The 57,399-nt window shown below is 47.9% G+C and carries 56 protein-coding genes (1 of these 56 running past the window's edge); 28 read left to right on the top strand and 28 right to left on the bottom strand.

Going from position 1 to position 57,399, the window contains the following annotated elements; genetic code table 11:
• Both AM1_RS19710 and AM1_RS19715 read left to right on the top strand, forming a co-directional pair.
• Positions 1–503, top strand: partial view of an HhoA/HhoB/HtrA family serine endopeptidase gene (locus AM1_RS19710; RefSeq protein WP_012164658.1) — the 3' end only. The gene continues 718 nt to the left of window position 1, outside the view; 503 of the gene's 1,221 nt are visible here — the last part of the coding sequence; its start codon lies off the left edge, out of view; the stop codon is at positions 501–503.
• Entirely contained in the window at positions 504–1,898 is a 1,395-nt protein-coding gene (locus AM1_RS19715; RefSeq protein WP_012164659.1) for a phospholipid carrier-dependent glycosyltransferase, read from the top strand.
• Here AM1_RS19715 and AM1_RS19720 read toward each other — a convergent pair.
• From AM1_RS19720 to AM1_RS19760, 9 genes are all read right to left on the bottom strand, one after another.
• Positions 1,895–2,719: a helix-turn-helix domain-containing protein gene (locus AM1_RS19720; RefSeq protein WP_012164660.1), complete on the bottom strand. Its 825-nt coding sequence runs from the start codon at positions 2,717–2,719 to the stop codon at positions 1,895–1,897. The two genes, AM1_RS19715 and AM1_RS19720, sit on opposite strands and share 4 nt — an antisense overlap.
• On the bottom strand, positions 2,700–3,509 hold the full coding sequence (locus tag AM1_RS19725; protein WP_012164661.1) for a pseudouridine synthase: 810 nt from the start codon (positions 3,507–3,509) through the stop codon (positions 2,700–2,702). The genes AM1_RS19720 and AM1_RS19725 overlap by 20 nt, the downstream gene beginning before the upstream one ends.
• 151 nt (positions 3,510–3,660) lie before the next feature.
• A complete protein-coding gene (gene purN / locus AM1_RS19730; protein WP_012164662.1) occupies positions 3,661–4,332 on the bottom strand; it encodes a phosphoribosylglycinamide formyltransferase in 672 nt (223 codons plus the stop codon).
• Between the two features lie 88 nt (positions 4,333–4,420).
• Entirely contained in the window at positions 4,421–5,668 is a 1,248-nt protein-coding gene (locus AM1_RS19735; protein WP_012164663.1) for a coiled-coil domain-containing protein, read from the bottom strand.
• Positions 5,669–5,797: 129 nt separating this feature from the next.
• Positions 5,798–6,031, bottom strand: a complete 234-nt coding sequence (locus AM1_RS19740; protein WP_010475367.1) for a DUF5340 domain-containing protein — start codon at positions 6,029–6,031, stop codon at positions 5,798–5,800.
• A gap of 111 nt (positions 6,032–6,142) precedes the next feature.
• Positions 6,143–7,054 (bottom strand): indole-3-glycerol phosphate synthase TrpC, encoded by a 912-nt coding sequence (gene trpC / locus AM1_RS19745; RefSeq protein ID WP_012164664.1) that lies wholly within the window; start codon positions 7,052–7,054, stop codon positions 6,143–6,145.
• Positions 7,055–7,142: 88 nt separating this feature from the next.
• Positions 7,143–8,582 (bottom strand): dihydrolipoyl dehydrogenase, encoded by a 1,440-nt coding sequence (gene lpdA / locus AM1_RS19750; protein WP_012164665.1) that lies wholly within the window; start codon positions 8,580–8,582, stop codon positions 7,143–7,145.
• Between the two features lie 107 nt (positions 8,583–8,689).
• Complete coding sequence (locus AM1_RS19755; protein WP_012164666.1) at positions 8,690–10,045, bottom strand: tetratricopeptide repeat protein; 1,356 nt, start codon at positions 10,043–10,045, stop codon at positions 8,690–8,692.
• A 118-nt stretch (positions 10,046–10,163) separates the two neighbouring features.
• Positions 10,164–10,487 (bottom strand): STAS domain-containing protein, encoded by a 324-nt coding sequence (locus AM1_RS19760; RefSeq protein WP_012164667.1) that lies wholly within the window; start codon positions 10,485–10,487, stop codon positions 10,164–10,166.
• A gap of 380 nt (positions 10,488–10,867) precedes the next feature.
• Between AM1_RS19760 and ftsH the strand changes: the two genes are divergently transcribed.
• From ftsH to AM1_RS19790, 6 genes are all read left to right on the top strand, one after another.
• Positions 10,868–12,772 (top strand): ATP-dependent zinc metalloprotease FtsH, encoded by a 1,905-nt coding sequence (gene ftsH / locus AM1_RS19765; RefSeq protein ID WP_012164668.1) that lies wholly within the window; start codon positions 10,868–10,870, stop codon positions 12,770–12,772.
• Between the two features lie 23 nt (positions 12,773–12,795).
• The gene (locus tag AM1_RS19770; protein WP_012164669.1) at positions 12,796–13,518 is read left to right on the top strand and encodes a sirohydrochlorin chelatase; all 723 of its coding nucleotides are present in this window, start codon (positions 12,796–12,798) and stop codon (positions 13,516–13,518) included.
• Positions 13,519–13,546: 28 nt separating this feature from the next.
• On the top strand, positions 13,547–14,344 hold the full coding sequence (cobA, locus tag AM1_RS19775) for a uroporphyrinogen-III C-methyltransferase (RefSeq protein WP_012164670.1): 798 nt from the start codon (positions 13,547–13,549) through the stop codon (positions 14,342–14,344).
• Positions 14,345–14,377: 33 nt separating this feature from the next.
• Complete coding sequence (pyrF, locus tag AM1_RS19780) at positions 14,378–15,100, top strand: orotidine-5'-phosphate decarboxylase (protein WP_012164671.1); 723 nt, start codon at positions 14,378–14,380, stop codon at positions 15,098–15,100.
• Between the two features lie 180 nt (positions 15,101–15,280).
• Positions 15,281–16,012, top strand: a complete 732-nt coding sequence (gene radC, locus AM1_RS19785; protein ID WP_012164672.1) for a RadC family protein — start codon at positions 15,281–15,283, stop codon at positions 16,010–16,012.
• Between the two features lie 152 nt (positions 16,013–16,164).
• On the top strand, positions 16,165–17,169 hold the full coding sequence (locus AM1_RS19790; RefSeq protein WP_012164673.1) for a type I glyceraldehyde-3-phosphate dehydrogenase: 1,005 nt from the start codon (positions 16,165–16,167) through the stop codon (positions 17,167–17,169).
• A 137-nt stretch (positions 17,170–17,306) separates the two neighbouring features.
• On the opposite strand, the gene AM1_RS19795 is transcribed toward AM1_RS19790, so the two are convergent.
• Positions 17,307–18,893: a photosystem II high light acclimation radical SAM protein gene (locus tag AM1_RS19795; protein WP_012164674.1), complete on the bottom strand. Its 1,587-nt coding sequence runs from the start codon at positions 18,891–18,893 to the stop codon at positions 17,307–17,309.
• Positions 18,894–19,232: 339 nt separating this feature from the next.
• Here AM1_RS19795 and AM1_RS19800 point away from each other — a divergent pair, with 339 nt between their 5' ends.
• Together AM1_RS19800 and AM1_RS19805 are read left to right on the top strand one after the other, a co-directional pair.
• The gene (locus tag AM1_RS19800) at positions 19,233–19,592 is read left to right on the top strand and encodes a DUF1830 domain-containing protein (protein ID WP_012164676.1); all 360 of its coding nucleotides are present in this window, start codon (positions 19,233–19,235) and stop codon (positions 19,590–19,592) included.
• Positions 19,593–19,715: 123 nt separating this feature from the next.
• Positions 19,716–21,443 (top strand): cyclic nucleotide-binding domain-containing protein, encoded by a 1,728-nt coding sequence (locus tag AM1_RS19805; RefSeq protein WP_012164677.1) that lies wholly within the window; start codon positions 19,716–19,718, stop codon positions 21,441–21,443.
• Between the two features lie 53 nt (positions 21,444–21,496).
• Here the strand turns inward: AM1_RS19805 and fni are convergent, their stop codons facing one another.
• The 4 genes from fni to AM1_RS19825 form a co-directional block, all read right to left on the bottom strand.
• Positions 21,497–22,552, bottom strand: coding sequence for a type 2 isopentenyl-diphosphate Delta-isomerase (gene fni, locus AM1_RS19810; protein WP_049783843.1), 1,056 nt, complete (start codon positions 22,550–22,552; stop codon positions 21,497–21,499).
• A 204-nt stretch (positions 22,553–22,756) separates the two neighbouring features.
• Positions 22,757–23,440, bottom strand: coding sequence for an SAM-dependent methyltransferase (locus AM1_RS19815; protein ID WP_012164679.1), 684 nt, complete (start codon positions 23,438–23,440; stop codon positions 22,757–22,759).
• Between the two features lie 140 nt (positions 23,441–23,580).
• Positions 23,581–25,878 carry an ATP-dependent helicase gene (locus tag AM1_RS19820; RefSeq protein WP_012164680.1) on the bottom strand — a complete coding sequence of 766 codons (2,298 nt, stop codon included), beginning with the start codon at positions 25,876–25,878 and terminating at the stop codon, positions 23,581–23,583.
• 111 nt (positions 25,879–25,989) lie between these two features.
• Positions 25,990–26,865 carry a polysaccharide deacetylase family protein gene (locus AM1_RS19825; RefSeq protein WP_012164681.1) on the bottom strand — a complete coding sequence of 292 codons (876 nt, stop codon included), beginning with the start codon at positions 26,863–26,865 and terminating at the stop codon, positions 25,990–25,992.
• 433 nt (positions 26,866–27,298) lie between these two features.
• On the opposite strand from AM1_RS19825, the gene AM1_RS19830 reads away from it, so the two are divergent.
• From AM1_RS19830 to AM1_RS19845, 4 genes are all read left to right on the top strand, one after another.
• Complete coding sequence (locus tag AM1_RS19830; RefSeq protein ID WP_012164684.1) at positions 27,299–28,450, top strand: acyltransferase family protein; 1,152 nt, start codon at positions 27,299–27,301, stop codon at positions 28,448–28,450.
• A gap of 291 nt (positions 28,451–28,741) precedes the next feature.
• On the top strand, positions 28,742–30,109 hold the full coding sequence (locus tag AM1_RS19835; RefSeq protein ID WP_012164685.1) for an APC family permease: 1,368 nt from the start codon (positions 28,742–28,744) through the stop codon (positions 30,107–30,109).
• A 13-nt stretch (positions 30,110–30,122) separates the two neighbouring features.
• Positions 30,123–31,337 (top strand): hypothetical protein, encoded by a 1,215-nt coding sequence (locus tag AM1_RS19840; protein WP_041660030.1) that lies wholly within the window; start codon positions 30,123–30,125, stop codon positions 31,335–31,337.
• Between the two features lie 529 nt (positions 31,338–31,866).
• Positions 31,867–33,048, top strand: a complete 1,182-nt coding sequence (locus tag AM1_RS19845) for a TolB-like translocation protein (protein WP_012164687.1) — start codon at positions 31,867–31,869, stop codon at positions 33,046–33,048.
• Positions 33,049–33,052: 4 nt separating this feature from the next.
• Here the strand turns inward: AM1_RS19845 and AM1_RS19850 are convergent, their stop codons facing one another.
• From AM1_RS19850 to AM1_RS19865, 4 genes are all read right to left on the bottom strand, one after another.
• Positions 33,053–33,535, bottom strand: coding sequence for a nitrate reductase associated protein (locus tag AM1_RS19850; RefSeq protein ID WP_012164688.1), 483 nt, complete (start codon positions 33,533–33,535; stop codon positions 33,053–33,055).
• Between the two features lie 4 nt (positions 33,536–33,539).
• Positions 33,540–34,145, bottom strand: coding sequence for a molybdenum cofactor guanylyltransferase (locus AM1_RS19855; RefSeq protein ID WP_012164689.1), 606 nt, complete (start codon positions 34,143–34,145; stop codon positions 33,540–33,542).
• Between the two features lie 59 nt (positions 34,146–34,204).
• Complete coding sequence (locus AM1_RS19860) at positions 34,205–35,257, bottom strand: anthranilate phosphoribosyltransferase family protein (RefSeq protein WP_012164690.1); 1,053 nt, start codon at positions 35,255–35,257, stop codon at positions 34,205–34,207.
• 83 nt (positions 35,258–35,340) lie between these two features.
• A complete protein-coding gene (locus tag AM1_RS19865; RefSeq protein ID WP_012164691.1) occupies positions 35,341–36,270 on the bottom strand; it encodes a LysR family transcriptional regulator in 930 nt (309 codons plus the stop codon).
• Positions 36,271–36,662: 392 nt separating this feature from the next.
• Here AM1_RS19865 and tpiA point away from each other — a divergent pair, with 392 nt between their 5' ends.
• Positions 36,663–37,388: a triose-phosphate isomerase gene (gene tpiA, locus AM1_RS19875; RefSeq protein WP_012164693.1), complete on the top strand. Its 726-nt coding sequence runs from the start codon at positions 36,663–36,665 to the stop codon at positions 37,386–37,388.
• 108 nt (positions 37,389–37,496) lie between these two features.
• Positions 37,497–38,069: a hypothetical protein gene (locus AM1_RS19880; RefSeq protein ID WP_012164694.1), complete on the top strand. Its 573-nt coding sequence runs from the start codon at positions 37,497–37,499 to the stop codon at positions 38,067–38,069.
• Between the two features lie 28 nt (positions 38,070–38,097).
• Here the strand turns inward: AM1_RS19880 and AM1_RS19885 are convergent, their stop codons facing one another.
• On the bottom strand, positions 38,098–39,861 hold the full coding sequence (locus AM1_RS19885; RefSeq protein ID WP_012164695.1) for an ABC transporter ATP-binding protein: 1,764 nt from the start codon (positions 39,859–39,861) through the stop codon (positions 38,098–38,100).
• 364 nt (positions 39,862–40,225) lie between these two features.
• Here AM1_RS19885 and AM1_RS19890 point away from each other — a divergent pair, with 364 nt between their 5' ends.
• Positions 40,226–40,828: a M23 family metallopeptidase gene (locus AM1_RS19890; protein WP_012164696.1), complete on the top strand. Its 603-nt coding sequence runs from the start codon at positions 40,226–40,228 to the stop codon at positions 40,826–40,828.
• 81 nt (positions 40,829–40,909) lie between these two features.
• On the opposite strand, the gene AM1_RS19895 is transcribed toward AM1_RS19890, so the two are convergent.
• From AM1_RS19895 to AM1_RS19915, 5 genes are all read right to left on the bottom strand, one after another.
• Complete coding sequence (locus AM1_RS19895) at positions 40,910–41,170, bottom strand: chlororespiratory reduction protein 7 (RefSeq protein ID WP_012164697.1); 261 nt, start codon at positions 41,168–41,170, stop codon at positions 40,910–40,912.
• A 5-nt stretch (positions 41,171–41,175) separates the two neighbouring features.
• Complete coding sequence (locus tag AM1_RS19900) at positions 41,176–41,760, bottom strand: tetratricopeptide repeat protein (RefSeq protein ID WP_012164698.1); 585 nt, start codon at positions 41,758–41,760, stop codon at positions 41,176–41,178.
• A 262-nt stretch (positions 41,761–42,022) separates the two neighbouring features.
• Entirely contained in the window at positions 42,023–42,316 is a 294-nt protein-coding gene (locus tag AM1_RS19905) for a DUF7734 family protein (protein WP_012164699.1), read from the bottom strand.
• Between the two features lie 20 nt (positions 42,317–42,336).
• Positions 42,337–42,927, bottom strand: coding sequence for a DUF3177 family protein (locus AM1_RS19910; protein WP_012164700.1), 591 nt, complete (start codon positions 42,925–42,927; stop codon positions 42,337–42,339).
• A 78-nt stretch (positions 42,928–43,005) separates the two neighbouring features.
• Entirely contained in the window at positions 43,006–43,431 is a 426-nt protein-coding gene (locus AM1_RS19915; protein ID WP_012164701.1) for an alr0857 family protein, read from the bottom strand.
• A 215-nt stretch (positions 43,432–43,646) separates the two neighbouring features.
• Here AM1_RS19915 and AM1_RS19920 point away from each other — a divergent pair, with 215 nt between their 5' ends.
• On the top strand, positions 43,647–43,982 hold the full coding sequence (locus tag AM1_RS19920) for a hypothetical protein (RefSeq protein ID WP_012164702.1): 336 nt from the start codon (positions 43,647–43,649) through the stop codon (positions 43,980–43,982).
• Between the two features lie 208 nt (positions 43,983–44,190).
• Positions 44,191–44,691: a hypothetical protein gene (locus tag AM1_RS19925; RefSeq protein WP_012164703.1), complete on the top strand. Its 501-nt coding sequence runs from the start codon at positions 44,191–44,193 to the stop codon at positions 44,689–44,691.
• An 11-nt stretch (positions 44,692–44,702) separates the two neighbouring features.
• On the opposite strand, the gene AM1_RS19930 is transcribed toward AM1_RS19925, so the two are convergent.
• Positions 44,703–45,158 (bottom strand): hypothetical protein, encoded by a 456-nt coding sequence (locus AM1_RS19930; RefSeq protein ID WP_041660033.1) that lies wholly within the window; start codon positions 45,156–45,158, stop codon positions 44,703–44,705.
• A gap of 437 nt (positions 45,159–45,595) precedes the next feature.
• Between AM1_RS19930 and AM1_RS19935 the strand changes: the two genes are divergently transcribed.
• The 9 genes from AM1_RS19935 to AM1_RS19970 all read left to right on the top strand — a co-directional run bounded on the left by AM1_RS19935 (position 45,596) and on the right by AM1_RS19970 (position 54,497).
• Positions 45,596–47,341 carry a cytochrome c biogenesis protein ResB gene (locus tag AM1_RS19935; RefSeq protein WP_012164706.1) on the top strand — a complete coding sequence of 582 codons (1,746 nt, stop codon included), beginning with the start codon at positions 45,596–45,598 and terminating at the stop codon, positions 47,339–47,341.
• A complete protein-coding gene (locus AM1_RS19940; protein WP_012164707.1) occupies positions 47,341–49,041 on the top strand; it encodes a cytochrome c biogenesis protein in 1,701 nt (566 codons plus the stop codon). Before AM1_RS19935 ends, AM1_RS19940 begins: the two co-directional genes overlap by 1 nt.
• A gap of 50 nt (positions 49,042–49,091) precedes the next feature.
• Positions 49,092–50,018 (top strand): pentapeptide repeat-containing protein, encoded by a 927-nt coding sequence (locus AM1_RS19945; protein WP_012164708.1) that lies wholly within the window; start codon positions 49,092–49,094, stop codon positions 50,016–50,018.
• Between the two features lie 196 nt (positions 50,019–50,214).
• Positions 50,215–50,376, top strand: coding sequence for a hypothetical protein (locus AM1_RS42235; protein WP_187152894.1), 162 nt, complete (start codon positions 50,215–50,217; stop codon positions 50,374–50,376).
• Between the two features lie 206 nt (positions 50,377–50,582).
• Entirely contained in the window at positions 50,583–51,599 is a 1,017-nt protein-coding gene (locus AM1_RS19950; RefSeq protein ID WP_012164710.1) for a globin family protein, read from the top strand.
• 19 nt (positions 51,600–51,618) lie between these two features.
• On the top strand, positions 51,619–52,266 hold the full coding sequence (locus AM1_RS19955) for a cytochrome c3 family protein (RefSeq protein ID WP_049783761.1): 648 nt from the start codon (positions 51,619–51,621) through the stop codon (positions 52,264–52,266).
• A complete protein-coding gene (locus AM1_RS19960; protein ID WP_041660034.1) occupies positions 52,263–53,045 on the top strand; it encodes a cytochrome c3 family protein in 783 nt (260 codons plus the stop codon). The genes AM1_RS19955 and AM1_RS19960 overlap by 4 nt, the downstream gene beginning before the upstream one ends.
• Positions 53,046–53,095: 50 nt before the next feature.
• Entirely contained in the window at positions 53,096–53,749 is a 654-nt protein-coding gene (locus tag AM1_RS19965; RefSeq protein WP_041660035.1) for a Tll0287-like domain-containing protein, read from the top strand.
• A gap of 139 nt (positions 53,750–53,888) precedes the next feature.
• A complete protein-coding gene (locus tag AM1_RS19970) occupies positions 53,889–54,497 on the top strand; it encodes a hypothetical protein (protein WP_041660036.1) in 609 nt (202 codons plus the stop codon).
• Between the two features lie 74 nt (positions 54,498–54,571).
• On the opposite strand, the gene groL is transcribed toward AM1_RS19970, so the two are convergent.
• The 3 genes from groL to pyrR form a co-directional block, all read right to left on the bottom strand.
• Positions 54,572–56,203, bottom strand: coding sequence for a chaperonin GroEL (groL, locus tag AM1_RS19975; protein WP_012164713.1), 1,632 nt, complete (start codon positions 56,201–56,203; stop codon positions 54,572–54,574).
• 102 nt (positions 56,204–56,305) lie between these two features.
• Positions 56,306–56,617, bottom strand: a complete 312-nt coding sequence (gene groES, locus AM1_RS19980; protein WP_010475295.1) for a co-chaperone GroES — start codon at positions 56,615–56,617, stop codon at positions 56,306–56,308.
• A 172-nt stretch (positions 56,618–56,789) separates the two neighbouring features.
• Positions 56,790–57,332, bottom strand: a complete 543-nt coding sequence (pyrR, locus tag AM1_RS19985) for a bifunctional pyr operon transcriptional regulator/uracil phosphoribosyltransferase PyrR (RefSeq protein ID WP_012164714.1) — start codon at positions 57,330–57,332, stop codon at positions 56,790–56,792.
• Between the last annotated feature and the right edge of the window lie 67 nt (positions 57,333–57,399).

Consider the following 57,399-nt stretch of genomic DNA (forward strand, 5'->3'; position numbering starts at 1 on the left):
AGACGGATGCTGCAATTAATCCCGGTAACTCCGGCGGTCCCCTATTAAGTGATGTAGGTGAAGTGATTGGGATCAATACCGCTATTCGCGCCGATGCCATGGGCATTGGGTTTGCCATTCCCATTAATAAAGCTAAAAGTCTCAAAGACCAGCTTGTTCGGGGTGAGAAAATTGCTTATCCCTACGTCGGTGTCCAAATGACGACCCTTACCCCAGAGCAGGCTCAGGAAAACAATAAAGATCCCAACTCTCCCTTTATCTTGCCTGAAATTGATGGTGCTCTAGTGATGAAAGTTTTCCCCGATACACCGGCAGCTAAGGCTGGTATCCGTTGGGGGGATGTGATTGTGTCGGTGGACGGTCAACCGATTAAGAGTGCCAATGACATGCAGATGTTTGTCGAAAATACTCAAGTCGGCCAAAATCTACAGCTTGTCCTCAAGCGTGGTGAACGCACTCAGCAGATTGCTGTGCGGACAGCAGCCCTGGAAAATGCGGCCTAGATGAGCGTATCTTTATCTCGCCCTCCCCTGTGGTTTTGGATAGGAATCAGTTGCGTTTGGATCTTTGCCTTAGCCTTCCGTTTTTGGGGATTAGAACGGTTTAATACCCTCGTGTTTGATGAGGTCTACTTTGCAAAGTTTGGCCATAACTACCTCACCCAAACGGAATTTTTTGATGCTCATCCTCCGTTAGGCAAGTATTTAATTGCCTTGGGCATCGCCCTCAAGGGCTTTAACACTTGGGGATTTCGATGGATGAATGCTCTGATTGGGGCTACGATTCCGCTGATCCTGTCGGGCATTGCCTATCAACTCTGCAAGCGCCCCAGCTATGCTTTGATCACCGCTGTCTTAGCGAGTTTAGATGGTCTCCTTTTGGTGGAATCACGGTATGCCCTGCTCAATGTCCACATCCTATTTTTTGGTCTGTTGGCCCATTGGTTGGTCTTAATCTCCCTCAACCATCAAGGGATGCAGCGGAATGGGTGGCTGGCAGCTGCGGGTATTAGTTTTGGGGCAGCGATAGCCGTCAAATGGAATGGCTTAGGGCTTTTACTCGGCCTTTATCTGCTGTGGTTGGTGGCGAAAGGCGGTCAGATATGGTTGGGATCGTCAGAGACCCCAAAGCGACGATTACCCCTTCAAAAATTATCAGAGCTATCCTGGCTGCAGATGTTTGTGTATCTGCCTGCGATCGCACTCTTTGTCTACGGCATTTTATGGCTTCCCCATTTAGCTCAAAACCCTGAATTTAACCTTTGGCAGGTCCATCAAGAAATCTTTAACTACCATCGGCGAGTCGGAGGAGATGAGGTCCATCCCTACTGTTCGTCTTGGTATACCTGGCCTTTACTGCTCAAGCCCATTAGCTATTTTTATCAAGTTACCCAAAGCACTCTAGAACCGTTGCCCGTCACGGGTCCTCCTTTGCCTCAAGATGCGGTGAAATGGATTTACAGTGTGTATGCGATTGGCAACCCCTTTCTATGGTGGTCGAGCACCATTGCTATCTGCGCCTTATTAGTCTTGGGAAGGTTACAGATCCATCACAACCGAGTTCGACATATTAAAGGGCTTTATCCAACTAGCCACTCTTCTGATGAACAGAGTTGGATTTCTCTATATTTGGGCGTGAACTATTTGGCTAATTTTTTGCCTTGGGTGGGGGTGAGTCGATGTACGTTTTTGTACCACTATATGCCCGCATCCATGTTTACCAGCCTCGCCTTGGCCTGGTATATCGAGGGTTGGCTGCGGGTCTCAAACAAGTGGATGCGGCGGCTGGCTGTGGCTGTACTAGTGCTTAGCCTAGTTAGCTTTGTAATCTGTTTACCGATTTTCTTAGGGCTACCGATATCGCCCATGATGTGGCGACTTTTAAGAGCCAAGGGTTAAGTCGATTGACTGGTTAGGGCTTCGGGTTCCAACTTGACTTCTTCAATGGCGCCAGGCTCTCCCATAAGTTGGGCGGGTTTTTTATTGACGGCCATCATAACGCCGCCAGCATTGCCAGCCTTAATCACTAGTTCCTTCTTCGCCACCACAGTTTTATTGGTCCCTGGAGATAAGATGCCTTCGTAGCTGACTTCGCCATCCACCACAATCTCCATCCAAGATGCCTCTTTGATGGTGAGGTCTACTCGAACCGTCTCAGGATTATTTGTAGCGGTGGGATCTGCAACAGGTTTAGCAGATGTATTCTTGGGCGCTTCAGCGTCATCCTTCGTTTCGGATTCAGGCTTAGGGTTGATGGCCCCTGCCGTATCGGGTGAGTCGCCAGCCGAAGTAACGGCTGAAGGATTGGTGAGGTAGGATAGCCCGACCCCTGCAGACATAATCAGGGCGATATAGAGGACATATAAGTGCACAGGACGTAAGCCACCTCTCAGCCCACCAATGCGCAGCTTCCGCTTTTTGGTCTTTGTCTCAGTTTCGAGCTGATCTTGACTTAAGTTGCCTGAATAGACGTCCGCTAGATTGGAGCCATTTAAGCCCACGCTGTCTCCAAATCGGCGAATAAACCCGCGAGTATAAATCGCTTCCGGTAGACTATCCACCCGGCCTTCTTCAATGGCTGATAGCAGGCGGGTCGGGATCATGGTTTTCCCAGAAATCTCTTCTAAGGAGGTGTCCTGGGCCTGGCGTGCTTCACGCAAGCGAGTACCGATCTCTGCCAGCTTTTGCGTTAAATCTGGCTCAACTTCGAGCGGATTCATAGGGAGAACTCCTTCTTGGGCTTATACTGCTCCTAACTTTGATCAAACGTCGCAAATTCTTCATTTCTGAAGCTGTTAACGACCGATAGCGTCCCTGGGGTAATAGTTTACCTGATGGTGAGTGCAAGGATATTGAACCAATCTGGGTTCGGTGTAATTTACGCACCGGATAGCCCAGTTGTTCAGCAATTCGACGAATTTGACGATTCCTCCCTTCCTGTAGAATAACCTCTAAACAAATGGAATTGGTATGGCTTTGGTAAGGCTTTAGGATCTCAACTTGGGCGGGTAAGGTTGTTCGGCCATCTAGGTGAATTCCTTGACGCCATCGATCTAGGATTTCAGGGGGCGGGCATCCCTCTATCCAAACTTGATAGGTCTTGGCGATATGGAATCGCGGGTGGGTCAGGGCAAAGGTGAGTTGTCCATCATTGGTTAAGAGCAATGCCCCGGTAGAGGCAACATCCAGTCGTCCGACCGGATGCAGCCCTTGTCCTTGTTGATAGGTTTTAGGCAGCAGCTCCAACACGGTTCGTCGATGTTGGGGATCTTGACAAGTGGAAACAACGCCTTTCGGTTTGTTCACCAGTAAATAGAGTGGTTGAGGGCGATCCGTGGGATTGAGAATCTGGCCGTTGAGAGTAATTTGATCTTGATCAGGATCGGCTTTTTGGCCTAATTCAGCTGTGTGTCCGTTGAGCTGAACCTGTCCCGCTAAGATTAATTGTTCTGCCTGACGGCGTGAGGCAACGCCCCATTGAGATAACAATTTCTGTAGCCGGATTTCCATAAATGGTTGAGGATTGATTTCCCAATTCTAACGACTAGAAATGGAGGTAGCCATATAGTGAGACATAACGACAGAATCAGCTCTTTATTTATTTTCTCAAGAAAGAAATAAGCCTAATCATAGATGAGAGATCTTGCATCTGCTTAGTTTTTTATTGGCGGCAAGGGGTGAGACGGTTCTGAATCAGCTGGGCAATGGCTTGGACAATAATGCGGTGTTCTTGAATTTGAATGCGTCGATGTAAGCTGGCTGGGGTGTCTTCGGGATAAACCGGAACTGCCGCTTGAATCAAAATGGGGCCGCTGTCAACTTCTAAGCGAACGATATGCACCGTGCAGCCTGAAATTTTGACCTGATGCTCAAGGGCCTGCTCAATGGCTCGTATCCCTGGAAAACTAGGTAAAAGACTGGGGTGAATATTGATCATGCGATCCGGGAAAGCGTCAATCAGAACTTGAGTGACTCGACGCATCCATCCCACCATAACGACCCAGTCCACGTCTGCCTCTCGCAAACGGTCAACGATCTGCTGATCAAAGACCTCCCGCGTTGAAAAATGGCGATGATTGATGAGGTGGGTGGGGATCTGACGTTCCTGGGCCCGCTGGGCAACGGGGGCATCGGGATTGTTATAAATAACCACCTGGATGTGGGCGGCCAGATGATGTTGGGCAATGGCATCTGCGATCGCAACAAAGTTACTCCCGGTTCCCGAGGCCATAATCCCCAGTTTTAGAGGGGGAGACGAAGATAACTTCTCTAGGGATATCTCATCAGGAGAGACCAGAGCTGGAGACACAGATTCTGAAGCAGAAAAACTCATAGGGTTGGAGAAGCCAGGGTCAGTGCCTGTCTAAAATACTGCGGGAATACCCCAGGGATCTTAGGCAAAATCAGAACTTACAACAGAATCAAGTTTTGGTATTCCGCCAGCGGTGTAATAAGGCAGGTAAATCAAGCTTGATATTCTTGCGAGTTGTGGCTGTATCTTCAGACAAACAAGTTTGAGACAGGGCTGCGATCGCATCATCCAATTTTTCTGGTAAAGGCAACTCAGGACCTTTGCGATCCGCCAACAAATGTTCGAGGATTTGCTTCATCTGGGCAACGGTTTGCTCGGCCGTAAAAGAGCGATCTTTCCAATGTTGGACCGCAGTTTCATACTCACTGGCCTGCTGGGCCTGGTGCAAAATTTGTTCCTGCATCTCCGCCACCTGCTGCTCTAATTCTTCAGAGCGTTTCTGAAGAGATTGGGCCTGTTCCGCAAACTCCTGAGTGGAATGTTGGAACTGCGCTTGCACAATAGACTGATTAGATAGCTGGGTTTCTAGGTCAGCGATTTTATTTTGGGCTTTTAAGAGGCTAGAACTTAAGCTCTGAATCGCTTGGTTTTTATGGGAATCCGACTTATCCGCATTTTTCAGAGAGGCAATGATATCTTGCTGAGTGGCATAGCTTTCCCGAGCTTGCTGCAGCTGCACTTCTAAGGTTTGAATATCTGCTTCACATTCCCGTAACTGGGTGCGCAGCCGCTCTGCAGTCGTTTGGGCAATGATCCGCTGTTGGGTCTCATGCACTGCTGTCTTTTGCGACGACTGGATTTGCAAGGATAGCCTTTCGGCTTGATCTTGTAACCGTTCTAAAGCCGTGCGTTCTTCCGCAAACTGATCTTGGAGTTTAGATAGTTCTGCTTCTTGAAAGCGCAGGCTCGTATCTTTATCCGCCAACCGATTGGTTAAATCGATCTTGGCTTGTCGCAAATTTTCCAGCTCTTGCTGGATTTGCTCTCGATTGGTGAGCTGATCTTGCAGAGTAATAACCGCTTGTTTCTGAATATGGGAAAACTCTTCGGTTGTCGCCAATTGTTCTTCCAAAAAGGCTTGATCCATTAATTTGGACTTCAGTTCGTCAATATATAGCTGACATTGTTCTAAGGCTTGTTCTAAAAGCTGAATTCTTTGCTGGGGACCAGTGGTTTCTTGGTCCGTTTTCGTCGCAGGGGCATTGTCCTCTACTTCAGCAGGGGAAATCTCAAGGGACATCTCTGACAACTCCTGCGGTATGACAACGGCTTCTTCCACTCCCACGGCAGTTTGGGACTGTGAGGTGCCTTCAGTGGCACCCTGATTTACCCAATTGATTTCTAGTTGCTCTGCCAACGTAAGGCTCCCACAAGTTGACCGTTGCTTGGTGCAATTCAATGTGGTTTAGTTTAACAGTTGACTCGTAAAGCTTTCGATAAGCTCAGCCTTTTTTTAAAAATGCTAAGGGAGTTATCCCCTTAAAGGCTATAGCGTTTGCTGTTCATTGAGGGACCAGCGATGTTCTACGGTCCGGTCCGATTGGCTGCATCGATCTTCTAAAGTTTTTTGATAGGCCAAGGCTTTGCGCAGGGAGACAACCACTTGTTTCGCCTGGTTATATTCTCCAGACGCCGGGTTCAAAGACGGCAAGGTCTGCCGTTCTAAGATCTGGAGCAAAAGCTCATAATGGATATGTGAAGGCAGTGGAACTATCCCCATAACCGACCTGTATTATTGAATAGGTTCAACGGGTAACTGTTAAATAGTGATGCTAGCTGGCCGCTCATAAGAGTCAAATCATCTTCAATAGACTGAAGGGGCTGAATCGATTTAGGAAAAAAGAGCAGAAATTTTAGCTTGCATTTGTTCTGTTTCACTATGGGTAGATGCATTGCCCGTTTCTTTTACTAAGGATTCCCCAATTAAGACCGCACCTGCCCCTGCCTGCTTGACTTGGGCCAGGTCTGCGGAGGTATGTAAACCTGACTCACTGACCACTAAGATATCTTGGTCTTGAAGAGAGGTTCCCTGCTGAGCCAGTAATTGGCAGGTGACCTCTAAATCGACTGTAAACGTCTCTAAATCCCGGTTATTGATACCGATAAGCTCAATTCCAGGAATATCCATGACTCTCTCTAACTCTGGGAGGGTATGCACCTCAACTAAGGCAGTCATCCCTAAAGATTTAATAATCTTGAGAAAATAGGTGAGGTCTTGATCGCTCAAAATGGCGGCAATCAGCAAAACTGCATCTGCTCCCCGAGATCGCGCTAGATAAATTTGGTAGGGATAGATCACAAATTCTTTGCAAAGCAAGGGAAGGCTGACGGCGGCACGAATCTGTTGTAAATAATCAAAGCTGCCCTGGAAAAATTCTGCATCTGTCAATACCGATAGACACGAAGCCCCAGCGGCTTCATAGGCCTGAGCAATGGCAACAGGATCGAAGTTTTCCCGCAGCACGCCTTTGCTGGGCGATGCTTTTTTGACTTCAGCAATTAGGGCAGGCTGGGTCTTGCCATGCTTTAACGCATCCAGGAAGGATAGGGGGGGCTCACAATTGGCAACTTGCTTGCGTAAATCTAGAAGGGAGACAGAGTCCCGCATCTGCTCGACTTCCGTTTCTTTGAACCAAACAATCTTTTCTAGGATATTGCGAGGTTCATTTTCAGGGGTTTTAACCTGATATTGTAACTCTTGAACATTAACGGCCACACTGGGGGGACGACGGCGAATTTGCATGGAGACCAAAACAGCTAGGGTCCAACAATTATAACGATTTAAGCACCCCCCTTACTGTTCCAGGGCTTTTAGCGAGAACAGATTGCCATCAATGGGCGAAGCCTGTGGCTGCTCGCTTGAAGGCCTCATCGATCACTTCAGAAATGGTCGGATGGGTATGTACCAAATGGCTTAAGCTCTGGACTGGTTGCCCTTGAGCAACGGCATTAGAGACTTCATGAATCAGATCGGCGGCATGGAGACCAATAATATGCCCCCCTAAAATCTCCCCTGTGTCTTCACGGTAGATTAATTTGGCGAGGCCATCTGCCTCACTTTCTGCCAGGGCTTTGGAATTGGCCTTGAAATAGGACCGGACTGTGTTTATTTTAAATCCTTCCGTTTTGGCCAACTCTTTGGCTTGGGGTTCCGTTAAACCGACAAAACTAATTTCAGGATGGGTGAAAGCAGCGGCAGGAATACTGCGGTAATTAACATCCCGAGGACGTTCGCAAATATTCTCCACGACTACAATTCCTTGGGCAGAAGCGGCATGAGCCAGCATCATTTTGCCCGTGGCATCACCAATGGCATAGACGTGGGGGACCACTTCTCCTTGGCTCAACACCTGCATCCGATCGTTGACGGGGATAAAGCCTCGTCGATCCGTATCGACACTAATGGCCTCTAGTCCCAAATTATCCGTGGCTGGAATTCGCCCGGTTGCCACTAAGCAAGCATCTACTTCTAAGACCTCAACCACTTCTTTGGTCTTGACATCCGCTAGCTCAATCACAACGGGAGAACCGGGGGTCACCTTCTTAGCTAAGCGACCCGCATGGGTGTCAATATCTCGCGGATCGATTAAAACGCGTTTGGCAATTTTGGCAATATCCGGGTCAAAGGTGGGCATTAACGTATCGAGAGCTTCGATAATCGTCACTTCACTGCCCAAGGCGGTGTAGACATCGGAAAATTCGAGGCCAATATAGCCGCTACCGATAATCGCGACCCAATCAGGGAGCCAAGACAAACGAATGGCATCGTCACTGGTAAAGACGGTTCGGCCATCAATTTCGATTCCTGGGGGAACCCACGGTACTGAACCACTGGCGATGATAATGTCACGGGAAGTAATGGTCTGCTCACCTGCGTCGGACTTGACGACCACTTTTTGGTTACCGATGACTTTGCCCCAGCCGTGAATAATCTCGACTTTTAGGCGAGTGAGGCTATTGGTGAGATTGCCGCGAATGGTATCGACAAGGTTATCAGCATGGGCCGCAATTTGGCCCCGGTCGAAGTTCACTTGACCCAGTTGAATGCCTAGGGATTGCAGATGATGTTGATCGCGGAGTTCGCGCACCCGTCCGGACGCTGCTAACAAGGCTTTAGAGGGGATGCAGCCCCGATTTACACAGGTACCTCCCATATCTGCAGCTTCAATAATGGCAGTTTTCAGACCACAGTCTACTGCATGCAAAGCCGCACCATGACCGCCAACACCAGCGCCAATAATTACCAGGTCATAGTCAAATTGTTGGGTCACGTTGCTCTCCCGATCAGGAATCAATTCGGCGGGTTAGATGATTATTCATCTAACTTACATTCCCTATTGTTCACTGGAGCCGGGGCTTTAAGCAAGCGGGTGAGCGCTCATGGGGTTAAAATCTGCAAACGTCGGTCAATCTTGCAGGTATGGGTTTGATCTGCAATAGCGGCAAACAGGGTATGCGCCTGCTTGAAATCCGCAATGGCGGCCTGACGATTGCCGTTCAACACTTGGGCACTGGCCCGATTGAAATAAGCCCGGGCATGGTCGGGATCTCGTTTAAGAATTTCGGAGTATTCCATAATCGCCCCCTGAAAATCCCCTAGAGCAAAGTGGGCATTGCCCTTACCAAAATAGATCTCTAGGACGTCGGTTTTCAGATGGAGAGCTGCCTGAAAATCACTGAGGGCCGCTTGCTTTTTCCCCAGTTGTAGGTAAGCATTGCCTCGATTGTGGAGTGCAGAGGCATTATTGGGGGCTTTCTCCAGAATGGCATTGAAAGATGCGATCGCATTTTGTAACCGCATTTCTTGGGTGGAGTCTAACCCTTGCTGGAATTGCTGATCTGGTTCAGTCACCGACAAGAACTCCGCATTTAAATAATTGAAGTCTAAAGGTCGGATAGCGGGCTTTGTAGCGGTCGATCGGGCTGGTGGGGCAGGAGAACGGGAGGCGGCCGTTGTCGGGATATTCGCTGTGGCCGTTGCCAATGGCCTAGGGGGCCGCTGCTCCACCGAGAGAGGCAAAAACTCTCCCTCAAAAAGGAGGTATCTGAGGCAAGTCATGAGTCCCAAGTACAGCATCCATACCCCTAAAAAAGGCCGATTACCATACCAGATCAAACCCAGGGCAATCGCTGCGCCACCTGCAATATAAGCCCCGTAGACATCATGGCCCGCTAGGGGATGTTGCTTGCGGGTCCACTCCCACTGCAGCCCCCTGAAAATATAGCCACCATTCAGGGGCACGAGGGGGACCAGAGAAAACATGGCTAGGACGAAGTTAAATTCTTTGATGTGATTCAAAGAAATAATCGCCGTCCCTCCCAGGTTCAAGGATAAGTTGCCGAGTAGATTGAGGCCTGCATATAAGATAAAGTTCACCAGGGTTCCTGCAAAGTAAACTTCTAGCATTTGCAAGGGATGGGCAAAGGTCTGATCGGTCTTAGCGACGGATCCCAGCCCCCGAATGTAAACCCCTTGGACCGAGATTTGATAATGCTTCGCTGCCAGGGCTCGACTCATCTCATGGATAAAGATGGAGAGGGGTAGGGCAAAGCTGACAATGACGCCGATAGCTAGACCCAATTCGGGGTGAAAGGCTTGACTCATCCGAGCCAAATACATCGACCCAAGGGCAATCGCAACTAAGCAAGTCAGATCTGCATAAAGGGGAATACCTGCAACGGCTCCAATTCGCCAGGGGTGAATGAATAGGTGCAGGATTTTTCGGATGTTCACGCTGTGATAGGCAAGTCAATAAAACAGCGATACGCTAGATGCGATCGCTGAGGGGTATGCATAGATGTCATGGAACCAAGCTCAGGTGCTCTATGGCTTGATTTGCAACAAAATTGACCTAATTGGCTGTAACCGCAAACTTTTGCTCAAATTCTTGGCGGTCAGCACAAATTTTGAAAATCTGGTCCATTTTGGTCAATTCAAAAATAATGCGCACCTGATCGTTCAGGGAGCATAGAAACATTTCGCCACCTCCAGCACGAACTGCTTTGAGCGTTGCGACTAAAGCGCCAATCGCCGAACTGTTCATGAAGGTAACGTCTTGCAAATCTACGAGGATGGTTTTGACGCCTTCGGTCATCACATCAGTGATTTCGCGGCGCAACTGATTAGCACTGATTCCATCTAGTAGTTCTGTGGGTTGGACAACTTTATGGCTCATCTCTGGTGAACTCCTCGTTCAGTTCTGTATGGATTTGGTTAGGGATTGGGCAAACTGGATAGACCGACCAGTCGCCCGAAATCAGGCGTTGTATACTCAGAATTCCCCATTCTTGAACCAAGGGAACATCCGGGTCCTAAATTTCAAAACCCCGGGCCGATTTTGTAGAGATACTGATAATTGAAAGCCAGGCTTGCGATTGGTTTGGGTCTGTCATTCGTCAGTGATAAATGGTCGAAAATGGTGCGTAATATCTTTGTTGAAAGAATGAAGAGTTGCTGAGTAAATGATTTGTAAACTAGGCTTGAAGAGACAGAATTAATTTACCTACTCTGAAGGTAAATCCAGTGCCCCCCACAAATGCTAAAAGATACGCCAGCATGAACCAAAAATTAGGCCAACGCAGATGGGTCAGACAGCTCTCCGCACTCGTGGTAGGTGTTGTCCTGTCCCAGCCTCTACCGGTATTGGCTGAGTCTAAAGACGAAAACGTATCCTACAGCGACTTTATTGAGCATATCGAGGCTCGTAGGATTAAGACTGCCAAGATCTACGAAAAACAACGGATTGCCGAATTCAAGCTCAAAGGCCAGCCCGAAGACGCTGAGTATTCCAAAGTCATTTTGTTTGATAAGGATCCAGAGTTATTCAGCATCCTGCGCGAGAACAAGGTTGACTTTGAACAAGTCCCTGATCCAGGGGAAAACCCCCTATTGGGCATCTTGTCTCAATTTCTGCTCTTTATCTTTATTATTTTTCTGTTTCTTGTATTCTTACGGCGAACAGCCGGATCGAGCAGTGGTCCAGGCCAGATTCTTAACTTTGGCAAATCCAAAGCGCGGTTCCAGATGGAATCTGAAACCGGTGTCACCTTTGTAGATGTGGCCGGGATCGAAGAAGCTAAGGAAGAACTCCAAGAAGTAGTGACCTTCTTAAAGCAGCCCGAACGATTTACGGCGGTGGGGGCTCGCATTCCCAGGGGCGTGTTGCTGATTGGTCCTCCTGGAACGGGGAAAACTCTGTTAGCTAAAGCGATTTCTGGAGAGGCAGGGGTGCCTTTCTTCAGTATTTCTGGCTCCGAATTTGTGGAGATGTTTGTTGGGGTCGGAGCCTCTCGGGTCCGCGATCTGTTCAAAAAGGCAAAAGAGAATGCCCCGTGCTTAGTCTTTATCGACGAAATTGATGCGGTCGGTCGCCAGCGAGGTGCTGGGATTGGCGGGGGCAATGATGAACGGGAACAGACCCTCAACCAGTTGCTGACCGAAATGGATGGTTTTGAGGGGAATACCGGCATCATTATTATTGCCGCCACTAACCGTCCAGATATTCTCGATACCGCTCTTTTGCGTCCCGGTCGTTTTGATCGACAAGTCACGGTGGATTTACCGGCCTTTAAAGGCCGACTCGGTATTCTAGAAGTCCATAGCCGGGAGAAGAAAATGTCTCCCCAGGTCTCCCTCGAAGCGATTGCTCGTCGTACTCCAGGGTTCTCTGGCGCGGCGTTGGCGAACCTCTTGAATGAGGCGGCAATCTTAACGGCTCGGCGTCGGAAGGATGCCATCACTGAGCTAGAAGTGGATGATGCTATTGATCGGATCACCATTGGCTTGGCAATGGCTCCCCATTTAGACAGTAAAAAGAAATGGCTGATTGCCTACCATGAAGTAGGTCATGCCTTGTTAGAAACCCTGTTAAAGGATGCTGACCCCCTCAATAAAGTGACCATCTTGCCTCGTTCGGGGGGGATCGGTGGCTTCTCTCAACCCATTTATAACGAAGAGCGGGTAGATAGTGGCTTATACACCCGGGCTTTTATTATTGATCAAATCACCATTTTGCTGGGAGGACGGGCTGCTGAGGTAGAAGTCTTTGGCGATGCCGAAGTCACTATTGGTGCGAGTAGCGATATTAAGCAAGTGGCGAGTCTAACTCGGGAAATGGTCACTCAGTTGGGCATGTCTGACCTCGGCTACGTCGCACTTGAAAGCGGCAACGGGGGAGATGTCTTTTTAGGTGGCGACTGGGGAAATCGGGCTGAATATTCCCAGGAAATGGCCGTCCAAATTGACCGCCAAGTTCGAGATATTGTCATGTACTGCTACGAAAAAGCGCGACGCATGCTCCGCGAAAATCGTAGTTTAGTCGACAAACTGGTAGAAGTGCTGCTGGAGCGGGAAACCATCGAAGGAGATGAATTCCGTCAAATCGTAGTGGATTATGGTCAGGCGGTAGACAAGAAGCCTATTCTGCCCGAGCCATTGCCGTCGTTACCGATCTTGTCCTAACCACTGCCGGGGTGTTGAGGCGTGTGAGTGCTCGCTCTGCATATTTGCTGGTGGCCCATGGGAGTCGTGATCCGCGATCGCAAGCGGCTCTGCACCAATTGGGCCACCAGGTGAAACAGGCTTTGCAGTCTCGAGGAGACCAGTCTCCATGGGTCAAGACGGCTACTTTGGAATTTGGCTCTGTTCCCCTGAAACAGCAAATTTGTCATTGGGGACAGCAGCTCACCCACATTGATCAACTCGTGATTTTGCCGCTATTCCTGTTACCTGGCACCCATGTCAGAGTGGATATCCCTGACGTGGTGACGACGGTGCGCCAGTTTTTACCGCAGTCATTAGAGATTGAGGTGCGATCGCATCTAGGTAGCCATCCAAACCTTTGCCAAATCCTACGGGCTACCATGGCCGACACGGATGTGGATCGCTGGATTCTGCTGTCCCATGGCAGTCGATATCCAGGAGGGAACCAACCGGTTGAGACCCTGGCCCAACAACTAGATGCAGCGCCAGCCTACTGGTCCGTGTCTCCGAGTTTGCGACAAACGGTGACTCAAATGGCGGCTCAACCTGGGTTGAAGGTGGGTGTAAAGCCCTATTTTTTGTTTACGGGCAGTATCATAGACACCATTTCCCAGGAGGTTGATCAGCTAAAATGTGATTTTAAGCACATAAATTTAACTTTTTCTTCACCTTTAGAACCCAGTGCTCCTCTCGTTCATTTAATTCAAGAGTTAATAACTGCCTGATTGTTTTACCCTCTTTTTCAGGTTGTCTATGACCACTGATTTTCCCCAGCCGCCAGCCACTTGTTTTGGGAAAGTATATCTTGTGGGAGCGGGACCCGGTGACCCCGGATTACTCACGCTCAAAGGTAAGACACTTCTAGAATGTGCTGATGTGGTGATCTATGATGCCCTCGTTAGCCCAGAAATTCTGGCTATGATTGGTGATCAAGCCGAGAAGATTCATGCCGGTAAACGTCGCGGGCAGCATTCTCTGTTACAAGCAGAAACTACCCAGTTGCTGATTGATAAAGCCCAAACCCATGCCGTCGTCGTCCGACTCAAGGGGGGAGACCCCTTTGTCTTTGGCCGGGGAGGAGAAGAAATGGAAGATTTAATCCAAGCAGGGGTTTCTGTAGAAATTATTCCAGGGATTACAGCGGGTATTGCGGCACCTGCCTATGCCGGTATTCCGGTCACCCATCGCAACTACAGTTCCTCCGTTACCTTTGTGACTGGCCATGAACCGATCGACAAATATCGACCTCGGGTCAATTGGCGAGCCATGGCGGAGGCATCCGAAACCCTGGTGATTTATATGGGGGTGCATAATCTGTCCCATATTTTGTCTGAACTGGACGCGGCAGGAAAAGACCCAGATACCCCCATTGCATTAGTTCGTTGGGGGACTCGCCCCGATCAAGAAGAACTCGTGGGGACCTTGGCCACCATTCTCAGCCAAATGGAAGCGGCTCAATTTGAGGCTCCGGCTGTGGCCGTCATTGGAAATGTGGTCAATCTTCATCCCCTATTGGCCGAGAGTCGCCCAAAGGTAATTCCTAGGCAGTAGAGTATTAAACGACCGCTATTGCAGGCTGGTGTCGTGACGACTGAGATTGCTCAACGAATTATTGTGCCGTTAGATGTGCCTTCAGAGGCAGATGCGATCGCATTGATCGATCAGATTCCCCAAGTTCAATTTTGGAAAGTCGGTTTAGAGCTGTTTGTGAGCTGTGGCCCCAGTATCTTAGAGCAGCTTAAACAGCGCCAAAAAAAGGTTTTTCTCGATCTAAAATTTCACGATATTCCCAATACTGTGGCTGGTGCTTGCCGGTCTGCTGCCACTTATGGCGTGGATCTACTCACGATTCATGCCACAGCAGGTCGTCCTGCCCTCTCTGCTGCGCAACAGGCTTTACAAGAAGGCGCTCAATCGGCTCAAACGGCTCCTCCGAAGTTGATTGCGATTACAGTATTGACCAGTCTCTCTCTCCGCGAGCTGGCCTTGGACTTAAAAATACCCCTGGAACTTCCCGAGTATGCCTTGCAAATGGGTCTGTTGGCTCAAGAGTCAGGTCTAAATGGGATCGTCTGTTCGCCTCACGAAGCAGAACAAATGCGTCAGGTATGCGGGGATGAATTTCTCATCGTTTGTCCAGGCGTGCGCCCTCCAGGATCAGTGACAGGTGATCAAAAACGGGCTATGACACCCACTGCAGCCATGCAAGCAGGGGCCAACTATTTGGTCATTGGTCGCCCGATCACGACTGCTACTGATCCTCAACAGGCCTTTCAACAGATCTGTACCGATTTAGTTAGCGCTTGATAGCAAAAACGGCTGGCTTCTATCGTGTTTTAGCTGTCAAGCGTCGTCATTACCGATCGGAATTGACTGATGGATGTTAGATGCTCTGTTTGAGTGTGGGACGAAAGTGGGTGTACTAAACATGAGTGCGAGTGTCGATGCCCATGTCCTGTGATTTAGGGAGCCCGTAATTTCGCGACGATGACCTACAGCTTAAGGATTTTAGACTTACCCGAAAGCGATCGCCCTCGTGAACGTCTTATTGCCCAAGGGGCTAAATATTTGACTCATGCAGAGTTACTGGCCATACTCCTCGGGACAGGCCAAGGACCAGGCAAGTTGTCTGCGGTAGGTTTAGGTCAGCATGTTCTGCAGCATTTCAGCGAACATCAGCAAGATCCACTTACGGTTCTGAGGGATGTCAATGCGTCTGAACTCACCACTATTCAAGGTATAGGTCCTGCGAAGGCGACGACCATCCTGGCTGCAATTGAATTAGGGAAAAGAATTTGCCAAGCTCGTCCGCCTGAATTGACTGTGATAGATGATCCAGCCGTTGCTGCTGCGGCCTTAGCCGGTGAGTTAATGTGGCAATCTCAAGAACGTTTTGCCGTACTTCTGCTAGATGTCAAGCATCGGTTACTCGGAACGCAAGTGGTGAGTATTGGCACTGCGACGGAAACCCTAGCCCATCCCCGCGATATTTTTCGAGAAATTATCCGTAAGGGAGCAACCCGAGCCATTGTGGCCCATAACCATCCATCGGGGCAGACGGATCCTAGCCCTGAAGATCTTGAATTGACTCAGCAGCTGCTCTCAGGTGCGCAAATTTTAGGCTTACCTTTACTGGATCATCTCATTTTGGGGAACGGTGACTTTACCAGCCTTCGCCAAACGACATCTCTGTGGAACGATTGTCCTCAAGACCTATAGTTCTATATTTCTGCGCCAGTCATAGACTTAAATACCCTCAATTTTCAAGGCACAAAGTCTTTAGAGAATAGGGCTGCCTTGTACGATATGATGATTGAGGGTCACTACTGGCTTGACTATAGACTATACATTGAACATAAGGATAAGACGCAGTGATTAGAGTAGCGATCAACGGGTTCGGGAGAATTGGACGAAATTTTATGCGTTGTTGGCTTTTACGGCCGAACAGCAACATCGAGATTGTCGGATTAAATGATACTTCTGACCCCAAAACAAATGCCCACCTGTTGACCTATGACTCCATGCTGGGTCGTTTAGATGCAGACATTAAAGCAGTCGATAACACGATTGTCGCGAATGGCCATGTCATTAAATGTGTCTCTGATCGGAACCCTGCTAACCTGCCTTGGAAAGATTGGGACATCGATCTAGTGATCGAATCTACAGGCGTGTTTGTCACCAAAGAAGGAGCGAGCAAGCATATTGAAGCTGGCGCCAAAAAAGTATTAATCACAGCCCCTGGTAAGGGTGGTGTGGGTATGTATGTGGTTGGGGTAAACCATGAGGATTATGATCCCAGCGAGCCCATTCTCAGTAATGCCAGTTGTACAACCAACTGTTTGGCCCCTGTGGTTAAAATCTTGCATGAGCAGTTTGGAATTGTTCATGGCTTGATGACCACCACTCACAGCTACACTGGCGACCAGCGCATTCTAGATGCCAGCCACCGAGATTTGCGACGGGCTCGTGCTGCTGCAGTTAACATTGTGCCAACTTCCACTGGTGCTGCCAAAGCAGTGGGTACTGTGATTCCTGCACTGCAAGGGAAGCTCAACGGTATTGCCTTGCGGGTGCCAACCCCTAACGTGTCAGTTTGTGACTTTGTTGCCCAAACTGAGAAGCCAGCGATTGCTGAGTCTGTTAATGAAGTTCTTAAGCAAGCGTCTGAAAGCTCAATGAAAGGAATCATTGCTTTCAACGAAGAGCCTTTGGTCTCAGGTGACTTCAAGGGACATGATTGTTCTTCTATTGTTGATGGTTCCCTTACCATGGGCATGGGCGGCAACATGATCAAGGTTGTAGCTTGGTATGACAATGAGTGGGGTTATAGTCAGCGCGTGCTTGACCTAGCTGAGTATGTTGCTCAGAAGTGGTAAATCTCACGCTCTGGGTTCTTGATGCCAGAGTACAATGATTCAAATAAAACCCCTCATCTGGAAATAGGTGAGGGGTTTCTATGTGTAGCAAGATCTATCTGTTGAACTGTGCGTCAAACATCCTTCTGAAAGGATGCTTATGAGCCCATTCGGCTAGCTGTTGCCAGTGATCGCTTTTTGGGTTCAATGGTGGCTGTCAAAGCTTCATTCAAGGGAGCGCGACCAAAACGCTGTTCCAAAATATTCATCACCTCTCGCCCAAAATCATTGGGACTTTGCTTCCAAGCTTGGAGACATACTTCTCCAAATACCGAACCCATGGGCTCAGGATTCCAAAGCAATTTCTTGGCCGTCCAAGGCATGAGACTCATGGGGTTATAGCCAGGCTTCAAAATATTGTTGTCAAAGGCATATTCTTCGAGATGGGTATGGGGTTGTAGGCCAATAAAAAAAATGGCTGGTTCGACCTTATCTGCTCCAAAGATCTTTTCTAGTTCTCGATGATAGGCAATTGTCTGGCGAATCGTTTCTGGACGCTCATCGATGACATTGAAAGAATAATTGACAGAGACTAAATCATTGAAGCCAGCCGTTTTTAGATCTCGGCAGTTTTGCAGCACGGTTCGTAAGTTATATCCCATCCGCATTTTGCGAACCAGTTCTTGAGAGCCACTGGTGATCCCAATCTCAAAATAATTCATCCCTGTTTTGACCATCAGATCACAGAGTTCAGGGGTGAGATTGTCAGCGCGAATATAGGCAGCCCAATGAATGTCGGTCAAACCAGCATCGATGATTTTTTGTAGTAACTCAATCGCGTCAGGAATATATCGTCGTGCTGGGATGAATTGAGCGTCGGTAAACCAGAAGTTACGAATGCCGCGATTGTACAGCTGCTGCATTTCAGCAACGACTTCTTCAGCGGGATTGACTCGGACGCGCTTACCTTCAATGACGGTGTAGACGCAATAGCAACAGTTGTGAGGGCATCCTCGCTTGGTTTGAACACCCATGTAGAAGTCTTGAGACTCAAAATAATATTCAAAATCAGGCCAAATACTCGCAATGTATGGATAATCGCAGGCCGTTTTGTCGATCTCGGTGGGCCATTCATGGATCATGCGATCTCGGGGAGCTTTCTCGCCTACTACATAGCATCGTTCATCTCGAAATTCTTGCCCTGTCAACAGTTTCTCTAATAGGACCTCTCCCTCGCCCACAGAGACAATGCTCCCTTTCGGCAGCTGAGTTCCTAACTGTTCATAAAAAACGCTGACTGCACCACCTCCAACTACCGTCTGAGCTTCAGAATGATATCGCTGGGCTCGCTTGAGTCCTCGCTTGATTAGCCCTGAATTTCTCCATAACTCTGCGTAGTAGGCAATAAACACCCTTAATCCACCAAAAGCACCTTTGAGCTTTGTCCAAGGGTTTTTACCGTAGTACAGCTCAAAGGCATGTTGTAGGGGATTGCCACCTCTACCACCTACAGGAGCGTAAATTTGGATGTCTCGCCAGGAAAAAACAAGGAGATCAGGCTGGAAGTCATCTATACAGCGATCCAATGCTGGCTTGAAGTCCAGGGGAGGGACGGTGCCTAAATCAAAGATACGTTGCTCGACATGAGGTAGACATTTGTGAATATGATCGGCGAGGTAAACGACCCCAATGGGAAAAATGGGATTACAAGGTAGACGAATGTATAGGATTCGAGGATTGTTCATCACGCCTTGAGAGAACGTTAAGGTATAAGGTGATTAACACCTAGGTTATATATCTTAATCATAGTACTGAGTTGCCCTAGAGTGTTTGTCTAGACCGATGCCTTTGCACTGACTCACCCACCGATCCCAAGATTCTTCGTTAAGATAGTTTCGATATGATCCCAACTTAACTAACAAGCATCAATTCTAAAGAAAAAGTGAAGATCATAGCTTTTTCTAAGTAGTAAATCAATTAAGTAACGATATTTACAGCGGTTTGGGATCGATGAATGTTAGCTTAAGTTTGCGTTAAATACCCATTAAAAAGACCCATAAAATTACCCTTTTCCGTGAGTTGCCATGCCACAAGTCATCGATCCCGTCCCTCCAAACGATTCAGATCTCATTGTCTGCTGTTACGTTAATTCAACGAATAAGATCCAAGTTGCTCGGATTACGAATATCCCTAACTGGTATTTTGAACGTGTTGTGTTTCCTGGCCAGCGGTTAATGTTTGAGTCTGTGCCTGAGGCTCACCTGGAGATTCACACTGGGATGATGGCAAGTGCAATCTTGTCAGATACCATTCCTTGTTATCGTCTTCGCTTACACCAAAGTGTGAGTGCGTCCAAGCAGTTTTTGCAAGGTGAAAATGAAGCGGCTGGAACCTCGGAACCTTCTAGCATGCGTAGCGTTCCTGAAGCAGCTAAGGTGTCCTAACTTTATTTCAGTTTAATCCAGTGCCTACAGCGCTATTCAATTGCATAATCCTAAGGAAAGGGGTGAGTTGAGCTCACCCCTTTCTGCTGTCTATAATTTGTGCGGTCTAAATTATTGAGGCAAATGACTCTATTCGCTGTTGATGTTCATTTCCTCAAGAACCTATTCATTGTTGTGGGGATCTTGGGAGGAGCTGCGATCTCAGATTGGTTGATGGGGCGCTGGATGCAGGGGCGTTTGAGAACGGCTCCCAAAAAAGGTCGAGCGATTTACCCCCTTTTACGACGGTGTTTGCTGTTTGGGTTAAGACTCGGGATTTGGCTAGTCGCCTTTTACAATATCTTGACGCTCATCCCTGCCCTCCAACCTATTAGACAGTTGTTTATCACTGGTCTGGCGGCTTTTCCTGACAAGTTTTGGGGAGCGTTGAATACCCCTTTTACGGATGTCGGAGAACGGAAGAATCCGATCTCCTTGTTGACGCTCATCATCTTTGTCTCAATCACTGTTTTGGTTTTTGTGGGCGCTCGGTTATGTGGTCAGTGGCTTAAGAAGAGCATTCTGCCCCAGACTCGTATGGAGCGGGGAGCTCAAGCCGCCATCTCTACTATCATCAGCTATACCTTTGGTCTGATTGGCTTCATCATTCTTCTCCAATCGGTAGGGATAGATCTGAGCTCATTGGCTGTTATTGCTGGTGTTTTGGGTTTGGGTTTAGGTTTTGGTTTGCAAGAGCTAGCCAGTAACTTCGTGAGTGGTTTGACCCTATTACTGGAACAGCAAATCCGGGTCGGAGATTTTGTAGAAGTAGATGGTTTGTTAGGGACTATTGAGCGAATTTCTATTCGTTCGACGATTGTTCGGACTCAAGATCGGCTGTTTGTTGTAGTGCCTAATCAACGGTTTTTTGCTAAAAACGTCATCAATTGGACTTACCAAACGCCAGAAAGTCGCTTGCATATTCCTGTGAGTGTTGCCTATGGTACCGATACGGTTTTAGTGACAGAAGCCTTATTGATTGCAGCGCGGTCAGAATCGCGAGTTTTAAAGTACCCTCCTCCGCAGGTATGGTTCAAATCTTTTGGGGATGATGCTTATAAATTTGAATTATTGGCATGGATAAACCAGCCTTGTGATTTTGAACCTATCAAGAGTTCACTCAATTTTTTGATTGAACAAGAGTTAAATCGTAAGAACATCCAAATCCCTTTTCCCCAACGAGAGCTGTGGTTAAAGAATCCTGAAGCGTTAGCCCAGGCTTTACAACCTCAACCAGAGGCTGCTGCTCCACTGCCAACGGTTGCTAGCGGGGAGGGGCTCAAACTCAAAACGGGCATTAAAGTCACGAAGAACAGCACCTTACGGGTCTTGTTGCGTAAGGTCAGCTATTTTGAAAACTGTACGAATGCTCAATTGAGAGTATTAATTGAACAAGGATATCGACAGTTTTATGCTCCTGAACAAGTGATTTTTCGGGAAAATGAATCAGGTGAGTCCTTTTACGTTATCCTTTCAGGCCAAGTAGAAGTCTATTCTCAAAAACTCAATCGCCAAATCGCCATCTTAGGTGTTGGCGACTTTTTTGGTGAGATTTCTTTATTAACCGGGGCACCACGAACGGCAACCATGCGGGTTCTTGAAGCGACAACCTTATTTGTAGTCGATCGACAAGCGTTACAAAAATTACTCCAGAATTACAAAGCTCTAGCCGAAGAGATTGCAAAGTCTCTCTCTCAGAGGCAACAAGTGCTTGAAGAATTGGGCCTGACGCAGATTAATCCATCAGAATCGGCGGGGGACGATCCCTTTATCTGGATCCGTCGTCGTATTCAGACCTTGTTTGGGATATAAAAAGACATCCAAAGGGAGGCATTATCTGTTGATTATTTGCTTGCCCGGCATGATTAGGTCTGAAGTAGGCATTGAGAGGCTTGTAAGTCTGTTATCGTTGCATTCCCGGTGCAAAAGAGTACCGTTTCTAACTCAGCAATGAGCATTTCCATAAGAGTGTGTAGAGCGGCTTCTGATTCATGGGCGGCTTGTAAGAATGGGTAAGCCATTCCTGCTACATCAGCTCCTAGCGCCAGAGCTTTGGCAGCATCAAGGCCATTGCGTAGGCCACCAGAAGCAATTAATGGGATCTTAGAATTGGCTTGAAAAATGGACGCCACACATTCTGCAGTGGGCAAACCCCAATCTGAGAAGGTTTGGCCGAGTCGACGCTGACGGATATCTTCCGCCCGTTCCCCTTCGACTTTGGCCCAGGACGTGCCGCCTGCACCGGCTACATCAATGGCTGCGACACCAACGTCTACTAAGCGTATGGCTAAAGGAGCAGAAATACCATTGCCAACTTCTTTGACAATGACAGGAACAGGGAGCTGTTGGCAGAGTTTGCCAATCTGCGTAAACAGATTACGGAAGTTGGTATCGCCGTGACTTTGAATGCATTCTTGTAGGGGATTGAGGTGCAAAATTAAGGCATCGGCTTCTAGTAAATCAATGCTGCGGCGGCAGGCGTCTAGGTTATAGCCATAGTTAAGCTGGACTGCTCCTAAGTTGGCAAAGAGGGGAATGTCTGGTGCATGAGATCGCACAGCAAAGGTATCAGCAACCTGAGGATGTTCCACGGCCACTCGCTGTGACCCCACGCCCATGGCAATCTTGAACTCTTGAGCAACGATTGCTAACCGCTGATTAATGGTTTTGGCTAGTTCAGTTCCCCCCGTCATGGATGAGATCAACAGCGGTGCCCCCAGAGACTTTCCTAAAAAAGTCGTCGATAACTGGATATCTTCCAGCGCTAACTCTGGTAAACAGCAGTGCTGGAAACGGTACTGTTCAAAACCAGTGGTGATTGATTTACACTGGACTTTGTCATCTAAACAGATGCGGAGATGGTCGGCCTTACGGGTTTTGATGGCCTCATCAGTGTTGGGGGAAGTAGAAGTCACTCGCATGGAAAAGAGATAAGACATCAACCGGGCAGAACCAATTGCTGGCTTTGTGACCGGAAGCTCTCTTAATTATGCAAAATTCTGTTGACTTGGCTGAGATTTCAAGCATTTGGGATTTAGTTCGCTGACCATTTGCTATTGCCCGCGTGTTGATCCAGGTTGTTTGGAATACAGTGATTGGACAGTAATATTTTGGGGCAGGACAAGCTATGGGGTATGGATGACCAGCATTTGATTCCCCCCTTTCTGTAGTTCATAACCAACAGTTTCAATGGAGGCGACATACCCCCAATCCTGACAAGCTTGAATAACGGGTTGGATGTATGGAGAGGGTTTCAGCATCAGCGTTAGCAGAGGAAAGATGCGTACTTCAGCGCTGATCCTCAGCAGTTCTCGAATTGCAGCTAGATGAAAAGCCACATCATACTGCTGGGAATATAAGAAGAGAAAATGGGAACACAATGCGAGCTCAAAGGTTTGATTAGGAAACGGCAGTGTGGGTAATGCTGCAGTTTGATACCGCTTTTGTTGTTTTCCCAGCTCATAATCTTGCAGGAAGTTTTGCATGGCTTGAATGCGATTGTGACGGAGATCTTCGGGGGATGAATGATAGGACCAAACCCAATCTTGAGGCGTTGCTTTGACCTGATTGATAATGTCATCCAGAACGGTTTCAAATCTCTGCTGAATGGCCGCACCACTCAATTCATAGATCGGATCGACAGAAATAATTTGGCTCCCCAGGGGAGTGGACTCAGCATTAAAACTTGCAGGACCGTCTCCCGCCCCTAGAATTGAACGGCCTAAATCAGCCGCCGTGAGATTAAACATTTTGATGTATTCATTCCGTGAGCGCCCAAAGGGGACCACAGAATTTAGCTGTATTGCCATAGAAATTAACTGACTTACAGATGTTGAAGAGGAATAGTATGGCTTCTATGCTTCAATGTATTACAAAGAAGTATAAGAAGAAAAACGATCCTCATTTATGCTGTCTGTAGAAGCAGCATTTGATTCAGCATAGGTGGAGTTCAAACCCTGGACGGCGTTGAGTTAGGGGCTTGATCGGATTGGAATTGAGCCTGTAAGGGCCTCAGGACAGGACAAGGAGGCTGCTTATCCAGCTTCGTTTGGCGTTGCCAGTCAAACCAGTTCCAATTGTAGGGGGCTTGTTTGGCTGCAGACATCCACAACAGTCGTTTAGCCCGGGTCATCGCGACATAGAGGAGACGAAATTCTTCTGCACTTTTGAGATCGCTAGCCCGTTGCCACGCCTCTTCTACATTTGGTAATGGGACTTGGTTATGGACATTAGCTCGGATTTGAGCCCGAGCCACTTCTGCCAAACTGAAGGGGCCAAGGAATTGGCTAGCTGCAGGAATTCTTAATTCCCCTGGAATAATACGGGCATGTAGAAACGGCAGAAATACAAAATCCCAATCCAGCCCCTTGGCTTTGTGCATGGTAATGATCGTGAGTTGGCGTGGACGTAAATACTGGGACTCAACATCTTCAACGTCAACGGGATCAAACCGTTCGGCACTGATTAGCTCTTGCAAAATGGGTAAGGTCGTTGTCATCGACGGTGCCCCCTGAACTTGTTGAGAGAGTCGTGCTGCTAATTTATCGGCAGTGGCTAGCTCGGCGGCATTGTATTTCAGGGATAAGGCTAAAAAAGAAATCAGTCGATAGTGAGGTAATTCCCATCGTGATCGCAACAGCTTGCAGCAAAAACTACGGGCTTCCTGCACCTGCTCCGACTGGGGTGGCTCTAGCGGGCCTGGATAGAGGAAAATTTCAGGTTGACTGGCTAAAGGATGGACCTCTTGGGCTGGGATGAGTTGCCGATCGACCAAAATTTGCAGGGCTGCTTTGAGGGTTTTGGGAGAATGGGGACGGGCTAAAAACTGCAAAATGGTCAGCATTTCAAAGGGAACTTGCGTCTGGCGGCTGCCACCTCCCACATCGAGGATGTCAATGCCATGAGCGGCTAGAGTCACCGTTTGATCCGGGTGATTGAGGCGCTCTGCTAGAAAGCTCCCTTGTTTATTTTCCCGGACTAGGATGGCTGCATTGGCGTCTGGATGATCCGTCAGCAGTTGGCAGACCCGCTGGCCGATGAGATCAGCCGTTTGGTAAACATCTTCTGGTGTGTATATCTCTAGTCCTCGTCCTTCATGGGCTGGATTTGCGTTGGCTTGAGGATCGTGCTTGGCTACCGTTTGAATCGTCTGAGGTTGAAAGGGTTGTTCTTGTCCTGCTAATTGAGACTGATTGATCCAGTCCAGCATAAAATTAGCAGCCTGAATGATGATGGTAGAGCTGCGTCCGGCCTGATTCATGGTTGCTAATCGCTGTTGAGCTTGGCTCTGTTGGCAAAATTCTCGGAAGAAAATGGGGTCGGCAGGGGTAAAGGTAGAGTTGATGGCTTGGTTGGGATCGCCAACGCGGACTAGATTGGGTTTTGCTTTGGAGACCTCGTGACTAGCTAATCTGTTCAGTAAACGGAACTGGAGTGGGGTTGAATCCTGGGCTTCGTCTTCGAAAACGGCAAAGACCTGTTTTTGCCAGACTTGGCGAGCGCTCTGGTTATCGAGCACCTGCAGAGCCGCTAGGATCATATCGTCATAATCAATGAGCTGTTGAGCTTGGAGTAGTTGTTGGTATCGTTCGTAAAGACCAGCTGCGATCGCAAGTACCGATACCTCATCTTGCACCTGTTCGGCCAAAGCATAGAGCTGCTGAGGGCTGAGTCCCGAACTTTTGGCTTCGCGAATTGCGATCGCAGCTAATTCCGGCAAACAATCCGATCTCAACACTGACTGCCGACGTAACCGCTCCGTTTCTTCCCCATCAAAAGCTCCTCGAACCAGGAGCTCTTGGTACATTTGAGGATGATCTGCCACCCATTGTTCAACACAGTGGCGCAAGAGGCGATGGTGCCGGTTGGGGGTAATCAGGGTGACTTGGTCTAAATGAATCCCCGAAAGTTGGGGATGACGGGAAGCAATATTGAGGGCTAACCCATGTAAGGTTTGCACGGTAAACCCACCTAAGGGGAGCTGTAGCTCGCGTAAATGTTTTCGGACCTGCTGTTTGAGATGTGTCGCCGCTGAGCGAGTGAACGTGACAATCACCAGCTGTTGGGCACGATTTAGATTTTGACGCCCTAGGGTGATCGCCGCAGCCACCGCCATACCATAGGATTTCCCTGCACCCGGTACAGCAGAAACAGCTAGCGGACCAGCTTGCCAATCTGCTAATTCTTGCTGGCCAGGCCTGAGAGATGCCCGTAATTCAGCTAATTTTCGCTCTAAATTGGTTGCCAAGAGGTTATCAATTGCGGTGTGAGCGTAGTATATCAATCTACTCTGACTCGACCAGCAATAGCCTGGGCAACGGGAGACCTTTTAAGTGGTGGCGACTGTCCGGGGTTCTAGTTAGTTTTTTGCTAATTCCAACAATTGGGGAATGGTGACAAGTTTATACCCCTGCTGTCTGAGACGAGTAATGATATGAGGCAGGGCTTGGATCATCAGCTGGCGATTATCGCCGCCATCATGCATCAAGACAATCCCTCCAGGGGAGGCATTATTGAGAACATTGTTGATGACCTTATCAACTGTGCCTGTATAGGTATCATCCACGGTCCACATCAAAGTGACATGTTTTTGGGAACGAGCGTGGGCTACTAGACCGTTGTGGAGATACCCTCCCGGTGGCCGAAACAGTTTTGTTTTGAAGCCTGTATATTTTTCAATAATCTCGGCAGTCCGCTGGATCTCTTTTTGGGCCAAAGCGGGGTGATGGTAATAGTATTGATGGTTCCAGCTATGGTTACCAATGGCGTGACCTTCCTTTGCGACTCGCTGGAGTAATTTTGGAAATCGGGTAATATTACTACCGACCACGAAAAATGTCGCTTCTACTTGATGCTCTTTGAGGATGTCTAGCATTTTGGCCGTGGTTTTGGGCCAAGGGCCATCATCAAACGTGAGAGCAATGACTTTTTGATCAGAAGGTAGTTTTACGCCATTAATGGTTACTCCCTGAAACTTGGTTGGCGGGTGATAATGACGCCGCTGTTTTAGATCAATGTCATCGATTGTCTTTAGAGCAGTACGAAATCCAGAGTCAGTATCCGTTAGCCAAGGACTCTCTTCTGAGAGACTGACCTCCTCTGGTAATCCCCCAACGGCAATCTGATTCAAATTTGCTTGAATAGCAATCGAGCTAACCCCTAAGCATAGGCATGCTGCCGCCAACCATGCATACTGTCGATTGACGACACGAACTCTTAAATTTTTCCCAAACATTACTTGATTAACCGCAAACCCTTAGATAAAGCCAAACCATTGGTAAATCGTCAGAGAGAACTAGACAGGCAAGACTTGAAAGTTCAATGTGGCTGGCGTTTACCCTCAAATCAATATTTCCCTTATTGATCTTGTAATTGACTTCTTTATTTTTTTCTTTAATCAAAAAACAATGGACAACCTCATCCCCATCGTAGCGAGCCTAATTTAGCGTTGCCCAGGTCTGATTTGATATCTTCACGCTTCCTTAAGAAAAAGGTGTAGAACAGAGGACTACTCAGATGGGCGGCTGCAATCATTAAAGAATGTGACTCTCTTTGTTTAGACGGGGAGCGAATACCAGTAGGATGTCTTTCAACCTATAAATATTGATTCTGCAGCTACAACTTCCAGACTATTTATCGGCAAGCCGTCTGATGTCATTTCAAAACCTATGACCTATTCTTATTCCTCGTCACGCTTTAGCTCCCTGGATGTGTTTCGAGGGATCGCCATTGCTGGCATGCTTTTGGTCAATAAATCAGGTTTAGTTAAAGACGCTTATCCTCAACTCCAGCATGCAGATTGGCATGGCTGGACCCTTGCAGATTTGGTGTTTCCATTTTTCTTATTTGTTCTGGGGGCGTCGATGGCCTTTTCCATGGCCCGACATACAGCTTCCTTGACTCAACCCAAACGAAGAGTTTATCTCAAAATCCTTCGTCGTAGTGTGGTTCTATTCGGTTTGGGGCTGTTTCTCAATGGGTTTTGGTCCTATAACTTGAGTACGCTGCGGGTGATGGGGATTTTACAGCGAATTAGTTTGACCTATTTAGTCTCGGCATTGGTGATCTTAAAGCTGCCCCGCAAGAGCCAATGGGGAATGACAGGGCTGTTGTTGGTGGGGTATTGGTTGGCCCTCTCGTTTATCCCAGTGCCAGAATTTGGGGCTGGCAACCTGACTCGTACGGGTAACTTTGGGGCTTATGTGGATCGCCTGATTATTGGTTCGTCCCACTTATATGTGGGGGATCAGTTTAATTCCATGGGTGATCCAGAAGGCTTGTTTAGTACTTTGCCTGCGATCGCAACCGTGCTACTGGGCTATTTTGCGGGAGACTGGATTCGGAAACGAGGCAGCGGTCTCAAGATTAAAACCAGCCGTCAAAGTCTGGCTCTGGCCTCCTATGGTTTGATCAGTACTGGCTTAGGATTGTTATGGAGCATTTGGTTCCCCATTAATAAAAAGCTATGGACGAGTTCCTATGTGCTTTTTACCGTCGGCATTGCGCTGATTCTGCTAGCGGTTTGCTATGAGTTGATCGAAGTCCGACGCATTCGCCTTTGGAGTAAACCTTTTGAGGTTCTAGGTCTCAATTCCATTGTGGTGTTTATGGCATCGGTGTTGGTGATTAAAGTCTTAGTCCTCACCAAACTGGGGTCTGGAGAGGATGCTATAAACGCCTTTACGTGGTTATTTCAAAATCTATTCTTAACGTGGACCAGTCCAGATGTTGGGTCTTTCCTCTTTGCGTTTCTCACCCTCTGCTTCTGGTGGATTGTGGCCTATGTCCTGTACCGACAACAGTGGTTTTTTAAGATCTAAACCAAGAATCCCATGGTCTAAAAATTCAAATCACTTAGAGCTTTTCCAGCTGCCCCCTTCTCTTGAAAACTAAGGGGTAGCGGCGGAATTGAGCCGTCAAATCCTTAAATTGTTTCCCCTTGTAAAGTCCTTCTAGGCGCATTGTCAGATTTGCTCATAGACATGGGTACGCTTTGTCAGAACTCTGACTCGGATCACCGTTAACACTAGACAAACGGTGCATGGTCGGGGCAAGCAGCGTTCGCTAGCTTGAAAAAGATTTCTATATACTGACAAATTCTTCTGATATTTATGACCGGATTCAATCCATCTCATTCCGTCGACAGTGCGCCTGTCGTGGCTCCAGAGACATCCAGGCAGGTCACCCTGTTTACGGCGACTTGCTTGGTGATTGCCAACATGATTGGGATTGGGGTTTTCACCAGTCTCGGATTTCAAGTCGCAGGTATTCAATCGGGATTTTCCTTGCTTTTTCTGTGGCTGGCAGGAGGCGTCTATGCTCTTTGTGGTGCTCTCGCCTATGGAGAACTCGGTGCATCCATGCCTCGCTCTGGCGGTGAATACCATTTTCTCTCCCAGATTTACCATCCGGTCATTGGGTTTTTGTCCGGTTGGGTCTCCGTCACCGTCGGATTTGCCGCTCCCATAGCTCTGATGGCCATAGCCCTGGGTACTTATTTTGCCAAAGTGTTCCCTACGGCAGATCCCACCATCATTGGCTTAGCTGTGGTTCTTCTCGTGACCTTGATTCACTCCCAAAACCTCAAACTAGGTAGTTCGTTTCAGCAGATCTTTACCCTGCTCAAAGTTCTGCTGATCGTGTTTCTAGTTTTAGCTGGCTTTGCGTTGGGTACTGGCCAAGAGATCAATTTCGCACCCACCCATGCGGACATTTCTCAAATTATGAGTGCCCCCTTTGCCATTTCTTTGGTGTATGTCACCTACTCTTATTCAGGATGGAACTCCGCAGTTTACCTGGCCAGTGAAGTTAAATCCCCGGAGAAGAACCTACCCCGTTCCCTATTGTTGGGGACTGCCATTGTCATGGTTTTATATCTGCTGATTAACTTCATTTTCCTCTACACCACCCCCATCGACTTAATGGCCGGGAAGCTAGAAGTCGGCTATATTGCTGCCGATCAAATCTTTAAGGGCAATCCCATCTTGGGTTTCCCAGGAGCTGAGCTGATGGCTCTATTTATCTCCTTGGGATTAATCTCTTCCATTAGCTCGATGGTATGGGCCGGCCCGAGGGTAACCCAATCCATTGGAGAGGATATTCCTTTCTTCAAAATTTTGGCCAAAAAGAATCGCAGTGGCGTTCCCTACTATGCGCTCTTACTTCAGCTCGCTATTGTGATTGCCTTAGTGATTATGAAGCAATTTGAAACAGTGTTGACCTACTTGGAATTTACGCTGATCCTGTCTTCTTTTTTGACCGTGTTAGGTGTATTTGTGTCTCGCTTTCGGTTCCCAGACCTACCCCGCCCTTACAAAACCTGGGGCTATCCCATTACCCCTTTAATCTTCCTCGCCATGAGTGTATGGGTTCTAGTGTTTTTACTCCAGCAAAAACCGATGGAATCCTTGGCAGGCTTAGGGACGATTCTTTTAGGCCTCCCGCTCTATTTCATTGCCTCTAAGCAGAAACTTGCATAGACATCTAAACATTATGAAAAATATGCGCTTATCTCTAATCTTAACGGCAGCCCTACTATTGGGCGGAGGACTCCAGTCCTGTGATTCCGCTAATCAGTCCACCACCGCGGCGAAAACAGAAACCGCTTCGGCCCCTTCAACCTCTCCAGAAGGCTCACCAGGGGAAACACCGACTACGCCCCAAATTGATGAAGTCAAAGCAGCGCGTTGGACGGATATCTCCAAGCTATTGGCAGGGATGAAAGTCGGTGATGATAGTGAGTTTAGTGAGGTGCAAAACCGGCCCACCTGGGTAAGTCACCACAACTTTTTAGAAGATGCCTTTAACAAGCTAGAAGATCAACAGCTGTCCAAGGTTCGGCAATGGGCTGCTACTGAGATTGCTGATTTGCATAACTCCACCCAACCGTTGTTTTATCCCTTTAGCGGTCCCGATATTCTGTACGCCAACACCTTTTTCCCTAAGGCTGAAGAATATGTGTTGATTGCTCTAGAACCTGTAGGGCCGCTGCCTGATTTTTCTCAGCTTTCTCCAGATCAGCAAAATTTGAAACTTTTAGAAGCCAAGAATTCGTTATTTGCCATCCTGCAATATAGCTTCTTTCGCACCAACGATATGAAGGTGGATTTGCAGAAACAAGGGGTGTTGCCGGTGCTATTGGTATTTCTGGCTCGGACCAAGAATCGAGTGCTGGATGTGGAATACATTGGCATTGATAGCAGTGGGATGGTGCAACCCACCAATGAGAAAGCTAAGGGGATGGTCCCTGGAGTGAAGGTGACGTTCACCGCTGCGAATGAGGAGAAGCCTCGGACCCTTTACTATTTCTCGACCGATCTCTCGGATGATGGTCTCAAGAAAACCCCTCAGTTGACCCAGTTTGTCAAAAATCTAGATCAGCCCAATACTTACCTGAAAGCCGCGTCTTATTTGATGCACTATGACTCAACCTTCAAACAGATTCGAGAGTTAACTTTGTCGAAGGCCACGAATTTATTACAGGATGATTCGGGCATGCCAGTGCGAGTGTTTGAGGATAACAAGTGGAATTTAACGTTTTACGGGAATTACACCGCACCTCGAGCGCCCTTTACAGCGGAAGAATACCAGACGGATCTCAATCAGATTTATCAGAAGAATGCCAATATTCAGCGGCTTAATTTTGGTATTGGCTATAACTTTGGGCCGAATGAGTCCAACTTGATGTTAGCTAAGGCCAAAAGCTGATCCAGTTTCAATCGCTTTCGTTGACCGTTATCCCTGATGCTTGGCTGGAATACTAGGTACTCAGGGATAACCTGTTTAACGGGACAGGGACAGTAGTACCAATCTCTTAGTGGAGCTATAGGATCTTGTCCTCTTTAGGTGATCCAGAAAAATGTATTGTAATTCTGCTCATAGATAAAAACTAAATTAGGCTGAAACCCTTGATCTACCGTTATAATTCTCAGTCAATTTGGCACGTATCGAGGCTTTAAATTGTATTTCTTATTCCGCATCACCAAAAGTGGACTAGATCCGGGCTATAGCACTATTCTCAAGCTATCCCATAAGGATAGGCAGAGAGCCGATTCTAGTTCCCAAGGATGAGGGTGTCATCTACGGATGTACGTCAACACCATCCTTTAGGCTTTGCAATCTTCTTCCTTTGAGGATCAACGGCTGAGGTGTAGCTGCAGTCCCCAAGGACAAAGACTGATTGAGTTGTCAATAAAATTGCTATCGTAGATATTCACCACATTTCATTCCTGCACCTATGAGCCTTAACTTTGCATACCTTGCAGGTGGTAAATTACACCTCAAATTAGGCGATGACCCTGTTCGAACGATTGATAGCCAATTTGGGCAAGAGGTACAGGACCGGACCCTAAAACGTCAGCAGCGAAATGCTTGGAAGGATAAAAATCCTATGGCAGGCATGATCCCCCAAGCTTTCTTACAACAAATGGAAGCGATGGGAGAGGCCAAACTCCCCGTTGCCATCCGATCCGTCAGTCCTTGTAGCCCAGGTCAATTGCTTTATACTCTGGCCGTGGGGGATGTGACTGGTGTGTTTACCTTAGATGCTACGCAAGACCAAGAACAGCGTCTATTTCATAATTCCGATTTTGCGGTTCAGCATTTGAATGTTCATCCCCAAAAAGATGAGTTTGCCTGTACCGTTATGCACAAAGATGGTTCCGCAAATATTGCGGTGATGCCGATTGATGGGGCCAGACCCAAAGAGATCACTGCTGGAGACTCTATTGATTTGGCACCCCAATGGCTGTCCGGGGCTCAAAAAGCGTTAGTCTTTCAGTCTGCCGGTATTGCCCGCAACTCAGAAGGGTTCGTCCTAGAGCAAAGTCCTTTTTCGATTGAAAAATTGGATTTTCAGTCAGGAGAAATGACTACGGTAGCAGAGAGTGACCAATTTGATTTGCTCGCTCCCAAGATGGTAGCGGATGGCTCGCTGTATTACATTCGACGCCCCTATCAAGCTCGTCAAAAGCGGTTGAATATCTTGACCCTGCTCAAAGATATTCTTCTGATGCCGTTTCGACTCATTCAGGCGATTTATGAATGGCTCAATGTCTTTACCCAGACCTATACGGGTAAGCCATTGGTAAAACCCGGTCAGCCCAAAATACAAGCAAAACAAGACTTGCTGATTTGGGGCAATATCATCAACACTGAAGCCGAAGCAGAGAAAAATCGACGGTTTGGAGATCAAGATTCACCTGCCCTCGTGCCTCGATCTTGGCAACTGATCTGTCAACGCTCAGATGGTGAGGTTCAGGTAATCGGAGATGGAGTCATCTCCTATGATGTTGATGCTAATGGCGGTGTGGTTTATACCAATGGCAGCGCTATTTATGCGACCCATCCAGGCGGGGTGCCCAAGCGACTATTACGAGATCGTCCCATTGAACAAGTGGTATTGATTGCAGATCAGTAGGGGGCTAGGCCAATTGGAATTCCTTTAAAGCTGGCTCGAAGTTTTTGTTCTCATGGCTGGGGCGACTGAGCTTGATTAAAGCAAATCGCTGTAGGGGGCTGAGGCCTTTCCACTGTTTGAGGCTAATGGCGGTCTTGCATGATTTGGCTTTGGCAACTAGATCAGATGGGATCTTGGTTTCATCGAGCCAGGGTGGATTGTCATCCACCGGGACTTCAGCAGCTTCTGTTTCTGAATACATAAAGATCAAATCTTGGAGAAATTCCCGATAGTCATCAATCTCATCTTCAGAGGAACAGGGCTGAAAGGTAAATTGTTCTCGCTCATCTTCGCTAAATTGATTCCACTGGGCAAGCTTGAGTTTGATGCCACAGGTGTCAAGCTTGAAGCGAACAACCATAGGGATACAGCGTAAATCATCGATAAACTCTTGCTCAAACTGAAAAAAGAGACAATCTTCGGCTGGAAAGTCTGGTGACGTAGACATGGTACTAAACCTCAGGTGGGATTAAATCGTGGGGAGTGTTGCAATTCCATAACATGGCTTGGGATTGGGTATCTATGGCAATCTTCTGGGCTGGAAGACGGGATAGCCAATCCTGGAAAGATTGCCCGCCTTGTTGGATAAAGGACTGCAAAGATGAACGGCTTTGATAATGGTAGAACCCACACAGGGGCTGCCATTGCTCAGGCTGATGGGGGACTAGAGCTAAAGCTTGGGTATTTGGTAATAAGGCTAACCATTCCCTGAGAATATCTGGACGGAGCAGGGGTAAATCACATGCTAGCAGAAGTACCCATGTTGTTTGGAGTTGATTCAAGCCTGCTAAGAGTGCCACTAAGGGGCCTTGATCAGGTGGGTGTTCCCGTAAAACAATGCAGGAAGATGGTATCACGGGTTGATAGCGTTCAGGCCAAGGGGTGAGTACATGAACGAGATCGCAGCACTGCAGGGCAGCGCGACAAACTCGCTGGAGCATGGGGACGCCCTGCCAACAGAGCAACGCTTTATCCGATCCCATGCGTCGACTTCGTCCCCCTGCTAAGACTAGACCAACAATATAATTCTGTTGCGTGAGGGATGTTGGCTGGTTCATAGCGTTTTGAATGGCGCAAAACCGATGATGATGGAGGGGATCAAAATTTCTCCATGCTTTTACAGGTCTGCTAGGAATGCCTGGACTTGGGTAAGGGTTTGTTTGGCTGTCCCATTGGTTAATAGATTTTCTGCTGCTTGCAGTCCGTCATTCAAGCTGGAGCTAATCCCCACATGCCAAAGATAGAAGCCTGCATTCCATAAGACGGCAGGCATCAATTCGCAGGTTTGGCCGTTTAAGACGGCATGAAGTTGCTCTAGCAGTGTTTTGGTGGAAGTGTAGGGGATTTCAGGTCCTCCGAGATCATAATCTCGAGCCGAGAGGATTAAGCGCTGCCAGGTTTGTTCGGATGAGGGGTGATTGAGACCGAGTATTGCTTTGCGATCGCGGGGCAAATCACAACTCCCTTCCAATCCCTTGATCGTGGTGAAATGGTCTGTCCCTCGCAGGGCTAAAGCCTCCCGCATCATATTTTCCGTGGGGGGATGGACAAACCCTGCAATCAAATGATGTTCCCCTAGGTAGGGCTGCCAGAGCAGCTCCGTGGTCGCTAGAGGCGGACGCTTCCCCACTTGATCCCTAAACTCCACCATTCCTTGGGCCAAAGGAAACTGCTCCGGTAGATAGATAAACCCGAGGCCATATTTGGATAGAACTTGATGGATTTGAGCCAGAGATCGATGGGACCAATCCACCCCTAATCCCTGCCAAAGATCCACCAAGGGTACGCCATACTTGGTGGGCATCCGATCGCCACCATGAAGCAACACCGGACAGCCCGAGGCGGCTAAAATCAGGGCAGTTACAGGTAAGACAGGAGCCGTACGTGAGCGCCCATCATAGGGAACACTAAACACGATTACGGGAGAGGACGCAGACACAGCGGGTAAGGCCGGGCCTAGATGTTCATAAGCATCCAAAAAACCAGCCAACTCGATTCCAGTGGGTCGTTTAATGCGGTGCGCAATTAAAAAAGCCCCAATTTGAGCGGGGGTGGCTTCTTGCTGCAACATCATTTCCAGGGCGGATTGGGCCTCGACTCTGCTTAAATCTTTACTGGTATGCCTCCCACTGCCGACTTTCTTTAAAAATTCTCTAAAAATCTGACTCATGGCTGTTTACTTTGCCAACTCTAGAATCAAGGGTCACCTTGATACTTGTGTAGCAATTTACCCACATCTCCTCTTAATGGGCTTTATGGAATATTGGAGATGAATGAATCATGAACTAAACGTCGAAAATTAGCAATAGGTGGAATTAACAAGCGGTCCTGAGTGGTCACCATCACAACTTCGCGAGTCAGGTTTAATTGTGGATCCATATCCTTGGCTTCAGGTGCAGCCAAGTCTCGAATCGCCAGGGAGGGATCGTTAAGAGAATCGACTAAAGCCCCCCTGGGTAATAGAGAAATCATTTCTCCTTGGCGAATGACGCCTCGAAAGGCATCTAGGGTATTGAGTTCAAGGACCGCTTTCAGATCTAGACCTTGGCTTTTGAACTGATCCTGTACCAACCGCTGCATCCCATACCCGTCTTTGAACATCACTTGTGGGAATTTGGCTAACTCAGGCCAAGGCACAACGCCGTGGGACGCCAAAGGATGTTCTGAAGACATCAGAACTTGAATGGGTTCGTTGTACAGCCAGTCAACAACATTTTCTGAGCGACTTGTTAGTAACGGATTGTTCATCACAATGGCTAAGTCAACCAAACCATCTTGGAGGACTTTCAAAGAACGGTCGCTCCCCAAGGATGTGACCCTCAATTGGACTTCTGGGTAGAGCTGGCAAAATTTCTGGAGCACTGGCGGTAAGTAATGGGCACAGACGGAATGAATTGCCGCAACGCAGAGTTCAGGCTGTTTACCGGCCCGGAGATCATTGATTTCCTGGGTGGCATCTTGCCATTCGGTCAAAATTTTACGCACATGAGGGAGGAGCTGATCCCCTGCCAAGGTGAGTTTGCTTTGAGCACCGCGATGTAAGAGGGGGAGCCCCAGTTCAGATTCCAGTCCTTGAATTTGCCGACTTACGGTTGATTGGGTCACCCCACATTTCTTGGCCGCTTGTTGGAAACTCCCTGTTTGGGCTACCGATAAAAATGCTTGCAGTTGCTCGAGCCGCATGAAGTGTAGTCTAGATTACAGTCATGAGAGCACAGTAACGAATTTGGCCCGGCTATTCGGTAAGAAACGATACAACTTCGGTATTCTTTTTAGCGAAAGTGAATTCCCATATGGCTTTAGGCATCGTTCGAAAGTGGACGGTTGGCTGAACGTTGAACGTCTTATTGGGGATGTTTGTCATAATGCTGGAGCCGATCTTGCTAACGGGAACAGCAGCATCGGTTGCCCAAGGCATAGGTAAATTGATCTGTAGCCTGCCCCGCAAATAATGGCTAAGGGCATTTATCAAGTGCAACGGACCAGTGTTCGATCCCTCGGTCCTAGTAATGCGTCACCCAAGCCCTTACACTTAATAGTGCATTAACTTTAATCGAAACTTAGATAAAACTACCGTGCGAAAAATTGCGATCGCAGGCAACTGGAAAATGCACAAAACTCAGGCAGAGGCCCTGGAGTTTTTGCAAACCTTTCTACCCCTGCTACAAGATACCCCTGAAGATCGAGATGTGATTCTCTGTGCACCTTTCACCACATTGACGGCCCTCTCCAAGAACTTACATGGCAGTCGGGTGCAAGTCGGGGCGCAAAATATCCACTGGGAAGATACCGGCGCGTTTACGGGCGAAATCTCGGGGCCGATGCTGCTGGAAACTGGCGTCCGCTATGTCGTTGTTGGTCACAGTGAACGTCGCCAGTTTTTTGGTGAAACGGATGCTACCGTGAATCAGCGACTCAAGGCTGCTCAAAACCATCGCCTGACTCCAATTCTCTGTGTCGGTGAATCAAAGGCTCAGCGAGATGCCAATGAGACCGAAACGGTTATCTTTGAGCAGCTTGAAAAAGGTCTGGTGGGTGTCGATCAAAAGAACTTAATCATTGCCTACGAACCTATTTGGGCCATCGGCACAGGGGATACCTGTGCGAGTAGTGAAGCCAATCGAGTCATTGGTTTAATCCGTTCTCGACTAACCAACCACGATGTCACCATTCAATATGGTGGGTCGGTTAAGCCAGATAATGTGGATGAAATTATGGCCCAGCCAGAAATAGATGGTGCTCTGGTCGGTGGCGCTAGTTTGGCTGGCGACGGTTTCGCGCGGGTTGTTAATTATCAGTAAGGATCAGGTGTTGGTGAGCATTGTATTGCGTTCCCAATATCTGTAGCAATTGGCTATCTAGGCATCTAAGATACCGGCCATTTGAGTTTGAGTCGCTAGACTAAGAGTATGGCTAAGAAAACCATCCGAGCGACTCTCCTCAAGCTGGTAGCAGGACTAGCGGTCATCACCGTGCTAACGACCATTGTTATGGGTCCTTCCTTAACGGTTCAAGGGGTTCCCATTGGGATTATTTTCAAGTTCTTGCAAGATGGTCAGGCCCGAGAAGCTTATTTCTCTGACGACAAGCAGGGCTTACATACTCGCCTACAGGAACTGGATGTTGAAGAAGAAATTAAAGCGTTTTACCGACCGCAAATCCCAGATGAGGTCAAATTAGATCAACATATCCACCAGATCTTTTATGATACTGCAGGGTATGTGGGCAAAGCCTATCAAGTCAATGCTCAAGGCACTTTAGTATTAATTGATCGCCAGTTTGAGCAATGGTATCCCTTGGCATATCAAGCAGGCGTGGTGGTTGATAGTGTCTATAAAGACGATATCCATTATGTGGTGGGGCCAGATGGCATTACTGCCCCTTATAAACAAGTGGCCCAGCTATTTCCCATTCCAACCCTCAAAGAATTAATCAAATTGAAATCAAAACAATCCCTTTCGTGGGGGGAAATACCAAGTTAGCCGGATGGGTTGGACTAACGGCTGAGATCTATTGCAGTTGCTCTTCAAGCTTCTGCTTATTCCATAAAGTTTGGTAGAGGCCCGGCTCTTGGACGAGATGATTATGGGTGCCGATTTGGACAATTTCGCCTTGATCCATCACTAGGATCTGATCTGCGATCGCAGCTGCTGACAATTGATGAGAAATAAACACCACTGTCTTGCGCTGAGTACCGCTTGATAGGTTATTCAGGATTTCTGTGGCCGTTTGATTGTCCACACTAGACAGGGCATCATCCAAAATCAGAATAGGAGCATCTACTAACAATGCTCGCGATAGGGCCGTTCGCTGGCGCTGTCCTCCAGATAACGTAATGCCCCGCTCCCCCACAATCGTCTTATACCGCTGGGGAAAGTTCAAAACCTCATCATGGATTTGTGCTTGTTTGGCCACATATTCCACCTCGGACGCATCACTGAGGGGATTGCCATAGCGAATGTTGTTTTTGAGACTTGTACTGAAAAGGAAACTATCTTGGGGCACATAGGCAATCGCATTTCGCAGGTCACGCAAATGGACTTGGGTGACATCATGACCATCGACAAAGAGTTGCCCCGCCGAAATATCTAATAGACGAGGTAAGGCGTTCGCCAGGGTTGATTTTCCTGAGCCCACGGGGCCGACAATGGCGACGGTCTCTCCAGGCTGAATTTGAAAGCTGACCTGTTTTAAAGAAGGAGCAGCCGCGCCGGGATAGGTAAAGGTTAGATTCTCTGCAGTTAATTTGCCTTGAACATGCTCTTGATCTAACCGTTGGGATTGGTCTGTATTTTGAATATGAGGTTCTACCCCCAGAATGGTTTCAATGCGGTCGATACTGACTTCTCCCCGTTGGTAAGCGGTAATGGTGAAGCCCAAAAGGGCTGTGGGGAAAATGAGCTGCTCAACATAGAGCAGCAGGGCGACAAAGTCACCGACGCTAATCCCACCAGATGGAATCGCCCGACTTCCAAACGCCAGAAGCACGAGCAAACTAATACTGGCCATGCCTCCTAAAACAGGAAATAGAATATTCCGGGTCTTGGCTAGCTTTAGATTGGCAGTTAATAATGCTTGATTCAGATGTTGAAACTCGGACTGTTCATTGGTTTCTTGGGCATAAATTTTAATGAGAGAAATTCCACTCATATCTTCCTGAACCAGCTCACTCATATTGGAGAGTGCCTGTTGTACGGCTAATTGCTCACTGCGTAGACGATGGCTAAAGAATTGCACTAACAGCATGATTAGGGGATACACAGCGATGGCAGTCAGACTCAACACTGGGTCGATTGCCAGCATAACTGGCAGCCGTAAGGCATAGGCAAATAAGGTGTTGGCCAAGCTTAGGACCGCGAAGCCCACTAGACGACGAATATTATCCACGTCGCTGGTGGCGCGGTTGATGAGGTCACCTGCAGTGTTTTCGGCGAAGTAAGATGGCTCCAAAGACAGGAGGTGTTCAAACATTCGCTGTTTGAGATCGAATTCAACTTGCCGACCTGTCCCAAATAACAAAATCCGGGAGGCCATGCGGAAACACCACATAATTGAGGCTAGCCCGGCAATGACTAAAATGTTGCGAAGGATGGGACCAAAGCTAAAGGCAATCTCTAAGTCATCAATGGCATTGCGGATCAGCAGGGGTAAGTAGGTCCCTAGGCCATTGACAATAAACAGGGCCAGAATGCCCAAGAAGACACTCTGCCAATGGGGTTGAAGATATTGAACTAACTTGTGGAGTCGAGAATACTTACCGGTTGTCTTAGCCATTGCTTCAGTCTAACCTTGCCGGTCTTTTACTTCACAAAAGACCGGCTATTTCCGAGTATGGAGGACGTCTCTGGGGATGGGATCCTTAGGATTGAATATTCCCTAAGAAGAAGTGCATACTGAATCAAGTTTGAGACAAGACGGAACTGGGTACTCATTAGAGTAGTCATTAAATCGAAGGTCTGGCTCAAAGTCATCCAAAAAAGGTTGTATTTGTGTTATTTGGTCAGCAATTGGGCTGACCAATATTGACAGATGCTAGGCATGACGCTATAAGAGAGTTCATGTTTTCTTTATTGTTATTGTTCGTTATTAGGCCATTGCCGGTTGGGCAAGTTGGGGTCATTTGCAAAGGAGTTCCGCAATGAAACGCAACCGCTGGTTATTCGCCGTTGGTGCAAGTGTCGTTGGATTAAATGTATTAGCAGCCATGGGGCCAAAAGCTGTAGGTAATCAGCCCCCTCAAGTTGCAGTGGGTACTTCTATCTGGCGCAATGGCTCTTTTCCGGTGGAAAATTTCCAGGGATATACATCTCCATTTGGCTATCGCTCATCGCCAACGGGCGGTTATTCAACAGAATTTCATACCGGCCTTGATTTTGCAGCGCCCAATGGTAGCTATATTCGTAACTGGTGGTCTGGACGAGTGATCAGAGTGTCAGACAATACGGCTTGTGGCACTTCTGTTCGTGTGCAGTCTGGCTCTTGGGTCCATGTCTATTGCCATATGAAAGGCTATGTTGCCAGAGATAGCAGAGGCCCTTATGTCGTTGATGGTGGATTGCGGATTCGCCAAGGACAAACGGTAAAAGCTGGCCAACGCATTGGTCGGGTTGGTATGACCGGACGGACGACGGGTCCCCACCTTCACTGGACGCTCAAATACCAAGGCAAGCTTGTGGATCCAGCTGCCGTACTTCGAGCGATGCATCGTGCTCAGCGAGGCTCTATTAGTCAAAAGCTGTAGTAAGCAGCCCGCTTAGCATAAGCGAGGTTCTAAACCGACTGAATCAATAACCCAGCAGAACCACTCTGCTGGGTTATTTGTCTATTTTTCTAAACGAACAACATACCACTGCAGAAATTCACCTGGCCCTAAATCAAGCTCACATCCAGTCGAAGCCAGATGCTTTGCTTGTTCAGGAACGCCTGAAATGTTTTGCAGATCTTGAGGAAGGTCCGCTTGCTGAGTGGACAAAACGGACTCTAGTTTGGCGAGTAATTCTGCCGCTGTTAAAAACTGTTCTGGCTGATTGGTTTCCAGAACGACGTACATATCATCATCGCCATACATGATGGGATCAGGCATTAGGCTTATCCCGAAACCGCAACTTGCTTGCGAAGCGATCGAGAACGGCGCTTGGCTGTATCGTTCTTCGGATCTTGGGACAATACCTCATCATAAGTATCTAGGGCTTGGCGCATCAGCTTTTTGCGCTCATAGGCATGGGCTAGATTATTCATGGCCACTAGATAATCCGCTTTACACTTCAGCGCTTCTTTATAGTTCCGAATGGCTAAATCAAACTGTTCTTGGCCGAAGTAGGCATAGCCCAGAGCGTTATATAACGGAGCTAAGGGTTCTATGATAGGGGAGTTGTCTGTTGTCTCAGCATCGTCTTCCTCTGAAGGAATAGCGCCAAGCTCATCTTCAGCTGCCTTCAGTGCCTTTTTGAGTTGAGTAACCGCTTGGACGAAAAGTTTTTTCTGTAAATAGATACTGCCTAGCTCGAAATATTCTTCGACTGTACCAATATCTTTTTTAAATTTGGTTTCGAGCTTGGAAATGGTGAGTTCATTCTTGCGTGTTCTGAGGACTTGGCGGAACACAAACCACCCTGCGAAGCAGAGTAAGACCAAGAAAAGTGTCAAATAGAGGGTTGCTAAAGAATTATCCATTGTCGTTTGATTTCAACAGTTCCTTGATACAGTCTTGATATCTTTCCAGACTATCAAACTCATCAATTATCTTGTACCTGTGGAGGGAGTGAGGTAGATAGGGATAGGTGAGTGGAGCTATGGTGCCTCAAAATAATGCCAGGTCTGTATTTTTACAAGGTTACATCAGCTCTGTGAAGTGTAGATGTGAGCATCATGAGAGCCACATTTTGTAACATCGACGAAGGAGTGAGGCTGTAATGGCCCCAAGATTCATTCGAGGCTATAAACCTAGTTCTGTTAAGTGCGTCAGAAAGTCTTCCCAAGACAGATCCTGCTGTAAATATTGTGGGTTAGCTGGATCGTAGGGACCTTGTAGTCGGTCAATCGAGAGAATATTGGCATCCTCAGGCAAGATAGGGATATCAATATCAAATGCAGTGGGTCGCATCAGTGAACTGGAAAAGCCCCTAAAAATGGCAATCTCATCGGGTTCACCGGCAACTTCAGCTTTGACAATCAATACTTCTTGAGGATATTGAAGGGTATATTGTTCTAACCTATCCCCGATAGTCATAGCTTCGCTTCAGAATGCAATTAATAACCTGTAGCGGAACGACCCTGTTTGGACAGGCGGAAGAGCAAAAAATAGCCGAAATAAAAACTGTATAGAATTAACGCGAGGGTCGCTAAGATATTAATCCGGCTGACACCAGAGCTAGCATGGACAATCGATGAGAATCCATAGGCAGGCTCTAGCCAAACTTGGCATTGTTCGGTTTCGATCGCAGTTTTGGAACCTGCACAGCCTAGAGATGGCGATAATGCTGCTGCAGAGATCAGGCAAAATAGGGTGGTTGCCCAGCGCCATGAGGTCAGGGCTAGCTTTAACTTGCCTCGACGGTCATCAATTTCTTCATTCAGATCTACCCAAAACCAGAGACTGGCTGGAACCAACAGCAAGGCTAGAAAAAGCGTCACAAAACTGAGAGGGACTTGGGCCATCATTAAATACATGGTGATGAGTAATAAACTGGCAACTCGCCAGTAGATGACCAAAAGCCGGCTAATGGGTTGGGCATTTTCAATAATGGCCCACACCAGTAAACCAAAAGGGAAAAACACTAAAAAGACGAGCGCCAGCCGGCAATCTGTCCATACTAGCGTTCGTAACATTTCAATGGACATAAATTTCTCAAACGTTGGTTCAGCATATCTACTCTACCCAGAATTGGCCCCTTAAAAGTCAATCTGCAGTGGGGACTTCTAGGATGAGGCGGCGGGTTGGTAGGTCCACAGTTCTTCGATTTGCTCTTCGATTTCAGTGGTGAGGGAGGTGAAAAATACACCTTCCTCGGCATCAGGATGGTGGGTCAACCAAACACCTCGCATAATGACTTCGATATCATGGCTGATGAAATCTGAAGGTGCTATTGATTCTAAAGATAAATCTGAGAGGGACTCTTGGGTGCTTAGAGAAACTGCATCACAATTCCCTTGAGTCAGTTCAAAAGCCAACGCTCGAACCTCGGGAATCTCAGAAGGCACAATCAAAGAGACAAAGCTAGGTTCCATATGGATGGGCTGAGCAGATCGCATGGCTAGGACAACGCGTCGATTGATCACGTCTTCAATTGGATCAGCAACGGACTCTAAAACAGTGCCTTGCTTGCCATAGTTAAATTTCAACATGCCCTATAGCCCCCGCTAAATGGATAATCCAACTCCCTGAAACTGATCGAAAACTGACTATTATTAGGGCTGACCCTAAACTTTTAACTTTATTAAACTCAGCATATAGATGCTTTTGACATTCACTTGTAGCCTAATGCGGTAATCAGGTCAAATATACTACAATCGTAGTACAATTTGTCTACGTTGTTTAGCTTTATTTTGAGGAACTGTAAATGTCTGTCACTCATTCCGTCCCTACCACTGAGATGCAAGTCACCAGTATTCGGTTGGAGCGAGAATTGAAGGATAAACTAAAGAACCTCTCTGGCCATCAGGGCTATCAGGCACTGATTCGCGACATTCTTTGGAACTATGTTCAGCAAAAGTCGGGGGACTTTACCCCGACCGTTGAGCGATCGCAAATTTCTGCATCATTTCCTGCTACAGCTCAAGCAGACACCCGTTGCGCCTTAACGGGTAAAGCGATTCGCTCTCAAGAGCCGATTCAACTGGGATTAACAACAGAAGGAGTACTGATTCCCCTCAGCTCAGGGAGTTTGTCGGCATAAGTTGGGATTAAAGAATTGAGGTCGCAATGGGCCTGAGTTCGATTGCGGTCACTCTAAATAAACTCTGGATATTCTGACGATTTATAAACTAAACGCACAGAATAGGGGGACTATCTGGGCATGCTGGGGATATAAAGCAACTTTTCCAAAGTGTGCACGTCTACCCAACTCAAATGACGCCCTAGACGTGGGCGTTGAGGTGCAAGTTATGAAGAATCCTAGAAAAGGGTGGCAATGGGGGCGGTGGCAGATTCCTATGACCGCTTTATTGCTGATGGTAGGACTGTTTGGCAGAGGGCCTGATGTGAAAGCTAATCCTGCTAATTTTGCTAGTCTCAGCTTATCGCCTGGATTCAGTTCTAAAACTGTAAAAGGTTATGCCAAAGGGGCAATCGCGCTTCATCGAGTTGTGGGAGAGCGAGATATGCAGAGAAATATGTGCTTAGGGTATGGTTCTCCGAGTCCAGATCATGTGTTGGTATTGAAGAAAAACGTCAACAAGCTGCGTTTGCAGGTCAATAGCAGCCGGGATACCACCCTACTGATCAAAGGACCCCGAAATCGTCTTTATTGCTTGGATGACTCAGCTAAAGGGAAAGATGCAGGTTGGCTTGCGAACCAACTTCCAGCTGGTAGGTATTCCATTTGGGTGGGGACATTTGAAAGAGGGCAACAATTTCGCTATACCGTCACCGTTGATGAACTTTAAGGGAGCGTGAATTAAGGCTTGCCCCCGTAATTTTGAAATGCTTTAAGAAACTCTTCTGACCCATGGGCTGGGTGAAAATACAGTGCACCTTTATACCGTTCGTTTTTGTATCGGTATTTTTTGATGCGGATAATGACCGCAGGAGAAATCTTGTCTAATTTGGCACCGATTACATATGCCCAAGGAATCAATAGTTCAATGGATTCACCTTGATGATCGCTGCCCTGACCCTGTAAATAGGGGAAAATGAATATACCAAAGGGTGACAGAGTGAGCCAGTTAGGGATCTCAGGCCAGACCGCTTTTAGCAGCATTGCCCCGAAAATAGCCACAAAGAGCAGAATGAATAATAGAGAACTGCTAACCTGTGGTGTATGTTTGAATCCCCGAATGTTGAGACCATCGGATGTGAATTCACATTTTCCCGATCCAGTGATTTTGATTGGTATTTCGTCGGTCCCAATCACAGGGGGGGAAAGGTTCCTGCAAATACAGTCATTGATGCTCCTCAGATATTTTAGATGGCAGCGTCTCAATACAAAGATGCTGGGGGAATCGATTCATTCCGTGATGACATCTGTGAAGTAGTAATCACCGTCCTGTTGGTGCTGACATTGGTTGCTGCCATCCTTAGAATCGTTGCGGCCAGGGATAGATATGCATGACCTCAAGCATGAATCACCGTAGATCTTGAACTTTGGATTTGCTAAGAGCTTTACTGAAGGCGGTTGGGGGAGAAGTTGGGCCAAATCTATGAGGTAAGTAATATTCTTTTTTTGCATGAAATCTATGTAGTTACTCAATAACCTATGCGTTTACCCTGCCTAATTTGATACATCCACTACATTTTCTACAGACCGATTCAGACTAAATGGGGACAGGTTCTCGATGATTTGAGGTCTGAATGCTCACCAAACTTGTCCGCTTCTTGGGCTCAATTAAGCTGGCCGTCCCAGTACTGGGTGCGATCGCAAGTATCTTAATTTGGGCGACGTTCTATGAGAGCAAGGTAGGGTCCCTTGTCGTCCAGCAGCAAATCTATAAGAGTCCCTGGTTTGGGGCCTTGATGTTTCTGCTAGCGGTCAATTTGGGGGTTTCCACCCTCTCCCGTTATCCCTGGCGAGGGGCGCGGAAAGTGGGCTTTGCCCTCACCCATTTGGGATTAATCGTGCTGATTGCAGGGTCTGCAGCGGTGATTCACCTCGGTGTGGAAGGACTTTTACTAGTCCGTACCGATCAACCAGCGAACCATTTGGTTCGGGTTGAGGGGGAATTATTAGAAGTGATGGATGACCAAGGCCAAGTACAACAGGCAGCGGTGATGGTAACGCCTGAGCGAATTATTTCTCCCACTCAATTCGCTGGGTTAAGGTTGTTGGACTATATCGAGAATTCCGTCGAAACGGTTGAATATCGTGACGGTGATGCCCAGGATGATCCAGCAATACGGTTGGTATTGAGTAGCGATCGCATGGGTCAAACCTTTGATCAGTGGTTATCGCCCGCTGCTGAAACGGTAGATTTGGGGCCAGCCCAACTGGAACTGTGGCAAGCTGCCAATCAGACCGATCTCCAACAGCTCTTGACCGATCCAACCCAACAGCAAGCCCGCCAATCTGGAACCCTGATGTTCAAGATGGGAGACGTAGATACCCCGTTGGCCATTGATGACTTACGCCGTCAGGATGCCGTCATTAATGATATCCAGGTTCACTTACTGAACGTGTGGCCTGATTTTCGCTTGGATGACCAGAATCAGCCGATCACAGCGTCTCAGGATTGGCGAAATCCAGCCTTAGAAGTAGAAGTGACCCAGGCCGATCTGCAAGAACGCTGGTTTGTCTTTGCTCAAGCTGGGCCGATCTTGGCGGGGGATGAGTCTTTACTGGATTTGGATTGGGAGTATCAAATCCCACCGCCCCCGACTAGCGACTACTTCCGAGTCGTGGTTGCCAATCAAAAGCTCTATTATGCAGCCCGCTCCTCTAAGTCTTTTACATCAGGGCCTTTGGTGATGGATCAAATGATTCAGCCGGGCTGGGCAGATTTTAAAATCACCCTGGCAGACTGGCTTCCCCATGGGAAGCGGATCCAAGAGCGCCTTCCCGCTCCATCTGGTGTTGAAGGAGTTCCGGCGTTGCAGGTGGCCTCAGCGGATGGGCAGCAATGGCTGACCTGGGGGGACTCAGCACTGATTGCCGATGGTGCGCACCCTAAAATGGCGGCCTTTGGCCCTCGCATGCTGGCCTTACCCTTTCGGGTGGGTCTGGATGATTTTGTCGTTGAACGGAATGAAGGTAGCGACTCGGTGGCCATGTGGACGAGCCAAATTCGCATCGAAGATCTTCAGGGAGAATCTGCTCAAAAACGGTCGGTCTGGATGAATCATCCCACCTGGTACCAGGGATGGAAAATTGCCCAAGCCTCTTGGAATCCTGGCGATTTGAACCAGTCCACCCTGCAAGTTAAACGGGAACCCCTATGGGTGACCGCTTTGACCTGGAGTGGCGCTTTACTGACCGTATTAGGGGTTGGCGTTATGTTTTATGGCCCGACCCTATTCAAAAAACGGTCAGCGGTGTTGGAGCAACCCACTGAGCCGATCACGGCTGAACCCACCCCTCTGCCCCTTGCACCTCAGGATGGATAATGAATCAACTGCAATTTTTATGGGGACTCTGTCTGGCGTTGGCCTTGGCGGTCACCCCTATCAGTCAATGGCAACCCCCAACCCAAACAGCGATTGATACCCTGGCTGTTCAGCTGGATGGTCGCAAAAAGCCCTTAGATACAGTGGCCCGGGAAACCGTCACCACGATTCATGGGTCATCGCGATATCAACTGGCTAGTGGTGAGGTTTTAGATGCGCCACAAATCTATTGGTCTTTGTGGCTAAACAGCCGGAATTGGAATGACGAGCCCTTTGTGCTGGTCAATTATCGCCCCCTCAAGGCCCAATTGGGACTGCCCTTGGAGCAAAAGCACTTTAGCTTTTCTACCCTGATCAATTCTAATTTGGGTCTAATCTTGCAACAAGCCCATACCAAACAGCTGCAAGAGCAACCCCTGACACGAGATGAACGAGAAGCTCTGACGCTTGAAGATCGCCTTAATTTGATGTTGGATACGGTTGGCAGCCAAAGCCTGCCTCTGGTGCCCCATCCCATGGATATCAAAGGAACTTGGGTCGGGATTACGGATACTGAACAGCTTTATCCGCCTGAGATGGCAGCCAAGATTCAAACCCAGTTTGAGCAGCTCAACCAGCAGTATCAAGCTCAGAGAGATGATTTAGACTCTTTGGCGGAGCCTGCGGCTCTATTGCAGCAGTCCCTAGCAGACTTAAGTCCTGAGATTTATCCAGCAATGGCCACGTTGCAACGGGAAGCCTTTTTCAATCACTTCCATCCTTTTGGTAAAGCATGGAAACTGTATGGGATAGCATTCCTGGTCCTCCTCACTAGCCAACCCATTTCTAGCTTTAACTTGTATTGGACTGGCATGGGAACCTTCCTCGGAGGCATCTTGATCCAAGCCTTTGGCTTTGGCCTGCGCATGCAAATTGCAGGCCGTCCTCCCGTTACCAATATGTATGAATCCGTGGTTTGGGTTGGCTTTGGGATTGCCGCCTTAGCCTTTTGCTTCGAGCTTCAGACCCGAGCCCGTTCCTATCTGTATGCGGCGGCTCCCCTTGCCGTCGTGTGCCTGCTGCTGGCCGATAGTTTACCTGCAGTTTTGGACCCCAGTATTGAGCCCTTAGTGCCCGTATTGCGAGATAACTTTTGGCTCAGTATCCACGTCCCCACGATCACCCTTAGCTATGCCAGCTTTGCTTTGGCCATGGGATTAGGGCATTTGGCATTGGTGCAATATTGGCGACACCCCCAGGGAGGGTCAACCGCCAGCGCCCTGTCCCGGCTTAATACTCGCGTCATTCAAGTGGGAATATTGCTGCTAACGACAGGCATTATTTTGGGCGGCATCTGGGCGCATTTTTCCTGGGGGCGATTTTGGGGTTGGGATCCAAAAGAGACCTGGGCTTTAATTGCCTTGCTTTGCTATTTAGCGCCTGTTCATGGTCGTTTAGCGGGTTGGTTAGGACAATTTGGTATGAATGTGGCCAGTGTCTTAGGGTTTAATGCCGTACTGATGGCTTGGTATGGCGTTAATTTTGTGTTGGGAACAGGATTACATAGTTATGGATTCGGTACGGGCGGTTCTGCAGTGCTGATCACCGGTTTAGTCGGTATGGATAGCTTATTTGTGTTGGCAACCATTCTCCGCTATCGTTCTCAGCAGCATCGTAGTGCTTCTCCCTCGGTGCCTGAAGTGCAAACTGCTGATGCTTAATGTCAGGATTGTGTCGTCCCATTCATACACACCAATTGGAAAACTAAGCGATGGCCGTTCTCACACCGGAAGAGGTGCAAACGAAAGTTCAACAGGGCATTTCTTTACAAGGAGCAGAACTCAGCAATATCAATTTGCAGGGATTCTCCCTGGATGATGGTCATTTCCCACAAGCCTATTTACGGGTGGCGAATTTATCCCAAGCCTCCTGTAATCGAGCCGATTTTACGGAAGCGATCTTGATCTTTGCAACCCTCACGGGAATTAGCTTGCAGGATGCATTACTAACGGAAGCTCAATTTACCTCTGCCCGCCTTGACTCGGCTAATTTGATGGGGATTCATGGCGTGAAGCTCAAACTGCATGGTGCCCATTTGGATCAAGCGAATGCGGCCACAGCCATTTTGGAGTCGGTGGATTTAGCAGAAGCCACTGGCCAGTATGCCTCCTTCAGAGATGCCATTTTAATCAGAGCTGATCTGTCTCAGGGCGATTTCAAGGGGGCTAACTTTAGCCGAGCGAAGCTCAATGATGCCAATTTGAGTCAGGGACAATTCTCAGAGGCCATTTTTGCCCATGCCCGCTTGGAACGGTCTCGCTTTGTACAGTCCAATTTACAAAAAGCAGATTTTACTGGGGCTGATTTAATCGGCAGTAACTTAGAGCAGGTCAATTTACAGGAAGCACAGCTACAGCAGGCCAGTTTTGATCATGTGCTCTTAGGGCAAACTTGTATGCGCGACGCTCGGTTGAACCATGCCTCTTTCTATAGTGCTCATTTAGAGCAGGCTGACTTAACGGGTGCTCAAGTAGAGCAGACAGATTTTCGGGATGCCAATTTGGAAAACACTCAACTTCACAACGTTGATTTTTTTAACACCATTGTGTCTGGCGCAATCTTTACCGATGCTAAAGGATTATCCAGTGAGCAGAAAGTACTACTGCGAAAACAGGGCGCTCTAAATGTCCCTAAATAATGTATCTTTTTATACTTTTTTATTGGGCGTATTCTTTGCTAGAGAAACCGTAATTACTGATGTAATTTTTGCATTGAAGTTATGCAATCGACGACTTTTATATAGTGTTAATTGTATTAATTGATACGACTCGACTGGTAATTATTTTTTACCTTTGAAGGCATATTTTGAATCTGCAGCTTAATGCTGTTTATGAATGTCAAAATTTCGACGATGCAACGCTTTGGGTGAAAGCATTTTGATGCTCGTTGAACGGTTGATGGTGCTTCGAGAATGCTGTGAATCGGTGTTGCGATCGCACTCATCTCACTCTACTTTCTATTTCTCTTCTGAGGAATACCAAGATGACCTAACCTAAATAAATTTCAAGATCTTAAAAGAGGTACTTGATTGCTCTTTTAAGATCTTGAAATAGAAAGAGGAATTTCCCCTTAAGGAAGAGATGCTTGATCTGAATTTATCCCACTGAACAGCTATTAATCCCACCTTTGAAAAAAGATTAGACTCGGTTCAATTAATCTTTTGAATTAGCCCTTGAGCCCCATATCTTCAATAGGTAAATCTATGACCTTACAAGTTGAAATCCTTGAAAGTAGCTTTGAGAAAGTAAAACCTCAAGCTAATGAATTTGTTTCAAGTTTTTATAATCACTTATTCACGGATTACCCAGAGGCTCAACCTCTTTTTGAGGGAACAGACATGGAGAAGCAAGGTGGCAAGCTCTTGCAATCTCTGGTATTGGTGATTGAGAATTTGCGCAAACCTGATGCGTTGGGTAATGCTCTCAAAGGTCTGGGAGCCCGACATGTGAAATATGGGGCCTTACCGGAGCATTACCCCTTGGTGGGAGCGACCTTACTGAAGACGTTTGAACAATACCTAGGGGATGCATGGACTGAAGAGGTTCAAACAGCCTGGGTGGATGCCTACGGAGCCATTACCACCATCATGTTGGACGGTGCAGATTATTCAGAGGCAGATGTCCAGCTCAAACCAGAAGCGCCACCGACTGAATCCGGCTTGCAAGTTGAGCTATTGGAAACGAGCTTTGCCCAAGTGAAGCCTGTCGCTAATGAGTTTGCGGATCGCTTTTACGAGAACCTGTTCACTGATTATCCCGCTGCCCAACCCTTATTTGCGAATACAGATATCAAACAACAAAGCAAAAAATTGCTGCAATCCCTCGTGTTGGTTGTTGAAAATCTGCGTAAGCCAGATGCACTAGGAGACGCCCTCACGGGACTGGGGGCTCGGCATGTGAAATATGGCGCTTTACCGGAGCATTACCCCTTGGTGGGTAATACCCTGCTCAAAACCTTTGAGGAATTTTTAGGGACTGCCTGGACTGATGATGTCAAACAGGCTTGGGTCGATGCCTATGGGGCTATCAGCACCATCATGTTAGACGGTGCTGATTATTCCACAGCAGATTTAGATTTGAATTCAGCCTCCCCCGCTGCAGCCGCCTCACCTAGCAGCTTCTCCAGTGAGGCTTCAGAGCCTGAGCGACCAACAGGATTGTTATTAGGGCTGGCAGGTGGCGGCATTATTGCGGTCATTATTGCCATTCTGTTGGTCTAAATTTTCTAGGGCAATTGTAGTGGCCAAAACGAAAAAATCTTTTTTGAGCTTATCGGCTCTATTTAATGTCAGAAATACTGTGATTGTGCTGTGTTTAATTTTGATGGGTTGGTTGGGGGCCGCCTTTGCTTTAGACCACAAAACGATCTTTCTACCGGGCGTAACGTCTAATGGACATCTCTTATTTGAGGCGTCATGTGCCTCTTGTCATGAGGGGTTTAAGCCTGTGAGTAATGACACGTGCATGCGCTGCCATGAGGCAGAAATGGCAACGGATGCCCATGGACCCAAGAAGTTTCGAGATCTGCGCTGGGCTGCTGAACTAGAGAAATTGGAGGTATTAACGTGCACCACTTGCCACAACGAACATGTGCATATGTTTGATCGCGGGGTGCATCTAAAACCAGATCTCTGCATGATTTGCCATGAAGGCATTATTCAAGGGGAATTGGCCAGTCATAAAGGGTTGTCACCGGATGGATGTTGGACCGCTGGTTGCCACAATTACCACGACCATCGCAGTATTTCAACGGGCTTTTTACGTCAGAGTATGGGCCAAGCAGATATGTTGCCGAAGCCCGCATTACCGGCTCGCACGATTAAGCCTGAACTGGCGGCACCCCCTCAGCCTGACTTGGATAAAGAGCTTCTCGGAGGGCGGGCATGAGGAGCTGGCTTCTAAGAGGGGTGTTGTTATTGCTGCTCTGGAATGGGTTGACGGTTTCTGTCTTGGCGGTTGATCAGGCTCAGCTCCAGTCTATCAATCAAAGCTGGTCCCAAAGTGCTCATGCCTTAGCTGACGTGAACTGTTCGAGCTGTCACCAGAATAAATCCACGAAACAGGTGCTGAAGCGGCCCAATCATGAAAGCTGTCAATCTTGCCATAAAGCGCAAGTGGATACCTTTTTACTCGGTAAGCATGGTATCCGCCTCTTGGAAGGACAAACGGCACTCACCCCTGCCTTGGCCCATCTGCCGATGCAAGCAGCTGCCCATGACAAACAGATGAACTGTAATGCTTGTCATGACGTTCATTCAGTGAAAACGTTACCCGCCTCGGTTGACTCTTGTCTGACCTGCCACAAGGACACCCATTCACTGAACTACAAGAACTCCCGACATGGGCAATTGCTGCAAGAAGAAGGGGCACTTCCCCGGCCTTCGACTGTTTCAACGACTTGTGCGACTTGCCACCTGCCCCGCCAAACATCGGCATCGGGGACGGTGACGGTCAACCACAACAATACCTTCACGTTACTGCCACGCGATCGCATGGTGAAAGAGGTCTGTATGAATTGCCACGGCATGGAATTTGCCTACAACAGCATTTTTGATGATGACTTAGTGGAATCGAATTTTGCCCGACCCCCTACCTTATCGATGGACACTCTGAAAATGGTGCGTGCGCTAGAACAACAACGGTCGGGCAATTCCAAATCAGAGTAATCCATCCCATCGAAACGAATCAGATGCATCTCATTGAGAGGAGACACAAGATGACTTTGACACGAAATTGGTTTAGAACGTTGCGTTCCAGAACCCTCGGCTTTTTTGCCCTAGCTGCAGCCATTTGTTTCACCGCTGTGGCCTGTAGTGGGGGTGCCGAATCCCAGGCTACTGGGGGGGTAAAACCCGAATTAGTGGCTGATTATATCCATACTGCTTTAGCTTCCGATCGAACGGCCTATACCAAGCATGTGGTTAACCGAGCCAAAAAACTAGAGGGTAAGCCCAAGAAAGATGGTGTGCTGGCCATTGAAGCCACCGAAGGCTGGGAAAGCAATGATGGTATTCCTTTGCCTGCTCAAATGTTTCGGCTCGGATCTGAGATTGCCTCCGAAGCAGACACGGCTTTTACCTATAACCTGATCTCAACTTGGTACATTAACGACGCTCAAGGTCCTAAAAATGATTTTGAGAAAAAAGCCATCCAACAGGTTGAGAAAACGGGTGAACCTTTCAAGGAGTACCAGGAAGTAGGAGGTAAGAAGTATTTTTCGGCCCTCTATCCCGATAAGGCAGTAGCAGAAGCCTGTATTACTTGTCATAACACCCACCCTGTACACAAAGAACGCTATCCCGATAAGGTCTTCAAAATGGATGATGTGATGGGCGGCATCATGATCAATATTCCTTTGGAAGGTGCTTAGGTCGCAATAGCACTACCCAAAGGTAAGTGATGCTCTATGGGGGAAAGGGATCGCGCCACCAGTCGATCCCTATAGAGCATTTTGTCCGACTTCGAGGGGGTGAACCGATGCTCCAAAGTCCTATCACCCTAGTTAAGCTATGAAGCCTAGGTTTTCAACTCTTATTATTCTGACGTTAGTGGTCGCAGCTATTTTGACCCCCTTTGCATTAAGTGGGGTTTATATTCCGTTGCTGCGCGATCGCAACTTCAATGCCTTGATCGTTCTACAAACGGATCTGTACAAGTTGATTACGGGGTTTGTCGTTCTGGCCCTTGTCTTTTTTGAACTGGCCCTCGCACTGCGTAAACGAGGGCGCCGGTGGAAAATTGCAGTGCCGGGTTCTATTTTGTTGTGGCGCAGCTTGCATATTTTTGTCGGTGTCGCTTTAGTGGCCACCGTTTTGCTCCATACCGGTGGTGCGGTTGGCGATAACTTTAATGCTCTCTTTCTCTGGGTGTTCTTTGGCGTCGCCCTATCAGCCCTAATGGGCGTGGTTGCAGAAACGGGCATTTTAGAATCTTCCCAGAAATACTTTGGGTTGGTGCCTCAAAGCTGGCAGGGTTTAGCGAAACGGTTCCCCAAGGTTTCGAAAGGGCCTCTCATTCGCAAACTGCGTGCGATTTGGTTATCAACCCACATTATCTTGGTCAGTATGTTTTCCGTCATGCTTGGGTTTCACATTTTTGTGGCCTTTTATTTCCAATAACTGAATCTGAGGCAAGAACAAAAAAGAGGGCGGTAAACACCGCCCTCTGGGTCTAATCAATTAGGCTTGGGACTCTAGTAATCGAAGTCTCCACCCATGCCAGCACCGGTAGGAGCATTTTCCTTCGGCTCAGGCTTATCAGAAATAATGCACTCAGTGGTGAGGACCATACCAGCAATAGAAGCGGCATTTTGCAGCGCAGAACGAGTCACCTTTGCAGGATCGACAATGCCAGCGGCAAACATATCCGTGAACTCATTCACTGACGCATCAAAACCGACATTGAACTCTTTTTCACGAACGCGTTCAGCGATAACGGCACCATTTTGGCCAGCATTCTCAGCAATGCGCTTTAGAGGTGCAGTTAAGGCCCGTTCAACGATAGTGGCACCAATCAGCTCTTCGCCAGTTAAGTTATCCGCAGCCCAACTTGCAAGTTGAGGACCAAGATGAGCCAAGGTGGTTCCACCACCGGGAACAATCCCTTCTTCAACAGCCGCTTTAGTGGAGTTGATGGCATCTTCTAGGCGGAGCTTTCGATCCTTCATCTCAGTTTCAGTGGCAGCACCGACTTTGATCACCGCAACACCACCGGCCAATTTAGCCAAGCGCTCTTGCAACTTCTCTTTATCGTAGGAAGACTCGGTCTCATCCATTTGACGACGAATTTGCTCGCAGCGAGCTTGGACGTCGGCCTCATTGCCTTCGGCAACAAGGGTAGTGGTGTCTTTCGTGATGGTGATGCGACGAGCTTGTCCCATCATTTCTAGCTTGGCAGTCTCTAGTTTGAGACCTGCATCTTCAGTAATCACCTGACCACCAGTCAAGACTGCAATATCTTCCAGCATGGCTTTACGACGATCGCCGAAGCCAGGTGCTTTCACGGCAGCTACATTCAACACACCCCGTAAACGGTTGACGACGAGGGTGGCTAAGGCTTCTTTCTCAATATCCTCAGCAATCACCAACAAGGGCTTACCTGCCCGTGCAGCCTGCTCGAGTACAGGCACTAAATCTTGCACGAGGGTAATTTTCTTGTCGGTCAGTAGGATGTAGGGCTCGTCTAGCACAGCTTCCATCCGCTCTGTGTCAGTCGCGAAATAAGGAGAAATATAGCCTTTCTCAAAGCGCATCCCTTCAGTGACCTCCAATTCGGTGGTCATGGACTTGCCTTCTTCAAGGGAAATAACGCCTTCTTTGCCAACCTTATCCATCGCATTGGCAATCATTTGGCCGACTTCATCGTCATTACCTGCAGAAATCGTTCCCACTTGAGCAATGGCGGTGGAATCTTCAACAGAGCGAGCATTCTCAGCGATTTTCTCTACAAGAAAGCCAGCAGCTTTCTCAATGCCACGCTTGAGGGAAATTGCATTCGCACCCGCAACTACGTTGCGCATCCCTTCTTTGACCATGGCATGGGCAAGGACGGTAGCTGTTGTGGTGCCATCTCCTGCGGCATCATTCGTTTTGGAAGCCGCTTGACGAATCAGGGCAACCCCTGTGTTCTCAATGTTGTCTTCTAGTTCAATTTCCTTAGCAATGGTGACACCATCATTGACAATCTGAGGGGCACCAAATTTCTTTTCTAGAACAACATTGCGACCTTTAGGGCCTAATGTCACCGCAACAGATTCACATAGAATATCCATCCCTTTCTCAAGGGCGCGACGAGCATTCTCGTTATAAATAATGCGTTTAGCCATGGAAGCTCAACCTCAAACTTAAAGGAGTAACAGCGAAGTTAGACAAAATAAAATTGCCCAGTTGAATGGGCAGAACGAATCGAAGGATGATATTACGCTTGTCTAGTTGACGATCGCCAAAATATCTTTTTCAGAAAGCAGTACATACTCTTCACCGCCGAGCTTGACATCTGTACCGGCGTACTTGGAATACAGAACTTTGTCGCCTTCTTTGACATCTAAGGCTTGGCGAGATCCATCGTCGCCCCGCTTACCTGGGCCAACAGCAGTAATTTCACCCACCTGAGGCTTCTCTTTGGCCGCATCGGGCAAAATAATGCCACCTGCAGTTTGCTCTTCTGCAGCACTGACTTTGACGAATACGCGATCACCTAAAGGCTTGACTGTAGAGACGCTTAAGGAAATAGCTGCCATACCGGCTCCTCCAAACTAGATAGTGGTTACTGGGATTTAGCACTCTCGACTCCCGAGTGCTAATCTATCTGAGGTAATTGACCAAATTCAATCTTTTGACTGTACGGGTTCCCGAACTCAAGTGCTTAAGTTTCTGTAGAACCCATGCTGAGAGGCGTTCAATGCTTGGTTGCTAATGATCTCGGGTGACTAATTCCACTCCATCCCGCTGATCGGTCGCATCAAGATAGACGTTGACCAGTTCTTCCCGTGCCGTTGGCAATGCCTTGCCCGTAAAGTCAGGGTGAATCGGCAGCTCTCGATGGCCCCGGTCGATCAGGACCAGTAATTGAGTCAGCGTTGGCCGCCCATAATCATGGACGGCATTGAGGGCGGCTCGTATCGTGCGACCACTGTAAATGACATCATCAACCAGGAGAACAGTTTTCTGGGAGAGATCCGTCGGTAAGTCAGTTTTTCCAGGTGTCCTGACGGTAATTCGGTCTAAATCATCGCGGTAAAACGTAATGTCTAGGCTACCCACCGGGACTTTGATCTGCTCTAATAACTCTATCTGCTGGGCTAAGGCATAGGCTAGAGGAACGCCCCGTGTCGGGATGCCTAACAGTACCAGCTGATCTAGGGTGCCGACTCGTTCAATCACTTCTGACGCTAACCGTGTGATCGTCCGGCGTAGGTCTTGAGCTGACAGAATTTCAACAATATTAGAGGACATGGATATAGAATCCGCGCAGTATCATCACGTTGAGGGCCTCATTGTGATGGAGAATAGTATAGTACTG

This window comes from Acaryochloris marina MBIC11017 (assembly GCF_000018105.1).
GTDB lineage: Bacteria > Cyanobacteriota > Cyanobacteriia > Thermosynechococcales > Thermosynechococcaceae > Acaryochloris > Acaryochloris marina.

Excerpts from the sequence above, each read along its gene's own strand:
- AM1_RS19715 (WP_012164659.1), top strand. The coding sequence starts at position 504 with ATGAGCGTATCTTTATCTCGCCCTCCCCTGTGGTTTTGGATAGGAATC.
- AM1_RS19720 (WP_012164660.1), bottom strand. The coding sequence starts at position 2,719 with ATGAATCCGCTCGAAGTTGAGCCAGATTTAACGCAAAAGCTGGCAGAG.
- AM1_RS19725 (WP_012164661.1), bottom strand. The coding sequence starts at position 3,509 with ATGGAAATCCGGCTACAGAAATTGTTATCTCAATGGGGCGTTGCCTCA.
- purN (WP_012164662.1), bottom strand. The coding sequence starts at position 4,332 with ATGAGTTTTTCTGCTTCAGAATCTGTGTCTCCAGCTCTGGTCTCTCCT.
- AM1_RS19740 (WP_010475367.1), bottom strand. The coding sequence starts at position 6,031 with ATGGGGATAGTTCCACTGCCTTCACATATCCATTATGAGCTTTTGCTC.
- trpC (WP_012164664.1), bottom strand. The coding sequence starts at position 7,054 with ATGCAAATTCGCCGTCGTCCCCCCAGTGTGGCCGTTAATGTTCAAGAG.
- AM1_RS19760 (WP_012164667.1), bottom strand. The coding sequence starts at position 10,487 with ATGAGCCATAAAGTTGTCCAACCCACAGAACTACTAGATGGAATCAGT.
- ftsH (WP_012164668.1), top strand. The coding sequence starts at position 10,868 with ATGAACCAAAAATTAGGCCAACGCAGATGGGTCAGACAGCTCTCCGCA.
- cobA (WP_012164670.1), top strand. The coding sequence starts at position 13,547 with ATGACCACTGATTTTCCCCAGCCGCCAGCCACTTGTTTTGGGAAAGTA.
- radC (WP_012164672.1), top strand. The coding sequence starts at position 15,281 with ATGACCTACAGCTTAAGGATTTTAGACTTACCCGAAAGCGATCGCCCT.
- AM1_RS19795 (WP_012164674.1), bottom strand. The coding sequence starts at position 18,893 with ATGAACAATCCTCGAATCCTATACATTCGTCTACCTTGTAATCCCATT.
- AM1_RS19800 (WP_012164676.1), top strand. The coding sequence starts at position 19,233 with ATGCCACAAGTCATCGATCCCGTCCCTCCAAACGATTCAGATCTCATT.
- AM1_RS19805 (WP_012164677.1), top strand. The coding sequence starts at position 19,716 with ATGACTCTATTCGCTGTTGATGTTCATTTCCTCAAGAACCTATTCATT.
- fni (WP_049783843.1), bottom strand. The coding sequence starts at position 22,552 with ATGCGAGTGACTTCTACTTCCCCCAACACTGATGAGGCCATCAAAACC.
- AM1_RS19815 (WP_012164679.1), bottom strand. The coding sequence starts at position 23,440 with ATGGCAATACAGCTAAATTCTGTGGTCCCCTTTGGGCGCTCACGGAAT.
- AM1_RS19825 (WP_012164681.1), bottom strand. The coding sequence starts at position 26,865 with ATGTTTGGGAAAAATTTAAGAGTTCGTGTCGTCAATCGACAGTATGCA.
- AM1_RS19830 (WP_012164684.1), top strand. The coding sequence starts at position 27,299 with ATGACCTATTCTTATTCCTCGTCACGCTTTAGCTCCCTGGATGTGTTT.
- AM1_RS19835 (WP_012164685.1), top strand. The coding sequence starts at position 28,742 with ATGACCGGATTCAATCCATCTCATTCCGTCGACAGTGCGCCTGTCGTG.
- AM1_RS19840 (WP_041660030.1), top strand. The coding sequence starts at position 30,123 with ATGAAAAATATGCGCTTATCTCTAATCTTAACGGCAGCCCTACTATTG.
- AM1_RS19845 (WP_012164687.1), top strand. The coding sequence starts at position 31,867 with ATGAGCCTTAACTTTGCATACCTTGCAGGTGGTAAATTACACCTCAAA.
- AM1_RS19850 (WP_012164688.1), bottom strand. The coding sequence starts at position 33,535 with ATGTCTACGTCACCAGACTTTCCAGCCGAAGATTGTCTCTTTTTTCAG.
- AM1_RS19855 (WP_012164689.1), bottom strand. The coding sequence starts at position 34,145 with ATGAACCAGCCAACATCCCTCACGCAACAGAATTATATTGTTGGTCTA.
- AM1_RS19860 (WP_012164690.1), bottom strand. The coding sequence starts at position 35,257 with ATGAGTCAGATTTTTAGAGAATTTTTAAAGAAAGTCGGCAGTGGGAGG.
- AM1_RS19865 (WP_012164691.1), bottom strand. The coding sequence starts at position 36,270 with ATGCGGCTCGAGCAACTGCAAGCATTTTTATCGGTAGCCCAAACAGGG.
- AM1_RS19880 (WP_012164694.1), top strand. The coding sequence starts at position 37,497 with ATGGCTAAGAAAACCATCCGAGCGACTCTCCTCAAGCTGGTAGCAGGA.
- AM1_RS19885 (WP_012164695.1), bottom strand. The coding sequence starts at position 39,861 with ATGGCTAAGACAACCGGTAAGTATTCTCGACTCCACAAGTTAGTTCAA.
- AM1_RS19890 (WP_012164696.1), top strand. The coding sequence starts at position 40,226 with ATGAAACGCAACCGCTGGTTATTCGCCGTTGGTGCAAGTGTCGTTGGA.
- AM1_RS19895 (WP_012164697.1), bottom strand. The coding sequence starts at position 41,170 with ATGCCTGATCCCATCATGTATGGCGATGATGATATGTACGTCGTTCTG.
- AM1_RS19900 (WP_012164698.1), bottom strand. The coding sequence starts at position 41,760 with ATGGATAATTCTTTAGCAACCCTCTATTTGACACTTTTCTTGGTCTTA.
- AM1_RS19905 (WP_012164699.1), bottom strand. The coding sequence starts at position 42,316 with ATGACTATCGGGGATAGGTTAGAACAATATACCCTTCAATATCCTCAA.
- AM1_RS19910 (WP_012164700.1), bottom strand. The coding sequence starts at position 42,927 with ATGTCCATTGAAATGTTACGAACGCTAGTATGGACAGATTGCCGGCTG.
- AM1_RS19915 (WP_012164701.1), bottom strand. The coding sequence starts at position 43,431 with ATGTTGAAATTTAACTATGGCAAGCAAGGCACTGTTTTAGAGTCCGTT.
- AM1_RS19920 (WP_012164702.1), top strand. The coding sequence starts at position 43,647 with ATGTCTGTCACTCATTCCGTCCCTACCACTGAGATGCAAGTCACCAGT.
- AM1_RS19925 (WP_012164703.1), top strand. The coding sequence starts at position 44,191 with ATGAAGAATCCTAGAAAAGGGTGGCAATGGGGGCGGTGGCAGATTCCT.
- AM1_RS19935 (WP_012164706.1), top strand. The coding sequence starts at position 45,596 with ATGCTCACCAAACTTGTCCGCTTCTTGGGCTCAATTAAGCTGGCCGTC.
- AM1_RS19940 (WP_012164707.1), top strand. The coding sequence starts at position 47,341 with ATGAATCAACTGCAATTTTTATGGGGACTCTGTCTGGCGTTGGCCTTG.
- AM1_RS19945 (WP_012164708.1), top strand. The coding sequence starts at position 49,092 with ATGGCCGTTCTCACACCGGAAGAGGTGCAAACGAAAGTTCAACAGGGC.
- AM1_RS42235 (WP_187152894.1), top strand. The coding sequence starts at position 50,215 with ATGTCAAAATTTCGACGATGCAACGCTTTGGGTGAAAGCATTTTGATG.
- AM1_RS19950 (WP_012164710.1), top strand. The coding sequence starts at position 50,583 with ATGACCTTACAAGTTGAAATCCTTGAAAGTAGCTTTGAGAAAGTAAAA.
- AM1_RS19960 (WP_041660034.1), top strand. The coding sequence starts at position 52,263 with ATGAGGAGCTGGCTTCTAAGAGGGGTGTTGTTATTGCTGCTCTGGAAT.
- AM1_RS19965 (WP_041660035.1), top strand. The coding sequence starts at position 53,096 with ATGACTTTGACACGAAATTGGTTTAGAACGTTGCGTTCCAGAACCCTC.
- AM1_RS19970 (WP_041660036.1), top strand. The coding sequence starts at position 53,889 with ATGAAGCCTAGGTTTTCAACTCTTATTATTCTGACGTTAGTGGTCGCA.
- groL (WP_012164713.1), bottom strand. The coding sequence starts at position 56,203 with ATGGCTAAACGCATTATTTATAACGAGAATGCTCGTCGCGCCCTTGAG.
- groES (WP_010475295.1), bottom strand. The coding sequence starts at position 56,617 with ATGGCAGCTATTTCCTTAAGCGTCTCTACAGTCAAGCCTTTAGGTGAT.
- pyrR (WP_012164714.1), bottom strand. The coding sequence starts at position 57,332 with ATGTCCTCTAATATTGTTGAAATTCTGTCAGCTCAAGACCTACGCCGG.